The sequence below is a fragment of the Pseudomonas sp. CFBP2511 genome (assembly GCF_030209255.1).
Classification (GTDB): domain Bacteria; phylum Pseudomonadota; class Gammaproteobacteria; order Pseudomonadales; family Pseudomonadaceae; genus Aquipseudomonas; species Aquipseudomonas avellanae.
On the sequence record NZ_JARVSI010000038.1, the window covers coordinates 1 to 56,595 of the forward strand.

General features: G+C 60.1%; 52 protein-coding genes and 2 riboswitches (1 of these 54 only partly in view). Of the genes, 27 read left to right on the plus strand and 25 right to left on the minus strand.

Translation table 11 applies throughout. The features are described from left to right. Positions 1-227: 227 nt before the first annotated feature. The 4 genes from QRN38_RS26730 to cobW are packed head-to-tail and all read right to left on the minus strand — an operon-like array spanning position 228 to position 6,753. The gene (locus QRN38_RS26730) at positions 228-839 is read right to left on the minus strand and encodes a vWA domain-containing protein (RefSeq protein ID WP_007245851.1); all 612 of its coding nucleotides are present in this window, start codon (positions 837-839) and stop codon (positions 228-230) included. Positions 840-892: 53 nt separating this feature from the next. Then, a complete protein-coding gene (locus QRN38_RS26735; RefSeq protein ID WP_046463319.1) occupies positions 893-1,900 on the minus strand; it encodes a magnesium chelatase ATPase subunit I in 1,008 nt (335 codons plus the stop codon). A 20-nt stretch (positions 1,901-1,920) separates the two neighbouring features. Then, positions 1,921-5,685 carry a cobaltochelatase subunit CobN gene (gene cobN / locus QRN38_RS26740; RefSeq protein ID WP_057417461.1) on the minus strand — a complete coding sequence of 1,255 codons (3,765 nt, stop codon included), beginning with the start codon at positions 5,683-5,685 and terminating at the stop codon, positions 1,921-1,923. Positions 5,686-5,688: 3 nt separating this feature from the next. Continuing rightward, entirely contained in the window at positions 5,689-6,753 is a 1,065-nt protein-coding gene (gene cobW / locus QRN38_RS26745) for a cobalamin biosynthesis protein CobW (RefSeq protein ID WP_057417480.1), read from the minus strand. A gap of 114 nt (positions 6,754-6,867) precedes the next feature. Beyond that, positions 6,868-7,091: riboswitch (cobalamin riboswitch) on the minus strand. A 58-nt stretch (positions 7,092-7,149) separates the two neighbouring features. Continuing rightward, a riboswitch (cobalamin riboswitch) is annotated at positions 7,150-7,363 on the plus strand. 96 nt (positions 7,364-7,459) lie between these two features. On the opposite strand from cobW, the gene QRN38_RS26750 reads away from it, so the two are divergent. Genes QRN38_RS26750 through cobM form a run of 4 tightly spaced genes read left to right on the plus strand, consistent with a single transcriptional unit; the run spans position 7,460 to position 9,612 of the window. Continuing rightward, the gene (locus tag QRN38_RS26750; RefSeq protein WP_005766274.1) at positions 7,460-7,645 is read left to right on the plus strand and encodes a CbtB domain-containing protein; all 186 of its coding nucleotides are present in this window, start codon (positions 7,460-7,462) and stop codon (positions 7,643-7,645) included. 20 nt (positions 7,646-7,665) lie between these two features. After that, positions 7,666-8,388, plus strand: a complete 723-nt coding sequence (locus QRN38_RS26755) for a CbtA family protein (RefSeq protein WP_057417462.1) — start codon at positions 7,666-7,668, stop codon at positions 8,386-8,388. Beyond that, entirely contained in the window at positions 8,381-8,830 is a 450-nt protein-coding gene (locus QRN38_RS26760; RefSeq protein ID WP_054090441.1) for a cobalamin biosynthesis protein, read from the plus strand. Before QRN38_RS26755 ends, QRN38_RS26760 begins: the two co-directional genes overlap by 8 nt. Before the next feature lie 32 nt (positions 8,831-8,862). Beyond that, entirely contained in the window at positions 8,863-9,612 is a 750-nt protein-coding gene (cobM, locus tag QRN38_RS26765) for a precorrin-4 C(11)-methyltransferase (RefSeq protein ID WP_044389939.1), read from the plus strand. Between the two features lie 169 nt (positions 9,613-9,781). Here the strand turns inward: cobM and QRN38_RS26770 are convergent, their stop codons facing one another. Further along, a complete protein-coding gene (locus QRN38_RS26770) occupies positions 9,782-13,264 on the minus strand; it encodes an indolepyruvate ferredoxin oxidoreductase family protein (RefSeq protein ID WP_057417463.1) in 3,483 nt (1,160 codons plus the stop codon). Between the two features lie 185 nt (positions 13,265-13,449). Between QRN38_RS26770 and QRN38_RS26775 the strand changes: the two genes are divergently transcribed. The 3 genes from QRN38_RS26775 (at position 13,450) to QRN38_RS26785 (ending at position 16,219) form a co-directional block, all read left to right on the plus strand. Continuing rightward, complete coding sequence (locus QRN38_RS26775) at positions 13,450-13,917, plus strand: Lrp/AsnC family transcriptional regulator (RefSeq protein ID WP_003380560.1); 468 nt, start codon at positions 13,450-13,452, stop codon at positions 13,915-13,917. Between the two features lie 510 nt (positions 13,918-14,427). Beyond that, positions 14,428-14,961, plus strand: a complete 534-nt coding sequence (locus tag QRN38_RS26780) for a sigma factor-like helix-turn-helix DNA-binding protein (RefSeq protein ID WP_057417464.1) — start codon at positions 14,428-14,430, stop codon at positions 14,959-14,961. A 121-nt stretch (positions 14,962-15,082) separates the two neighbouring features. Next, on the plus strand, positions 15,083-16,219 hold the full coding sequence (locus QRN38_RS26785; protein WP_057417465.1) for a M14 family metallopeptidase: 1,137 nt from the start codon (positions 15,083-15,085) through the stop codon (positions 16,217-16,219). A gap of 33 nt (positions 16,220-16,252) precedes the next feature. Here the strand turns inward: QRN38_RS26785 and QRN38_RS26790 are convergent, their stop codons facing one another. Further along, positions 16,253-17,497 (minus strand): MFS transporter, encoded by a 1,245-nt coding sequence (locus QRN38_RS26790; RefSeq protein WP_057417466.1) that lies wholly within the window; start codon positions 17,495-17,497, stop codon positions 16,253-16,255. Between the two features lie 106 nt (positions 17,498-17,603). Here QRN38_RS26790 and QRN38_RS26795 point away from each other — a divergent pair, with 106 nt between their 5' ends. Continuing rightward, a complete protein-coding gene (locus QRN38_RS26795) occupies positions 17,604-18,149 on the plus strand; it encodes a TetR/AcrR family transcriptional regulator (RefSeq protein ID WP_005766294.1) in 546 nt (181 codons plus the stop codon). A gap of 76 nt (positions 18,150-18,225) precedes the next feature. After that, on the plus strand, positions 18,226-19,530 hold the full coding sequence (locus QRN38_RS26800) for a leucine-rich repeat-containing protein kinase family protein (RefSeq protein WP_010213743.1): 1,305 nt from the start codon (positions 18,226-18,228) through the stop codon (positions 19,528-19,530). Positions 19,531-19,548: 18 nt separating this feature from the next. Here the strand turns inward: QRN38_RS26800 and QRN38_RS26805 are convergent, their stop codons facing one another. From QRN38_RS26805 to QRN38_RS26815, 3 genes are all read right to left on the minus strand, one after another. Beyond that, positions 19,549-20,253, minus strand: coding sequence for a YebC/PmpR family DNA-binding transcriptional regulator (locus QRN38_RS26805; RefSeq protein ID WP_005766298.1), 705 nt, complete (start codon positions 20,251-20,253; stop codon positions 19,549-19,551). A gap of 201 nt (positions 20,254-20,454) precedes the next feature. After that, positions 20,455-21,228: an enoyl-CoA hydratase gene (locus QRN38_RS26810; protein ID WP_007245862.1), complete on the minus strand. Its 774-nt coding sequence runs from the start codon at positions 21,226-21,228 to the stop codon at positions 20,455-20,457. 82 nt (positions 21,229-21,310) lie between these two features. Then, positions 21,311-22,519, minus strand: coding sequence for an acetyl-CoA C-acyltransferase (locus QRN38_RS26815; protein WP_057417467.1), 1,209 nt, complete (start codon positions 22,517-22,519; stop codon positions 21,311-21,313). 175 nt (positions 22,520-22,694) lie between these two features. Here QRN38_RS26815 and QRN38_RS26820 point away from each other — a divergent pair, with 175 nt between their 5' ends. Both QRN38_RS26820 and QRN38_RS26825 read left to right on the plus strand, forming a co-directional pair. Beyond that, a complete protein-coding gene (locus QRN38_RS26820) occupies positions 22,695-23,174 on the plus strand; it encodes an LEA/WHy family protein (RefSeq protein WP_005766304.1) in 480 nt (159 codons plus the stop codon). A gap of 148 nt (positions 23,175-23,322) precedes the next feature. Beyond that, a complete protein-coding gene (locus QRN38_RS26825; protein WP_057417468.1) occupies positions 23,323-24,222 on the plus strand; it encodes a glycoside hydrolase family protein in 900 nt (299 codons plus the stop codon). Positions 24,223-24,247: 25 nt separating this feature from the next. On the opposite strand, the gene QRN38_RS26830 is transcribed toward QRN38_RS26825, so the two are convergent. After that, positions 24,248-24,604, minus strand: coding sequence for a hypothetical protein (locus QRN38_RS26830; RefSeq protein WP_005766308.1), 357 nt, complete (start codon positions 24,602-24,604; stop codon positions 24,248-24,250). A 517-nt stretch (positions 24,605-25,121) separates the two neighbouring features. On the opposite strand from QRN38_RS26830, the gene QRN38_RS26835 reads away from it, so the two are divergent. Continuing rightward, positions 25,122-25,364 carry a hypothetical protein gene (locus tag QRN38_RS26835; RefSeq protein WP_010204398.1) on the plus strand — a complete coding sequence of 81 codons (243 nt, stop codon included), beginning with the start codon at positions 25,122-25,124 and terminating at the stop codon, positions 25,362-25,364. Further along, positions 25,361-28,102, plus strand: a complete 2,742-nt coding sequence (locus QRN38_RS26840; protein ID WP_057417469.1) for a beta-glucosidase — start codon at positions 25,361-25,363, stop codon at positions 28,100-28,102. The genes QRN38_RS26835 and QRN38_RS26840 overlap by 4 nt, the downstream gene beginning before the upstream one ends. A 15-nt stretch (positions 28,103-28,117) precedes the next feature. Here QRN38_RS26840 and QRN38_RS26845 read toward each other — a convergent pair whose 3' ends face one another. The 3 genes from QRN38_RS26845 to QRN38_RS26855 form a co-directional block, all read right to left on the minus strand. Then, positions 28,118-28,768, minus strand: a complete 651-nt coding sequence (locus QRN38_RS26845) for a TetR/AcrR family transcriptional regulator (protein WP_007245868.1) — start codon at positions 28,766-28,768, stop codon at positions 28,118-28,120. A 22-nt stretch (positions 28,769-28,790) separates the two neighbouring features. Then, positions 28,791-30,152, minus strand: a complete 1,362-nt coding sequence (locus QRN38_RS26850) for an MATE family efflux transporter (RefSeq protein WP_057417470.1) — start codon at positions 30,150-30,152, stop codon at positions 28,791-28,793. 103 nt (positions 30,153-30,255) lie between these two features. After that, positions 30,256-30,510 carry a hypothetical protein gene (locus QRN38_RS26855; protein ID WP_003380539.1) on the minus strand — a complete coding sequence of 85 codons (255 nt, stop codon included), beginning with the start codon at positions 30,508-30,510 and terminating at the stop codon, positions 30,256-30,258. Between the two features lie 153 nt (positions 30,511-30,663). Between QRN38_RS26855 and QRN38_RS26860 the strand changes: the two genes are divergently transcribed. After that, on the plus strand, positions 30,664-30,981 hold the full coding sequence (locus QRN38_RS26860) for an ElaB/YgaM/YqjD family protein (RefSeq protein ID WP_007245870.1): 318 nt from the start codon (positions 30,664-30,666) through the stop codon (positions 30,979-30,981). A gap of 107 nt (positions 30,982-31,088) precedes the next feature. Here the strand turns inward: QRN38_RS26860 and QRN38_RS26865 are convergent, their stop codons facing one another. Next, positions 31,089-31,439, minus strand: coding sequence for a hypothetical protein (locus QRN38_RS26865; protein WP_005766320.1), 351 nt, complete (start codon positions 31,437-31,439; stop codon positions 31,089-31,091). Positions 31,440-31,708: 269 nt separating this feature from the next. On the opposite strand from QRN38_RS26865, the gene QRN38_RS26870 reads away from it, so the two are divergent. From QRN38_RS26870 to QRN38_RS26900, 7 genes are all read left to right on the plus strand, one after another. Further along, positions 31,709-32,779 (plus strand): M4 family metallopeptidase, encoded by a 1,071-nt coding sequence (locus tag QRN38_RS26870; protein ID WP_005766322.1) that lies wholly within the window; start codon positions 31,709-31,711, stop codon positions 32,777-32,779. 31 nt (positions 32,780-32,810) lie between these two features. Continuing rightward, on the plus strand, positions 32,811-33,110 hold the full coding sequence (locus QRN38_RS26875) for a protealysin inhibitor emfourin (RefSeq protein ID WP_007245872.1): 300 nt from the start codon (positions 32,811-32,813) through the stop codon (positions 33,108-33,110). Positions 33,111-33,372: 262 nt separating this feature from the next. Continuing rightward, positions 33,373-34,002 (plus strand): paraquat-inducible protein A, encoded by a 630-nt coding sequence (locus QRN38_RS26880; RefSeq protein WP_057417471.1) that lies wholly within the window; start codon positions 33,373-33,375, stop codon positions 34,000-34,002. Continuing rightward, entirely contained in the window at positions 33,999-34,613 is a 615-nt protein-coding gene (locus QRN38_RS26885) for a paraquat-inducible protein A (RefSeq protein WP_005766329.1), read from the plus strand. Before QRN38_RS26880 ends, QRN38_RS26885 begins: the two co-directional genes overlap by 4 nt. Continuing rightward, positions 34,606-36,285, plus strand: coding sequence for a PqiB family protein (locus tag QRN38_RS26890; protein ID WP_005766330.1), 1,680 nt, complete (start codon positions 34,606-34,608; stop codon positions 36,283-36,285). Before QRN38_RS26885 ends, QRN38_RS26890 begins: the two co-directional genes overlap by 8 nt. Then, entirely contained in the window at positions 36,282-36,905 is a 624-nt protein-coding gene (locus QRN38_RS26895) for a PqiC family protein (RefSeq protein WP_005766332.1), read from the plus strand. The genes QRN38_RS26890 and QRN38_RS26895 overlap by 4 nt, the downstream gene beginning before the upstream one ends. A 278-nt stretch (positions 36,906-37,183) precedes the next feature. Then, positions 37,184-37,633: a helix-turn-helix domain-containing protein gene (locus QRN38_RS26900; protein ID WP_011104417.1), complete on the plus strand. Its 450-nt coding sequence runs from the start codon at positions 37,184-37,186 to the stop codon at positions 37,631-37,633. 27 nt (positions 37,634-37,660) lie between these two features. On the opposite strand, the gene QRN38_RS26905 is transcribed toward QRN38_RS26900, so the two are convergent. Further along, positions 37,661-38,572 (minus strand): LysR family transcriptional regulator, encoded by a 912-nt coding sequence (locus QRN38_RS26905; RefSeq protein WP_057417472.1) that lies wholly within the window; start codon positions 38,570-38,572, stop codon positions 37,661-37,663. 111 nt (positions 38,573-38,683) lie between these two features. Between QRN38_RS26905 and QRN38_RS26910 the strand changes: the two genes are divergently transcribed. Beyond that, positions 38,684-39,520, plus strand: coding sequence for a pirin family protein (locus tag QRN38_RS26910; protein WP_005766337.1), 837 nt, complete (start codon positions 38,684-38,686; stop codon positions 39,518-39,520). A gap of 12 nt (positions 39,521-39,532) precedes the next feature. Here QRN38_RS26910 and QRN38_RS26915 read toward each other — a convergent pair whose 3' ends face one another. Then, positions 39,533-40,396 carry an aldo/keto reductase family oxidoreductase gene (locus tag QRN38_RS26915; RefSeq protein ID WP_007245876.1) on the minus strand — a complete coding sequence of 288 codons (864 nt, stop codon included), beginning with the start codon at positions 40,394-40,396 and terminating at the stop codon, positions 39,533-39,535. A gap of 139 nt (positions 40,397-40,535) precedes the next feature. On the opposite strand from QRN38_RS26915, the gene QRN38_RS26920 reads away from it, so the two are divergent. Next, a complete protein-coding gene (locus QRN38_RS26920) occupies positions 40,536-41,444 on the plus strand; it encodes a LysR family transcriptional regulator (protein ID WP_007245877.1) in 909 nt (302 codons plus the stop codon). A gap of 24 nt (positions 41,445-41,468) precedes the next feature. On the opposite strand, the gene QRN38_RS26925 is transcribed toward QRN38_RS26920, so the two are convergent. The 8 genes from QRN38_RS26925 to QRN38_RS26960 form a co-directional block, all read right to left on the minus strand. After that, positions 41,469-42,998: a sodium:solute symporter family protein gene (locus QRN38_RS26925; RefSeq protein ID WP_024666661.1), complete on the minus strand. Its 1,530-nt coding sequence runs from the start codon at positions 42,996-42,998 to the stop codon at positions 41,469-41,471. Then, positions 42,995-43,255: a hypothetical protein gene (locus tag QRN38_RS26930; RefSeq protein WP_005766345.1), complete on the minus strand. Its 261-nt coding sequence runs from the start codon at positions 43,253-43,255 to the stop codon at positions 42,995-42,997. Before QRN38_RS26930 ends, QRN38_RS26925 begins: the two co-directional genes overlap by 4 nt. 123 nt (positions 43,256-43,378) lie before the next feature. Then, positions 43,379-44,314: a choline kinase family protein gene (locus tag QRN38_RS26935; protein WP_007245879.1), complete on the minus strand. Its 936-nt coding sequence runs from the start codon at positions 44,312-44,314 to the stop codon at positions 43,379-43,381. Continuing rightward, entirely contained in the window at positions 44,311-45,264 is a 954-nt protein-coding gene (locus tag QRN38_RS26940; protein WP_005766350.1) for an aminoglycoside phosphotransferase family protein, read from the minus strand. The genes QRN38_RS26935 and QRN38_RS26940 overlap by 4 nt, the downstream gene beginning before the upstream one ends. Positions 45,265-45,273: 9 nt before the next feature. Next, positions 45,274-46,554 (minus strand): M20 family metallo-hydrolase, encoded by a 1,281-nt coding sequence (locus QRN38_RS26945; protein ID WP_024666664.1) that lies wholly within the window; start codon positions 46,552-46,554, stop codon positions 45,274-45,276. Beyond that, the gene (locus tag QRN38_RS26950) at positions 46,532-47,290 is read right to left on the minus strand and encodes a DeoR/GlpR family DNA-binding transcription regulator (protein ID WP_005766356.1); all 759 of its coding nucleotides are present in this window, start codon (positions 47,288-47,290) and stop codon (positions 46,532-46,534) included. Before QRN38_RS26950 ends, QRN38_RS26945 begins: the two co-directional genes overlap by 23 nt. Before the next feature lie 68 nt (positions 47,291-47,358). Beyond that, positions 47,359-48,762, minus strand: coding sequence for an amidase (locus tag QRN38_RS26955; protein WP_057417473.1), 1,404 nt, complete (start codon positions 48,760-48,762; stop codon positions 47,359-47,361). 318 nt (positions 48,763-49,080) lie between these two features. Further along, positions 49,081-50,688, minus strand: coding sequence for a M10 family metallopeptidase (locus tag QRN38_RS26960; RefSeq protein ID WP_005766362.1), 1,608 nt, complete (start codon positions 50,686-50,688; stop codon positions 49,081-49,083). A gap of 498 nt (positions 50,689-51,186) precedes the next feature. Here QRN38_RS26960 and QRN38_RS26965 point away from each other — a divergent pair, with 498 nt between their 5' ends. Beyond that, the gene (locus QRN38_RS26965) at positions 51,187-52,503 is read left to right on the plus strand and encodes a sensor histidine kinase (protein ID WP_007245885.1); all 1,317 of its coding nucleotides are present in this window, start codon (positions 51,187-51,189) and stop codon (positions 52,501-52,503) included. Positions 52,504-52,699: 196 nt separating this feature from the next. On the opposite strand, the gene QRN38_RS26970 is transcribed toward QRN38_RS26965, so the two are convergent. Next, on the minus strand, positions 52,700-53,614 hold the full coding sequence (locus tag QRN38_RS26970; RefSeq protein ID WP_024666668.1) for a LysR family transcriptional regulator: 915 nt from the start codon (positions 53,612-53,614) through the stop codon (positions 52,700-52,702). Positions 53,615-53,774: 160 nt separating this feature from the next. Here QRN38_RS26970 and QRN38_RS26975 point away from each other — a divergent pair, with 160 nt between their 5' ends. The 3 genes from QRN38_RS26975 to QRN38_RS26985 all read left to right on the plus strand — a co-directional run. Then, positions 53,775-55,331, plus strand: coding sequence for an MFS transporter (locus QRN38_RS26975; protein WP_011104429.1), 1,557 nt, complete (start codon positions 53,775-53,777; stop codon positions 55,329-55,331). Continuing rightward, on the plus strand, positions 55,328-56,314 hold the full coding sequence (locus QRN38_RS26980; RefSeq protein WP_044393789.1) for an LLM class oxidoreductase: 987 nt from the start codon (positions 55,328-55,330) through the stop codon (positions 56,312-56,314). Before QRN38_RS26975 ends, QRN38_RS26980 begins: the two co-directional genes overlap by 4 nt. A 75-nt stretch (positions 56,315-56,389) precedes the next feature. Then, a protein-coding gene (locus QRN38_RS26985) for an LLM class flavin-dependent oxidoreductase (protein WP_057417474.1) crosses the window boundary here: on the plus strand, positions 56,390-56,595 show its 5' end (the start). Its footprint extends 1,012 nt past the window's final position; only the first 206 of its 1,218 coding nucleotides appear in the window; it begins with the start codon at positions 56,390-56,392; its stop codon lies off the right edge, out of view.

Sequence of the window (56,595 nt, forward strand, 5' to 3'; positions counted from 1 at the left end):
TCCTGCCTCGCATCCCCCGGATCAGCGCCAGGACTCAGCCGTCACTTACGTCGCACTCTGCGTCGTCAGTGCAATCGCGGTAAAAAAGCGCTTTTGTTTATAGGCAGTGACTGCGGGCCAGGCATGACGTTGTGCTGCGCTGCGGCAAAGATACGACTATCGTGCGCCGTGCGGCATAGTGTCACGGGTGAATGCCAACACATGGCCACGACAGTGAAAAACCCCCTTCAAACCAGCTTCAGCTCATCAATATGCCGGTAATCAGCACCCAGGCTTGCAGCCAGCTCCCGAGCCCTTCCCAGGCGGATCGGGCCTTTTTCGATGTCAATCAGCAGGCTTGCGCAGTTGAAGGCAGGCAGCGTTGGCAGTTGTTTGATTCTGCCGTCAGTCATGACCAGCACTCGCTGCTGTTCGGCGGGATGGCGTTTTTGGCGTTGTTCCAGCCAGGTCATGGCTTGTTGCAGGGCCGCCGACAATGGCGTGCCGCCGCCCGCACCCAATGCGTCCAGCCATGGGTTCAAGGCCGACGAGGCCTTGAGGCCCTGATGTTGCCAGCGTGGTGTGCTGCCGCTGGCAGTGAGCAATGCCAGACGGGCGCGGCGTCGATAGGCGTCATCGAATACCTGTGACAACAGGCCTTTGGCCTGACTCAAGGCCTGATGGCGACGCGTCGAGGCCGAGGCATCGACCACCACCAGCAACAATTCACTCGGACGACTGCTGCGCGGTTGGTGAACCAGATCCTTGCGGCTCTTCGGACGACCGCGCAGCAGTGTCGGCAGCCATTGCACCGGTCCATCAACGCCCGCACGGACGGCACCCTGCCTGCCGCTGGCCAATCGACCGGGACGGGGAATGGCATCCGCCCCCTGTTTGGCGCGAGGGCGGATGCCTAGGGCTTTTTTGGCCAGCTCGGCACTTCGCGGCGCGATCCGGTAACCACCGCCTGTGCGGGTAACTCGCCCCAATTGCCCTGCCCGCTCTCGGGCTTGTCTGGCTTGGGAGACGTTTCAGGCGGCTCAGCTTGCTGATTCTGCGGCGGCGGAGCCGGGTCGCGGCGCCTGTGGCGTAGGGCAAATTCAGCAACGGCTTCGATGTCCTGCTCGTCGATCTGGCCAACACTACGCCAGGCGGCATGAGCGCGTGCAGCCCTTAGCCAGACCAGGTCTGCACGCATGCCATCAACCCCGGCTGCAAAGCAGCGCTCGGTAATCACCGCCAACGAATGATCATCCAGCTCAATGCTCGGCAGTAGCAGACGCGCCTGCTCGCAACGCTGCTTCAAGGCGTCCTGCTGCGCCTGCCAGTGCTGACAGAAACTCAGGGGATCAGCATCAAAATCCAGACGTCGGCGGATGATCTGGCTGCGTTCGACGGGCAGTGTCTGGCCGCTCAATGCCACGTTCAGGCCAAAACGGTCCAGCAATTGAGGGCGCAACTCGCCCTCTTCCGGGTTCATGGTGCCAATCAGCACGAAACGCGCCGCGTGTCGATGGGAAATACCGTCGCGCTCGACCAGATTGACGCCACTGGCGGCAACGTCCAGCAGCAGGTCAACCAGATGATCGGCGAGCAGGTTGACTTCATCGACGTACAGCACCCCGCCGTCAGCTTTGGCCAGTACACCCGGAGAAAAACGTGCGCGGCCCTCGGCTAGAGCGGCATCAAGGTCCAGGGTGCCGACCAGACGCTCTTCGGTCGCGCCCAACGGCAAGGTGACGAACTGACCGCTGGCCAACAGATCAGCCAGACCGCGCGCCAGGGTCGACTTGGCCATGCCACGCGGGCCTTCGATCAATACTCCGCCAATACGCGGGTCGATGGCGGTCAGGCACAGCGCCAGTTTCAGGTCGTCGGCCCCGACCACGGCGGCCAAGGGGAAATGCGCAGTGTCGCTCAGGCTTGAATCAGGCAAGGTCATCAACTCTCTTCTATGTCCAACAGCAGGTCTTCCAGCGCTTGCTGATACTCGCCGGGCTCCTGCCAGAGGCCGCGCTGCTGGGCTTCGAGCATGCGCTCGGTCATGTCGCGCAGGGCATCGGGGTTGTGTTGTGCGATGAAATCGCGGGTCGCCGGGTCGAGTAGATAGGCATCGGCGAGCAATGCATATTGATGATCGTCGATCAGCTCGGTGGTGGCGTCGAAGGCGAACAGAAAGTCCACGGTCGCGGCCATCTCGAACGCGCCTTTGTAGCCATGACGCTTGACCCCCTCGATCCATTTCGGATTTGCCGCACGCGAGCGTATCACCCGGTTCAGCTCCTCTTTGAGGGTGCGGATTTTCGGCAGGTCCGGCTGGCTGTGATCGCCATGGTAGCTGGCGGTCTTCTGCCCACTAAGGCTTTCGGACGCTGCGAGCATGCCACCCTGAAACTGGTAATAATCGTTTGAATCGAGCAGGTCGTGTTCGCGATTGTCCTGATTCTGCAACACCGCCTGCACCTGGGACAGGCGCTGGGCGAAACGCTGCCGGGCCGGGGTGCCTTCATCAGCAGCGCCGTAGGCATAACCTCCCCAGTTCAGATAGACCTCGGCAAGGTCCTCGCGGCTTTGCCACAGGCGACCGTCAATTGCGCCTTGAACGCCCGCGCCATAGGCACCGGGTTTGGCGCCGAAAATCCTCCAGCCCGCCTGCCGTGCCGCTTCGTCTTCGCTCAACCCTTCGGCTACAAAGCCCTGGCGCTCTTCGCGCACTCTGGCCGCCAGCGGGTTCATGTCGTCCGGTTCATCCAGCGCCGCGACGGCCTGCACGGCGGCATCGAACAGCTTGATGAGGTTGGCGAAGGCGTCACGGAAGAAACCGGAAACCCGCAAGGTAACGTCCACCCGAGGGCGGTCCAGCAGGCTGATCGGCAGGATCTCGAAGTCATCGACCCGCTGACTGCCGGTCGCCCAGACCGGACGGACGCCCATCAGTGCCATCGCTTGGGCAATGTCGTCACCGCCAGTGCGCATCGTTGCCGTGCCCCAGACTGACAAACCCAGCTGGCGCAGGTGATCGCCGTGATCCTGGAGGTGGCGCTCCAGCAACAGGTTTGCCGACTGAAAACCAATGCGCCACGCCGTGGTAGTCGGCAGATTGCGTACATCCACGCTGAAGAAATTACGCCCGGTCGGCAGCACGTCCAGTCGCCCGCGGCTGGGTGCGCCGCTGGGGCCTGCCGGTACGAAGCGGCCGCTCAGCGCATCAAGCATGCCCTGCATTTCGCCGGGGCCGCAGGCGTCCAGCCGTGGCGCGACCACCTCGCGCAGGTTGTCAAGAATCAGCGCCAAGTCATCGTGTACTGGTACGTCGTACAGCTCTTCACCCGCCATCACACGCTCGATCAGCGCCGCAGCATAAAGCTCAAGCCGTTCGCGGGCATCCCCGGCAGTGCGCCAAGGGTCTGTGCTGACCGCGAGCAGCGTGGCAGGACGTTCGCCGGCCCAAGGCTCGGCCAGCTCGCAGTCGAGCGGATCAAAGCCCAGTGCAAAGGCCTTGCTCAGCGCCCGCAACAGACTCGATTGCGCCCCGCGCCCGTCGCCACGCGGGATGCGCAGCAGGGCCAGCAGTGTGTCGGTGCGCAGGCGACCTTCCGGTGACTGGCCGAAAATGTGCAGGCCGTCGCGAATCTGCGATTCCTTCAAGTCACACAGATAAGTGTCCAGACGCGGCAGCCAGACCGCTGCGTCGGCGTCGCTGTCGGTAGCGTCGTCCAGCGCCAGCTCACGATCGATACGAGTTTCACGGACCAGTTCGAGAATGTCCCGTTGCAGCTCGCGGGCCCGGCGCGGATCGAGCAGTTGCGCTTCATAGAACTCGTCGGCGAGCAGCTCCAGATTGCGCAGCGGGCCGTAGGTTTCAGCACGGGTCAGCGGCGGCATCAGGTGATCGATGATCACCGCCTGCGTGCGGCGTTTGGCCTGAGCGCCCTCGCCCGGGTCATTGACGATGAACGGATAGATATTGGGCATGGCGCCCAGCACGGCATCCGGCCAGCAGGTTTGCGACAGCCCGACGCCTTTGCCTGGCAGCCATTCCAGATTGCCGTGCTTGCCGACATGCACTACCGCATGCGCGCCATAGGCCTTGCGCAGCCAGAAGTAGAACGCCAGATAGCCGTGCGGCGGCACCAGGTCCGGGTCGTGATAGACCGCACTGGGGTCCACCTGATAGCCACGCGCCGGTTGAATGCCGACGAAGGTCAGACCAAAGCGCAGGCCGGCGATCATCATTCGGCCGCTGCGGAACATGGGATCGGCATGCGGCGCGCCCCAACGGGCAGTCACTGCGTCGCGATTTTCGGCCGGCAGCTCGTTGAACGCCGACAGGTATTCATCCAGCGCCATGCTTTGCTGGCAAGGTCGCAGGTCAATGCTGTCCAGGTCGTTGGTAACGCCACCCAACAGTTGCTGGATCAGTTCGGTGCCGGTGTCCGGTAACTGCGCCAGGGGATAGCCCCCGGCCTGCATGGCACGCAGAATGTTCAGCGTCGCAGCGGGTGTGTCCAGGCCCACGCCGTTGCCGATTCGCCCGTCGCGGGTCGGGTAGTTGGCGAGGATAAGTGCTACACGTTTGTCGGCATTGGGCAGGCGCGCCAGTTCGATCCAGCGGCGCGCCAGTTGCGCGACAAAATCCATGCGCTCGGGGTGCGCGCGATGGCAAACCACGTCCGACTGGCTGCGTTCACTGCGCCAGGCCAAGTCCTTGAAGCTGATCGGCCGACTGATGATCCGCCCGTCCAGCTCAGGCAAGGCAATGTGCATAGCCAGGTCGCGGGCACCCAGGCCCTGCTCGCTGGCCTGCCAGGCTGGCTGGTTGTCCTGCGCGCAGATCGCCTGAATCACCGGCACGTTGCGCCGGAACGGGCGCAGGTGAGGCGCTTCCGGGCTCGATTGGGCAAAGCCGGTGGTGTTGAGAATCAGCTCGACGTCAGCTTCATCCAGCCAGTTTTCGACCTGAACGAAGCAGCCCGGCTCTTTGAGGCTGGCCACGGCGATAGGCAACGGATTGATGCCCTGCGCCTGCAGGCGCTCGCAGAATTCATCGATGAAGCCGGTGTTGGCCGCCTGCAGGTGCGAGCGATAGAACAAAAGTGCCACCACCGGCTGCCCGGCCGTCCATTCGGCCTGCCAATCGACAAGCTGGGCACTGGCAAGGCGCGGGTGATAAACAGCCGTACGCGGCAGCGGTTGCGGTTCAGTCCACGGGTAATCGCGGCCCAGCCATTGGCTGGCCATGCAGTGAAACAAATCCAGTGCATTCTGCATGCCGCCCTGACGCAAGAACTGCCAGAGCTGGTCGCGCTGCGCAGCAGGCACAGTGCTCAGGTCGCTCAGCTCGGGATCGGGACGGTCATCACCCGGCACCAGAATGACCTGCACGCCACGCGCTGCCAGCTCCATGAGCCGCTCGACGCCGTAACGCCAGTAGCCGATGCCGCCGTGCAGGGAAATCAGAATGACTTTGGCGTGGCGCAGCACCTCATCGACGTACAGGTCGACCGAGGCGTGATTCTGCACTTGCATCGGGTTGGCCAGACGCAGGCTGGGGTAGTCTTCGGGCAATTGCCGGGCGGCTTCGGCCAGCAGCGCCAGGCTGGAGTCGCCGCTGCAGAGAATCACCAGCTCGGCCGGGGTTTGCCCCATGTCGGCGATGCTGTCATCCGGGACGAAACCGCCGGGCTGGGTTCTCAGTAAATGCATGGGTCAGCCAGCAATCGCAGCGTTGAGCTGAGCGTGCAGCGCAACGGCGTCCAGTTCCTGGCCGATCAGCACCAGATGCGTGGCGCGCTCTTCGTCGGCACGCCAGGCGCGGTCGAAGTGCTTGTCGAAACGCGTGCCAACACCCTGGATCAGCAGGCGCATCGGTTTGCCTGGAATTGCCGCAAAACCTTTTACACGCAGAATGCCGTGTTGCACGACCAGTTGATTCAGCGCATCGAGCAGCACTTTCTCGTCAGCCTGGGGCAATATCAGGGAAATTGAGTCGAACGCGTCGTGATCGTGGTCATCATGATCGTCATCGTCGTGATGATCGTGGTGGGTCTTGCGCGCGTCGATGTGCAGTTCAGACTCGGCACCCACGCCCAGCAGAACACTGATCGGCAGGCGACCACTGCTGGCTTCAACCACCTTGACCGCAGGCGGCAGCTCTTCGGCGACTTCAGCGCGCACGGCGGCCAGCCCTTCGGCGTCGATCATGTCGGCCTTGTTGAGGATCACCAGATCGGCGCTGGCCAGTTGGTCGGCGAACAGCTCGTGCAGCGGCGATTCGTGGTCCAGGTTGGGGTCCAGTTTGCGCTGTGCATCGACCTGATCCGGAAAGGCTGCAAATGTACCGGCCAACACGGCCGGGCTGTCGACCACGGTGATCACGGCGTCAACCGTGCAGGCGTTGCGGATTTCCGGCCACTGGAAGGCTTGCACCAGCGGCTTGGGCAGGGCAAGCCCCGAGGTTTCGATCAGGATGTGGTCCAGATCACCACGCCGGGCCACCAGTTCGCGCATGACCGGGAAGAACTCTTCCTGCACCGTGCAGCACAGGCAGCCATTGGCCAACTCGTAGACGCGGCCGTTGGCTTCTTCTTCCGTGCAGCCGATGGTGCATTGCTTGAGGATTTCACCGTCGATGCCCAGCTCGCCAAACTCGTTGACGATCACCGCGATGCGTCGCCCTTCGGCGTTGTCGAGCATGTGCCGCAACAGCGTGGTCTTGCCCGAGCCGAGGAAGCCGGTAACGATGGTGACGGGAAGCTTGGCCAGTGTTTTCATCAGGTGCCCTTTGGCAATGCGGCGGGCAAACAGGACGAGAACCACGTGCACTGCACACGGATCGGATCGCCACCGGATCACCCCGCCCGGTTGTAGTGAGAATTCGCAGGCTTTTTGTCAGCCCGGTTCGAGGCAGGTCTCCTGGCTCACGGCAGCGTGTGGCGGGCGTTGAACACCTTGCCGACACACATTCATAGCGCCTTCCCGCCGCAGCAGTGGCTGTGCAATGAACATGACCGTTTACAGTTGCGGGGGCAGCTGCGGCATGTACCGCATTCCCGTCTTAGCTTCATGTCGTAACGCTTTACACATGAAGAACCTCGAACCGGCAAGGCTACGCAGTGACCGCAGGCAGGTCAATCGTTCAGATTGACGATGCCCCGCTGCCCATGCTCTCCTGTGCACCTTGTTTCGGGTGCCCCTCACGGGGTGAAACGGGAAACCGGTGCGCTCAACCTGTTGAGCAAGTCCGGTGCTGCCCCCGCAACGGTAAGCGAGAGAAGGTCTGATCCACTGTGCTCTGGCATGGGAAGGTGACCTTGAAGGTCTGAACGCACACGTGTTCAAGCCCCTCGCGAGCCCGGAGACCGGCCCGACATTTTTCCAATGACACACCCGCGGTGGGCGGGCGCAGTTGAAACCTCTGGCGTTCGTCAGCGGGTTCGCGCGCGCATGGCCCACTTGCCAACACTCAAGAGGGAACGCCATGTCCACCATCAGCAGCAGCCAGACGGCCGCTACCAGCTCAACCCAGACCCAGCGCCTGACCGCCGCCATCAGCGCTGCACTGCTGGGCGCGTGCCTTGTGTACTTCGCCGGGTTCTCGCACATTGCCGCTGTGCACAATGCGGCACACGACACCCGTCACAGCGCTGCCTTTCCTTGCCATTGAGCGTCATTGAGGACAACACAATGTTCAAGCGAATCGCACAGACCGCAGGGTTTACCGGGCTGTTGGCCGCCCTGCTGCTGACCTTGCTGCAAAGCTTCTGGGTCGTCCCGCTGATCCAGCAGGCAGAAACCTACGAGAAAGCACCTGCCGAACACGTTCACGAGCATGCCGACGGTGCCGTGGCTGAACACAGCCACGCGCATGACGAAGCAGCGTGGGAGCCGGAAGACGGCTGGCAGCGCGTGCTGTCCACCACCGGTGGCAACCTGGTGGTCGCCGTCGGTTTTGCCCTGATGCTGGCCGGGCTTTACACCCTGCGCGCACCGGGCCGCACGGCACAGGGCGCGTGGTGGGGGCTGGCCGGTTTTGCCGTGTTCGTGCTGGCGCCGACCCTGGGGCTGCCGCCTGAGCTGCCGGGCACCGCTGCCGCAGAACTGAGCCAGCGCCAGCTTTGGTGGATCGGTACCGCAGCGTCCACCGCTGCCGGGCTGGCCTTGCTGGTGTTTGGTCAGAACTGGCTGCTCAAAGTGCTGGGCGCGGCGATTCTGGTGGTGCCGCATGTGATCGGCGCACCGCAACCGCTGATTCATGAAAGCCTTGCGCCTGAAGCGCTGGAGTCGCAGTTCAGGGTCGCTTCGCTGCTGACCAACGCGCTGTTCTGGGTTGCACTGGGCCTGATCAGCGCCTGGCTGTTTCGCAGAAGCAATGTTCACACAGATAATGCCCACGCAAACCATGCCTGACCGCATCAGGCCTGAGCACTCGACCCTCCGCCCCGGCACGCCTCTGGTAGTCGGGCTGGGCTGTCGACGCGGTTGTTCGGCGGCCGCGTTGCGCGAGCTGATCGAGAACAGGCTTCGAGCGCTGGAGCTGGACCTGGGAAGCATCACCGCGCTGGCCTCAATCGATCTGAAAGACAAGGAACCGGGCCTGCTTGCACTGGCGGCGCAACTGGCTGTGCCGCTGGTATTTTTCAACGCCGCGCAACTGGTGGCCTGGGAGCTGCACCTGACCCACCGCTCCGCGCAAGTCTTTCAGACCACAGGCTGTCACGGTGTCGCCGAAGGATCGGCACTGGCCCTCGCCGCGCAGCTGGGCGACGGTACGGCGCGGCTGCTGATAGAGCGGCAAAAAACCACTCAAATGACATTTGCCTTGGCGTCCAGCCCGGCTGTGGGCGGATAATCGCGCCGCGCTCATTGACCCCGGAGTTTCCATTGACTGTCTATTTCATCGGCGCAGGCCCTGGCGATCCCGAGTTGATCACCGTCAAGGGGCAGCGCCTGATCCGCACCTGTCCGGTCATTATCTATGCAGGTTCGCTGGTGCCGCTCGCCGTGCTGGAAGGCCACCAGGCGGTGCAGGTGACCAACAGCGCGGAACTGCATCTGGAGCAAATAATTGATTTGATCAAGACCGCTCATGCGCAAGGCCAGGATGTTGCTCGTGTACATTCCGGCGACCCGAGCCTGTACGGTGCCATTGGCGAGCAGATCCGCCATTTGCGTGAACTGAATATCCCCTTTGAAATCATTCCGGGAGTAACTGCGACGGCCGCCTGCGCTGCGTTACTGGGCGTGGAGCTGACGCTGCCGGATATTTCGCAAAGCGTGATTCTGACCCGCTACGCCGACAAGACCTCAATGCCGAGCGGCGAAGAACTCGCCAGCCTGGCAAGCCACCGGGCGACCATGGCGATTCATCTGGGCGTGAATAACCTGCACAGAATCGTCGAAGAGCTGACCCCGCATTATGGCACCGACTGCCCGATTGCCGTGGTACACCGCGCCAGTTGGCCGGATCAGGACTGGGCAATAGGTACGCTGGCAGACATAGAGGAAAAAGTGCGAGCCAAAGGCTTTCGCCGCACCGCACTGATCCTCGTCGGCCGCGTACTGGCCGCCGACACATTTGGCGAATCCTCGCTGTACCGGGCCGGGCATGCGCACCTGTTCAGGCCCAAGTAACGCTCGTTCGCAGGCTCGCCGTTTGTGTGAGTGGCCGGGGCGGCCGATCCGCGTTACTCACGAAGGGGCCGGTGCAGCCTCTGAGATCTACTGATCACCGATCGTCAGCCTTCGCGAGCAAGCGAAGCGTCGCCCGGCTCGCGCTCAGGCACTCACATCGCTTACCTGATCAAGCAGCCACCTCATACAACTTCGGCGCTAGCACCTCGCCGCTCTCCAGGCTTTTGCGCAGGATCTCGGCCTGCAATGCAGCAGCCTTCATGGCGGCTTCTTTGATGTGACCATAACCGCGAATCTTTTCCGGCAGGCGTGCCAGGCTCAGCGCCGTATGGCGGCTCTGCGTCTGGAGATGCTGCAGGATAACTTCGACATCGCCAACATAACGATCAATCAGCGCCCTCTCCTGCTTGCGCTCCAGGCTGCGACCGAACGGGTCGAACGCTGTGCCACGGAGGAATTTGAATGTCGCCAGCACATCGAACGCGCGCAGCATCCACGGCCCGAAACTGCGTTTGCGCGGTTGACCGTTGTGCGGGTCACGCTTGGCCAGCCAGGACGGTGCCAGGTGAAACTCCAGTCGATAATCACCCTCGAACTGCGCCTCCAGCTGGCGGGTGAAGTCGCCGTTGCTGTACAGCCGCGCCACCTCGTATTCGTCCTTGTAAGCCAGTAGCTTGAAGTAGTTGAAGGCCACAGCTTCGGTCAGCGTCGGCTGCTGACCGGGAAACACTCGTGATTCCGCCTCCTGTACCCGTTGTACCAGCCCCAGATAACGCTCGGCGTACGCGCTGTTCTGGTACTGCGTCAAGGCGGCAACGTTGCTTTGAATGCGTTGATCGAGATCCATCTGCTGCGGCTCGCTGACCTGCGGTTGCGGGTTGACGAACGCCTCGACGGCGGCAGGGTCATGCGCCGTGCGACGCCCCCAGAGAAACGCCTGCTGATTGAGGTTGACTGCCACGCCATTGAGCTCGATCGCCTTTTCGATGGCCGCCGAAGTCAGGGGAATCAGGCCCAGTTGAAACGCATAACCGAGCATGAACAGGTTGCTGGCAATGCTGTCGCCCATCAAACGGGTTGCCAACGAAGTGGCTTCGACAAAATGAGTCTTATCGGCACCGACGGCATCAATAATAGTCTGCTTCATCGCCTCGGCCGGGAAAACGGCATCCGGGTTGCGTGTGAATTCAGCGGTTGGCGTTTGCTGACTGTTGATCACCGCATGGGAAATTTTGCTGTCGAGCTTGGCGATTGCATCGGGGCCTGCGGCAACCAGCAGATCGCAACCCAGCAACAGGTGCGCCTCACCGGAGGCAATGCGCACCGCGAACAGGTCTTCCTGACGCGCAGCAATGCGGATATGGCTGACCACCGGACCGAACTTTTGCGCCAGCCCGGCCTGGTCCAGCACGCTGCAGCCCTTGCCTTCCAGATTAGCGGCATAACCGAGCATCGCCCCGACCGTGGTCACGCCAGTCCCGCCGACGCCGGGCAGCAGAATGTTGAACGGCCGCTCCAGCGATGGCAGCACAGGCTCCGGCAGACGCGCGAATGCCTCGACCTGTTTGGGCACCACAGGCTTACGCAATTTGCCGCCATGCACGGTGACGAAACTCGGGCAGAAACCCTCGATGCAGCTGAAATCCTTGTTGCAGGCACTCTGGTCAATTTCCCGCTTGCGGCCCTGAGCGGTTTCCTTGGGCAGCACCGACAAACAACCGGATTTGACCCCGCAATCACCACAGCCTTCGCACACGGCCGGGTTGATCAACGCGCGTTTTTCCAGATCGGGCAGGGTGCCGCGTTTGCGCCGGCGACGCTTTTCAGTCGCGCAGGTCTGGTCGTAGATGATCACCGAAACCCCTTTGAACTCACGCAGTTCGCGTTGCACGCTGTCCAGGTCGCGTCGGTGATGAAAGGTGGTAATTGAAGCGAAATCTTTCCGGCTCGGGTATTTGTCCGGCTCGTCGGAGACCAGTGCAATACGCTGTACGCCCTCGTTGAACACCTGGCGGCTCAACTGATCGACGCGCAGCACGCCGTCTATAGGCTGACCGCCCGTCATGGCCACCGCATCGTTGTAGAGAATCTTGTAAGTAATGTTGACCTTGGAGGCCACCGCCGCACGCAACGCCAGGTGCCCGGAGTGAAAATAGGTGCCGTCGCCGAGGTTTTGGAACACGTGGGGGGTTTCAGTGAAGGGCGCCTGGCCGATCCAGGTCACGCCCTCGCCGCCCATCTGCGTGAAGGTCTCGGTTTCGCGGTCCATCCAGATGGTCATGTAGTGGCAGCCGATCCCGGCCAGGGCACGACTGCCCTCCGGCACTCGGGTCGAGGTGTTGTGCGGGCAGCCGGAGCAAAAATGCGGGGTGCGCAAGGTATTGAACAGCGGCGCCTGAAGCGCCCTTTCCTTGTCGCTGAGAAATTGCAGGCGTGCTTCGATCTGCGGGCTGCTGTAGAACGGCGCCAGACGTTTGGCGATGACCCTGGCGATCATTGCCGGCGTCAGCTCGCTGAGGTTCGGCAACAGCGAACGGCCTTGCTCATCGAACTCGCCGACCACCACCGGACGACGATCCACCGGCCAGTTATAAAGCTGGCCGGTCAGTTGGTCTTCGATGACGCTGCGTTTTTCCTCGACCACCAGAATCTCATCCAGCCCCTCGGCAAAGTCATGCACCGACACGGGTTCAAGTGGCCAGCTCATGCCGACCTTGAGCACACGAATGCCCACCTTGTCGCACAGCTCCTGATCGATACCCAGCTCTTCCAGCGCCTGACGCACGTCGAGATAAGATTTGCCGGTGGTGATGATGCCCAGCCGCGGTTGCGCAGAATCGATGACCACCTTATTGAGCTGATTGGCGCGGGCGAAAGCTCTTGCGGCATAAATCTTGTACGTATTGAGCCGCGCTTCCTGGGCCAGCGGTGGGTCAGGCCAGCGGATATGCAGGCCGCCTTCTGGCAGCACGAAGTCTTCCGGGATGTGCGTCTTGATGCGCAGCGGATCGACTTCGACGACAGCAGACGAATCGACGTTTTCGGCAATGGTTTTCATCGCCACCCAGCACCCGCTGTAGCGCGACAGCTCCCAGCCGATAATGCCGTAGTCGAGAATTTCCTGAACGTTGCTCGGGTTGAGCACAGGGATCATCGACGCGATGAACGCGTGTTCGCTCTGGTGGGCGATGGTCGAGGATTTGCAGCCATGGTCATCGCCCGCAAGAATCAACACGCCGCCTTTGGGCGCGACCCCGGCCGAGTTGCCGTGTTTGAACACATCACCGCAGCGATCCACCCCCGGACCTTTGCCATACCACAGCGCAAACACGCCGTCGTACTTGCCGTGGGGAAAGAGATTGACCTGCTGGCTGCCCCAAACGGCCGTGGCCGCCAGTTCTTCGTTGATACCCGGCTGGAAATGGATGGCGTTCTGTTGCAAGTAGTCCTTGGCATCCCAGAGGCTTTTATCCAGATTGCCCAGCGGCGAGCCGCGATAGCCGGAAATGAAGCCCGCCGTGTTCAGGCCCTGCGCTTCATCGCGCTGCTTTTGCAGCATCGGCAGGCGGGTAAGCGCCTGGGTGCCGGTCAGGTACAGATTGCCGGTGGCAAGCCGGTATTTATCATCCAGACGAATATCAGCCAGGGACATGCGCGCACCTCTCTCGTTCTTGTCTTGTTCTTATTAGGCGTCAGGCCTTTGCGCCGGGACGGTCCAGCCCGGCAGCCTTGGCACTAGACTGCCTGTAGCAACGCGGCTTTTTCTTTCTAAATGCGTGCAAATCTGCTGATATTGAGCATGATTTTTTCGGCCATAACAAAAAACAAGGTCAATTCATGCAGCTTAAATTGAGCCCCATCGATCGCAGGATTCTTCGCCTGCTGCAACATGACGCCAGCCTCTCGGCGGCAGAAATCGCCGAACGTGTAGAGCTGTCGCAATCACCCTGCTGGAGGCGTATTCATCGGCTGCAGGAAGACGGCGTGATCGAGCGCACGGTCGCCCTGCTCAGCACGCAAAAACTCGGCCTGAGCATGACCGTCTTCGTCGAGGTCAAGCTGTCGGGGCATGGCCGGCGTTATCTGGCCGAATTCGAAGAGGCGATCATAGGCCACCCCGAGGTGCTGGAGTGCTACACGATGGCGGGCGGGATGGACTTCATGCTCAAGGTGGTGGCTCAGGACATCGCCAGCTATGAGCGCTTTCTGCGCGACCACCTGCTGCAATTGCCCCACGTGCACGAGGCGCATTCGAATATCGCCATGAGCACGGTGAAACGCACCACAGAGCTGCCGCTGGATTAGGCTGCGTCAGAAACGGGGAATGTTGCCGGGAGGGGGAACAATCCGCCAGACGAGCGCTGGCGGATTATTTATTTCGATGAGGGCAATAAAAACATTTGATTTTCAAATGATAATGATTATTATTGCGTCAGCGGTTCGCGAGAACCGCTGGATAACCTGGAAGTCTTAGGTCGGCTTCCGGATTATCTCCTCATCAGGCTAATCACGGTTTTTGACCCGGATTTTTTCCGGGTCTTTTTTTGGTTCGTTCTTTTGGTTTCCGCTACTTCAGGCTAATGAAGTGTGGGTGCTGCACATACGTGTGTTCAGCGATGGCGCGGATCATAGCAAAACAACCTTGATCAAGGTCATGTTTTCCGGCTGAAACCGGCTGGAATCAGCACATAAAACGTAAATGCTGCAATTTTTCACTTGAGAATGATTCTCGTATTCAATAGTCTATTCTCATCACGGATTACCTCTGTCAGCTCAAGGAAGAATCCCCCATGGAAGATCAGCGAGCGATACGCCATGAGTAATCAGCTCTCGTCCTTACTGCACCTGCCCGCCCGACTGCCTGATGCGCAGCCGACGCCTGAGTCGATCGAACTTGGCCAGCAACTGGGCAAACTGTCGCGCCGGACCCGGCAGATATTCCTGCTGAGCCGACTCGACGGCCTGCCGTACGCCGATATCGCGCGCTTCATGGACGTAGACGTCACTCGGGTAGAACGCGCCATGCTCAGGGCATTGGGCAAAACCCATCGCCAAACCACCGACGACGCCCGTGCCATTCAGGATCAGGCCAACCGCTGGTACGTGCACCTGCAAAGCCCCACTGCCACGGCCAGCGAGCGGATCGAGTTTCGTCACTGGCTCGATGCCGATGCAGCACACCTCTCGGCGTTTCAGAACAGCGAGCGCGTCTGGCGTCTGTTACAGGCACCTGCCGCACTGCTTGGCGCCAGCGGCTGGCATCGGCGCAAGCGCAGGGTTTATCTGGCCTGGTGCCTGCTCACGGCATTCATCTGCAGCCTGATGGTCACGGCCGAAGTCATCTCCTGAAAAGCGGATGAGCGTCGCAATGACGTTAACGTCGCGGCACATGAATTTTACGTCGCAGAGCCTGATGTCGATCGGTGTACAGTAGCGGCCTGACCAGGCATTTACAGACGCAGGCACCCTCTTGACTCTCACGATCAGCTCGGACTTCGACAGCGGCAATATTCAGGTGCTGGACAGCAGCGACCCGGCCCATATCAAGCTGGCAATCAGGCCCGACACGCAAAGCGCGCACTTTCAATGGTTTCATTTCAAGGTCGACGGCCTCAACGTGGGTCAAACCTATGGCTTGAGCCTGAGCAACGCCAGCGAGTCCACCTTCAACAGTGCCTGGAGCGGCTACAACGCCGTGGCCTCTTATGATCACAAACACTGGTTTCGCGTGCCGTCGGGTTTCGACGGCAAGGCGCTGAATTTCAGCCTTGTGGCCGATCAAGCGCAGGTCTGGTTTGCCTATTTCGAACCCTACAGCCGCGAGCGTCATGACAGGCTGATTGAGCAGGCGCAGGCAAACGCCGGCATGCAGCTGCTGGCGACCGGCAAAAGCATCGAAGGCCGCGACGTTCAGTTGCTGCGCAAAGGCGATGGCAGCGAAGGCAAGCGCAAGATCTGGTTCATCGCCCAGCAACATCCCGGCGAGCACATGGCAGAATGGTTCATGGAAGGCGTGATCGAGCGCCTGCAGCAAAAAGACGACACTGCGCTGCAGCAATTGCTGGCCAGTGCCGACCTCTATCTGGTGCCCAACATGAACCCGGACGGCGCATTCCACGGTCATTTGCGCACCAACGCAGCCGGCAAGGACCTCAACCGCGCCTGGCAGGACAGCACCGAAGCGCAGAGCCCGGAAGTCCTGTTCGTCAGGCAGCAGATGGAAAAATATGGCGTTGACATGTTTCTCGACGTCCACGGCGATGAAGAAATACCTCACGTATTCACCGCCGCCTGTGAAGGCAATCCGGGCTACACCGCACATCAGCGGCAGCTCGAAGAGCGCTTTCGCAGCCGTCTGAGCGAAGTCACTGTCGATTTCCAGACGGTTTACGGATACCCGCGCAGCGCGCCCGGCCAGGCCAACATGAACCTGGCGGCCAACGCCATCGGCGAACGCTACAAATGCCTGGCGCTGACCCTGGAGATGCCGTTCAAGGATCACGACAACGCACCAGACCCGCTCACCGGCTGGTCAGGCAAGCGCTCTGCGCAACTGGCCAAGGATGTGCTGAGCGTGCTGGCGCAGATGGTTGAAGAACTGCGCTGATCCACAGTGTCTCAAGCCGCCCGAAGCGCCCACTTACCTGGCTGGGGGAAGGTGGGCATTCTTTTTTCCGCCCGCTGCACGACGTACGATCAACCCCGCCAGCGCGATCAACGCCAGGGTGATCACCACCGCGCCGTAGACATTACTGGTCATCACCAGCCCCACCGAATGAGCAAAGTACCCGGCGATCAGTGCGGGTATGCAAAACGCCAGGTAACTGAGCACCAGAAACGCCGACATCAGCCCTGCCCGCTCATGGGCATGTGCCAGCGGCATGAGCATACGCAATGCACCGAGAAAGCTTGAGCCAAAGCCGATCCCCGCCACCACGGCACCGACGAAAAACAGCCACAGCGCCCCCAGATTGACCGCCAGCAGAATCACCGCCACACCAAGCGGCAGAAAGCTCGCGCCCACCCACAGCCCCAGCACCGGCTCACGTTGACGCAGGGTGAGAATCGCCAGCGCGCCGCTGAGTGTCAGCGCCGCAACAGCCAGCCCGCCATTGAGCGGCGAGGTCGAACCGGTCGCCGCTGCCAGCAGGGATGGGCTCAAGGACAGAAAGAAGCCGCCGAGCGCCCATGCCGCAATGTCCACCGGCAGCACCAGCCACAACATACGCCGCGCCTGTTGCGGCACGTGCAGCGACGGCTTGAGGGATTGCCAGACGCCCGGCTGGCGGCTGACGGTTTCTGCGACCCACCCGAGATAAATCGCCTGAATGACGAAAGCGGCCAGCAGAAAACAGTAAGCGAGCATCAAGGGCAGCGGCGCCCATTGCACCAGTAAAGCAGTCCCGAGTGCGCCGACCGCCATGCCGAGCATGGGCGAAATACTGTTGATCAACGGGCCTTTGGCTTGATCGCTGTCCAGCAACGCAGCCCCCAAAGCACTGGCCGCAAGACCCGTCGCAACCCCCTGTAGCAGGCGCGCCGCCACCAGCCAGGTCACGTCGCGGGCGAAAATGAACAGCAGCATCGAGACGATTTGCAACAGCAGTGCGCCGAAAATCACCGGGCGTCGCCCCAGGTAATCAGACAGCGAGCCGCCCATCAGCAAGGCAGCCAGCAAACTGAACGCATACACTGCAAAAATCAGGGTGAGCACGCTGGCAGAAAACCCCCACGCCTCCTGGTACAGGTGATAAAGCGGTGTGGGCGTACTGGACGCAGCAAAAAAGCACAGCGTGGTGAAAGCCAGAAACCCGAGATGGCTTCGCGCCGTCACTGTTTCATGTTCCGGGCCGCATGAAGCCTGATGGGATAACGAACGGGACATGAAGGCACTCTCCGTTGATGCAACCTGCTAAAGCCATAAATTAGCTTTTGCGGAGTGTGCGACTGCACCCAGCTTAAAGCAAATACTTTGTGTTAAGGTCCGCCGCATGGCTATCAAAGAAGCAGTACGCACCGGAGGCCGCAGCGCCCGGGTGCAGGAATCCATTCACCGCGCCGTTCGGGACTTACTCGAAGCGCATGATCGCGCGGCGCTCAGCGTGCCCATGATTGCGGCTCAGGCCGGCGTCACGCCGTCAACCATCTACCGCCGCTGGGGCGATTTGACCACGTTGCTGGCCGACGCCGCCATCGAGCGCCTGCGTCCCGATACGCCGATTGATCAAGGCAGCCTGCGTCAGGACCTGTTGAGCTGGAGCGAGATGTATCTGGACGAAATGTCCTCGGCACCAGGTCGGGCGCTGATGCGCGATGTGGCCGCCAGCACCTCGGGCTGTGTGGGCAAGTGCGCGGCAATGGTCCGTGAGCAATTGCAGATCATGATTGACCGCGCCACAGAGCGTGGCGAAGCCTCACCGACTGCGGACGATCTGATCGACGCCATCGTTGCACCGATGATCTACCGGATTCTGTATTCCGAAGCCGCGCCGACACTGGAACGTGTACACCAATGGGTAAACCGCTGCCTGGGCTGAAGCCACATGGCAGCAGCCAATGCCTGAAACTCCCGTTATGATGCGCGCCTTGTCCGATCAACGACCGAATCTATTCATGCATACCCTCGCAGACCTACGCGCCGGCAAGCTGGCAGGCATCAAACGGCTCGACCTCTCGTGTGGTCTGAGCGAATTCCCGGCCGAGATATTCGAGCTGGCGGACACCCTGGAGGTGCTGAACCTCAGCGGCAATTCACTGACGTCCCTGCCCGACGACTTGTGTCGCCTGACGCATCTGCGCGTGTTGTTTGCGTCGGACAACCCGTTCACCCATTTGCCCGAAAGCATCGGCCGGTGTCAGCAGTTGCGCATTGTCGGCTTCAAGGCCAATCGCATCGAACAGGTCAGCGCCGCAGCGTTGCCGCCACGCCTGCGCTGGCTGATCCTCACCGACAACCGAATCGAGTACCTGCCCGATGAACTGGGCCGCCGTCCTGACCTGCAAAAGCTGATGCTGGCCGGCAACCGGTTGCGCAGCCTGCCCTCCACCCTCGCTGATTGCCACAGGCTCGAGCTGCTGCGCATCGCTGCCAACCGCTTGACCGAACTGCCAGCATGGCTGCTGAGCCTGCCCGCCCTGGCCTGGCTCGCGTATGCCGATAACCCGCTGTGCGCCGAGCACCTGGCCGAGCCGATCCGCCCGATTGCGTGGCAACAATTGCGCATCGGGCAGCGCTTGGGCGAAGGCGCGTCCGGGGTCATTCAACAGGCGGTCTGGCGCAACGAAGACGACGAACGAACGGTAGCGGTCAAGCTATACAAGGGCAGCGTCACCAGCGACGGCTCGCCGCTCAATGAAATGGCCGCCTGCATCGCGGCAGGGCGTCACCAGCACCTGATCGAGGTGATTGGACAGATCACCGGGCATCCCGCTCAGCAAAACGGTCTGGTCATGGAGCTGATCGCACCCGACTTCACCAACCTTGCCGGCGCGCCCAGCCTGGAGTCCTGCAGCCGCGACGTCTATGCCAGCGATGCGCGCTTTTCGCTGCCGGTGTTATTGCGCCTGGCCACCGGTATTGCTGCGGTTACCGCGCACCTGCACGCCAATGGCATCACCCACGGCGATTTGTATGGCCACAACATTCTCTGGCAAGCCGATGGCGACTGCCTGCTGAGTGACTTCGGCGCGGCGTCATTTCACCCGTCGGCAGGCGCAGGCCAGGCGCTGGAGCGCATCGAAGCACGGGCTTTCGGTATTTTGCTCGGGGAGTTGCTGGAGCGTTGCGATGCAGCGCCGCAAGATCAGGACGTCATCGACGGCCTGCAAGCGCTGCAGACACTTTGCGTGCAGCCGGACAGCCAGCAACGGCCGTCACTGGCAGAGGTGCATCTGCACCTGCAGGCATGGAGCGCATGACGCGCTCCATAGCGTGAGTCAGCCCGCCAGACCGACGTACACGTTCTGTACGTCGTCATGGTTGTCGATGGCTTCAAGAAACGCTTCGACTTCGGCCATTTGCTCATCGCTCAGGCCATCCACGGTGCTTTTCGGGCGATAGCCCAATTGCGCGGACTGGACGGCGAAGCCGAATTGCGGGAGCGCCTTGCAGACGGCGTCCATGTCGGTAGGCTCGGTCAGGAACAGCGTCGCGCCCTCTTCACCCGGCTCACAGTCCTGAGCACCGGCCTCGATAGCGGCTTCATCGGCATCAGCGTCCGGCGCCGTGGGCACCGCTTCGATCATGCCCTGATACAGAAAATCCCAGGAAACCGAACCCGCAGCGCCCAACTGGCCTTTGCGAAACAACACGCGAATTTCCGAGACTGTGCGGTTGATGTTGTCGGTCAGGCACTCGACGATCACCGGCACGCGGTGCGGTGCAAAACCTTCGTAGGTCAGGCGCTCGAAGTTGACGCTCTCACCCAGCAAACCCGCGCCCTTCTTGATGGCACGCTCCAGAGTTTCGCGTGGCATCGAAGCCTTTTTGGCCTGCTCTACCACCAGGCGCAGACGCGAGTTCATGTCCGGGTCTGCACCTGCGCGGGCCGCGATCATGATCTCCTTGGACAGCTTGCCAAACGTGCGTCCCTTGGCATTCGCTGCCGCTTCTTTATGCTTGACCTTCCACTGTGCGCCCATGTCTGCTCTCTTGATTCGATAGGCACCTCGCCGCCTGCGCCTGCAAGACTGGCAGAGCGCGGCGCTGGCAAGGCGCTGAAAAAGGATTGCCGGCAAATACCCGGTCCGGCGCGGCGCATTTTATACGCGATCACGGCAGATGAAACCCCCGACGGGCACATTGCACAAACCAGCCTGTAGGGATGACCCTGTAGCGCTGACCTAACAGTCCTTGAAATCCGGCTGGCGCTTGTCGATAAACGCTTGCATGCCTTCTTTCTGGTCGTGACTGGCGAAGGCCGCATGGAACACCCGGCGCTCGAAGCGGATACCTTCGGCCAGACTCACCTCAAAGGCGCGGTTGACGCTCTCCTTGACCATCATCGCCACAGGCAGCGATTTCGCAGCGATGGTGGCGGCCACCGCCAGTGCTTCGGGCAGTAGCTGATCAAGCGGCAAGACGCGAGACACCAGACCGGCACGCTCGGCTTCATGCGCGTCGATCAGGCGGCCAGTCAGGCACATTTCCATCGCCTTGGCCTTGCCGACCGCGCGGGTCAGACGTTGCGTCCCGCCCATGCCCGGTAACACGCCGAGGTTGATCTCCGGTTGACCAAACCTGGCGTTTTCGGCAGCCAGAATGAAGTCACACATCAGTGCCAATTCACAGCCACCGCCCAGCGCGAAACCGGCCACGGCCGCGACCATCGGTTTACGCCGCGCGGCCACGCGGTCACTTTCACGAAACAGGTCATCGAGGTAGATCTGCGGGTAAGAGAGCTCGACCATTTCCTTGATGTCAGCCCCCGCAGCGAAGGCTTTTTGCGTGCCGGTCAGCACGATACAGCCAATGGCGCTGTCCGCCTCGAACTGGTCAAGCGCGTGGTTCAACTCGTCGATCAGACGGACATTCAGTGCGTTCAGGGCCTTGGGACGGTTCAAAGTAACCAGCCCGACGCTGCCTACAATCTCACTGAGGATTGTCTCGTAATCCATTGATAAATATCCATTTAATGAAAGCATGCGATAAACGCAGATTAAATATAATCAGCTTTAATTATTATCTATAAGCTATTGATTAATAAACCAATTCAATAGCAACGGCGGTCCCTTCACCACCACCGATGCAGATTGCTGCCAACCCACGCTTGAGCTGCCTGCGCCGCAAGGCTGCCAGCAACGTGACAATGATCCGCGCGCCCGAAGCCCCTATCGGGTGACCCAGTGCACAGGCGCCGCCATTGACGTTGACCTTCTCATGCGGGATACCCAGCTCGCTCATTGCCACCATTGGCACGACTGCGAATGCCTCGTTGATCTCGAACAGATCGACGTCATCCAGTGCCCAGCCTGTCTTGCCCAGCAGGCGCTGAATGGCCCCGATGGGCGCTGTCGGAAACAACCCGGGCTGGTCAGCGAACGCTGCGTGGGCGTGGAATATAGCCAACGGCTGCAAGCCTCGGCGCTGCGCTTGTGACTGACGCATCAACATCAGCGCCGCTGCGCCATCGGAGATGGAGCTGGAGTTGGCTGCCGTGACCGTACCGCCGTCGCGAAACGCCGGTTTGAGTGTCGGGATCTTGTCTGGACGCGCCTTGGGCGGCTGCTCGTCATGGGTGATGTGCCTGGATTCCTTGCCCACCGTGACCTGCACCGGAACAATCTCGGCATCGAAGTGCCCGTCGGTGATAGCCTGCTGCGCGCGGGCCAGTGATGCCAGAGCGAACGCGTCCTGCGCTTCGCGGCTCAAAGCATGGCGCTGAGCACAGTCTTCGGCGAAGGTGCCCATCAGTCGGCCTGGCTCATAGGCATCCTCAAGGCCGTCGAGAAACATGTGGTCCAGCACCTTGCCGTGCCCCATGCGATAACCGCTGCGCGCGCGGTCGAGCAGATAAGGCGCATTGGACATGCTCTCCATGCCCCCGGCCACCACCACAGTGGCAGCGTCGGCCATCAGCAGATCATGGGCCATAATGGCGGTCTGCATCCCCGAGCCGCACATCTTGTTGACCGTGCTGCACAACGTGCCGGTGCTCAACCCTGCACCCAAGGCCGCTTGCCGGGCAGGCGCCTGGCCACAACCCGCCGGCAGCACGCAACCAAACAGCACGTGCTCTACGTCACCCGGGGCAATGGCGGCGCGTTCGACGGCGGCACGGATGGCAATCGACCCCAGCCGGGTCGCGCCAAGGCTCTGCAAGTCGCCCTGAAAACCACCCATGGGCGTGCGCGCTGCGCTGACAATGACCACAGGGTCGTGATGAGGGATTGTCCTCTCGATGGACATGGCTATCTCCAGTCTTGTTTTTATTTGATCGTTTGAATCATCAACCTGCGGCGGCAAGGACGCAATGGTTGCAGCAAGCAGATTAGCGGTTATCTGCATATCGCGCGCAACGTTACGAATCTCTCACCGGCAGCGAGGTCTGACTGTTATTGCACCTTGACGCTGGAGCCCACGAATGTCGCTACGCCCTTTTCGCGCCTTGCTCGCCGGCCTTCTCGTTCTGAGCCTGAGCGCCTGCGCGCTGATCCCTCATCGAGATCCACTGACCATCAATGTCGTCGGTATCGAACCTATTCCCGGACAAGGGCTGGAACTGCGCATGGCGGTCACGCTGCGGGTACAGAACCCGAACGAAACCGAGATCAACTACAACGGCGTAGCGCTGGACCTGGACGTCAATGGCAAATTACTTGCCTCAGGCGTGAGTAACCAGAAGGGCACCGTAGGACGCTTCTCCGAGGCAGTGCTGGTGGTGCCGGTCAGCGTGTCGGCATTTGCCGCCTTGCGCCAGGCACTGGGGCTGACGCAAAGCCAGCGCCTCGATAACCTGCCCTACACGCTGCGCGGCAAGCTGGCCGCAGGCCTGTTCGGCACACTGCGTTTCAGCGACAGCGGCACACTGGACCTGCGCCAGGCAGAGGGTGACCCGTTCTGACTGCCTGCAAGCGGTGAATAGCAGAACCGCAGGGCGAGCAGGGTCATAAACAAGTACCGTCATTAACAGGTCCGAGAACGCTGGCATGCTTGCTGCTTGGTTCCGGCAACCTGTGTTTTCGCCCCTCATGCTCAAGGAAGACCTGCCAATGATGCTGTGCAAGCTGTCAGCAAATCGCCGCGCCCTGCCTCTTTCCCCTCTCCTGTCTCTCATAACGCTGCTCGCGCTGCTGCTTGGCGTGGCGATTTCACCCGCATGGGGCGCCGATAAAAGCGCCAAGCGCGGCATCGCTTATGACATCGCCCAGCCTGCCGACTTGAGCGCGTTATCGGCAGGTGTGAGCTGGTGGTACAACTGGAGCCCGAAACCGCATGACCGCCTGGCGTCCTACGATTACGCCTCGATGTATGGCGTGGACTTCATTCCGATGGTCTGGAACGACAACGTCGATGACGGCCAGTTGAAACTCTATCTGCAGGCACACCCAGCCATTCGCTACCTGCTGGTCATCAACGAACCCAACCTGCTGGACCAGGCCAACATGACGCCCGAGGCCGCTGCGCGCTTCTGGCCAAGGCTGGAACAGATCGCGACGCAGACCGGGGTGAAGCTGGTAGGCCCGGCCATGAACTGGGGAACCATGTCGGGTTACGGCGACCCGGTGGTGTGGCTTGACGCCTTTTATGCCGCGTATCGATCGATGAATCAGAATCGCGACCCGCGCATCGACTACCTGGCTTTTCATTGGTACGACTATGGTCTGGCGGGGATGCTCGACAGGCTGTCACGCTACGGAAAACCCGTTTGGGTCACAGAATTCGCCAATTGGCATGGCCTGGACGACGGCATGCAGATTGATTCGGTAGAAAAGCAAAAGCAGCAAATGGCCAATATGGTTGCCACACTCGAAGGGCGCGCAGACGTGTTCAGGTATGCCTGGTTTACCGGGCGCATGACTCAGGACCCTCATTTCTCCAGCCTGTTGAGCAACGAGGGCACACTCACCGAGCTGGGTCAGTACTACCTTTCGTTGCCGTACAGCCAGTGAAGTTCGCGCCTGAAGATGACGCAGGTCAGCGAGTGACGCCGGCACCTGCGTCCATCAAGGACGCTGCGCCGATCTCGGTCAGGCCGCTGATCAGATGCTGGGTGTAGGGGAATGATCGATCGGGTTCGAGGGTTTTGACAGAGGTCAGCAACCCCTCCCTGACCAGCGTGTCGACCGTTGTTACGCAAACACCGATGGCAGGGACGCTGGGTTGCGACCGCACCAGCTCCCTGTAGATCTGACCGAACGTCAGCTTTCGACGCTGACCACCGCACAGTCGCTTGACGGCACCCAGGACCACACGTTCGATCCGGTTATATTCGTTGCTCACCACACCCGCCTTGAAATAGCGTAACTGACCGTCAATAAAACTGATGCTCACTATAAAACAGCAAACCGCCCTCTCTTTGAAAAATCAATAGTAAACCCATTGATTTCCATGCCGCACTTTACCTATATAAAAACTGGACACAGCCGCTATCCGCACTTCAATAATCGAGCGTTTATTATTATTGAAAGACAATCAAAAATTGCCATTTCAGTCAGGATGCAAAGCTTACCAGACCACTAAACCTAACAACAGTTAGGTTTATAAAAAAGAGAGAAATAAAAATAAAAAGTCACTATCGAGCTATAAAAATCCAAAAAATCAAAAAATATTGGTAAAAAAAGCCAATCACAGATCAAAATCAAAAAAATATTCCGGCTACAATCATCAAAAAACAGCAGCATGGCCAACTGATATCATTTATTAAACCGAGCGATGCGAATACTTTATCGCTCAGTGAACTTCTTAGTGTTGCGCTGGACTTAACACTCGGCCACGCCGCTGTGCCATTGCAATAACCCTCAGTTTTATTCTGTCACCCTCAATCGAGATGCAATCGATGAATAGATCCATGCTGTCTGTTTTCAGCGCAGTACTTGTGTGCGCGCAAAGTGTCTCCGCGCTGGCAGCGGACTCGACTTCCACGGCCGGTGCCGCTGCCGCCAGTCAACAGATCCGGGTGCAGGTGGAAGCGAAGCGCGACCAGTTGTCCGGCGCTGACAAGATCAGCCCGACGGCGCAGAAAAGCTCCTCCACCCTGCTCGATACGCCGGTGGACACCGACGATGCACCTGCGCAGGCACAACGCCCATGAACAGTTCTAATCAACCTTTCGCATCGACCAGAAGGACACTTGCCGTGTCAGCGTTCAAACAGACCCTGGGCCTGAGCCTGCTGACGTTCAGCGTCATGCAGGCCAACCTCGCGCTCGCCGCAGTGACACCGGCCACCGGCAACGCAGTCGAAGCCCGCGTCAGCTCGATTCTCGACAACATGAATCAGTCCGAGAAGATCAACTTTACCCGCGTGAATGACGGGCACATGATCCCTTCTCTGCTCAAGTGGGGCATCAAGGGCACCGTGGCGTATGACTCGTCGATGGGCGTGCACGTCAACAACGCCACCTTTGGCGCGCAGTACCCGTCGCAGTCCGCGCTGGCTGCCACCTGGAGCATCAACCGGGCCAAGGAATTCGGTCTGGCCATTGCCTACGAGACGCGTATTTCCGGTGGCCAGCAGATGCTCTCGCCTGGCGCAAACCTGTACCGCACCCCGTACAACGGCCGCTCGGCAGAGTACGTCAGTGGCGAGGACCCGTTCCTCGGCGCGGTCATGGCACCGGCCATCGTCAACGCCATTCAGGCGCAAGGCATTCAGGCCAGCGGCAAGCATTACCTGGCCAACGAGCAGGAAGCCAATCGCCAGGCCGTCGACGTCAAGGTCGATGAGCGCACCCTGCGCGAACTGTATTTGCCGGGCTTCGAGTCGATGGTCAAGAACGCCAACGTGGCGTCGATCATGTGCGGTTTCAACAAGGTCAATGGCGACTACGCGTGCGAAAACCATCACCTGATCACCGAGGTGCTCAAGGGTGAATGGGGCTATCAAGGCACGGTAATCAGTGACTTCAACGCCATTCACGACGCATTCAAGGGCGCTTGGGCCGGCACCGACATCGATATGCCGTCTGGCCTGCAATTCACCGAAGCCAAGCTGCTGCCTTACCTGTGGAGCGGGCAACTGACCCAGAACGTGATCGACGACAAGGTCAAGCGCAACCTGCGGGCCATCGTCAGCTACGACTTCCAGGAAAACCTTAATACCGCCAAGACCCTGGACCACCCCGAGTACGGCATGCGCGCAGCGCTGAATACCGCGCGTGAGTCCATCGTTCTGCTGCGTAACGAAAACACTGCGGCGGGCAAACCGCTGCTGCCACTGGCGCGCTCGGCGAAGATCGCCGTGATCGGCAACTGGGCACATGAAACACCTGCGTCACCATTCGGCACGGCCAACTCGCCGCCCAACAGCTACGTCACCGAACTGAGCGGCCTGCAGCAACTGGCGTCCAACAGCACCGACGTCACCTACCTCCCGGAAATGAGCCTGAACCCGGCGAATTCGACCTGGTATCAGCCAGCCACGGGTAACAACAGCATCAGCAATTCCGGGGTTAAAGCCGAGTATTTCTCCAACACCAGCTTTTCCGGCGATCCGGCACTGACGCGCGTCGAGCCAGGCGTAAACCTGAACTGGGCCACCGGCACCAACGTCACCAATGCGGGCAGCACGGCCGTGTCGGGCTTCAGCCCTTCAGCCGGTGCCTTCTCGGCTCGCTTCACGGCGACCATCAAGCCGACTGTCTCGGGCGCACAGGTGTTCAAGGTTCGCGCCGATGGCCCTTACAAGCTGTGGGTCAACGATGAGCTGGTACTGCAGAGCGATGGCGTGCCTTACTCAGGCGACGTCGTGAACGCGCTGACAACGTCGGGGAAAACTGCTGCATTGAGTGCTGGCAAGACCTACACCGTAAAACTTGAATACCAGCGCATTCAGGGTAATTTCATCCCTGTGCTGGGCGGCCTGACCGGCGTGCAGATGAGCTGGGCGTCGTTGCGTCCGCCGAAGGATCTGTCGAGCTACGATGCGGTCGTGGTTGCCACCGGCACTACGTCTGAAAACGAAGGCGAAGGTTCTGACCACGGTTTCGATCTGCCTGACCAGCAAGCAGAGCTGATCAGCTACGTCACCAAGGCCAACCCCAATACCATCGTGGTCATGCATGGCGGTGGTGTGGCCAACATGCAACCATGGGCGAACAAGGTCGGCGCGACGCTGCAAGCCTGGTTCCCGGGTCAGCAAGGCGGGCAGGCTCTGGCCGAGATTCTGTATGGCAAGGTCAACCCGTCGGGCAAACTGCCGATCACCATCGACAAGAAAATCGAGGATAACCCAAGCTACGCGTCCTACCCGGACCCGGCGGCCTATCGTGGCGACAATGCTCTGACCGAAATGACCTACAGCGAAGGCCTGTACATGGGTTATCGCGGTTATGACAAGAAGCACGCCAAGCCGCTGTACCCGTTCGGTTACGGGCTGTCCTACACCTCGTTCAGCTACAGCGACCTCAAGCTGTCGACCAACGTGCTGACCCCGGGCGCGACGATTGACGTCAAGTTCACCGTGACCAACACCGGCGACAAGGCAGGCTTTGAAGTGGCACAGCTTTACGTGCAACCGGTAAAACCGGCTGTAGACCGTCCGGAGAAAGAGCTCAAGGGCTTTACCAAAGTCTATTTGCAGCCCGGTGAGAGCAAGACGGTCAGCGTGCCGATCGACTCGCGTTCGCTGGCCTACTACGTCGACAAGACCGCAAGCTGGGACGTTGACGCCGGCAAGTTCAAGATTCTGGTGGGTGCAGATTCGGAGAACCTGACCCTCGACCGGACCCTGATTACCCTGTACCCGGAAAAGCTGACCACCCGCGACAGCAACCCGCTGCCGTTGCCACTGCGCAAGGCAGTACAGGTCAGCGCGGCACAGACGTACTGATCCACCCTTCAAGGCTCAGGGATGAGCCTTGATATCCCTTCCCAGACGCTGCACGTAAACCTCGAACACCGCCATGACATCCACGTCGTCCGGGCTTCTGAGCCACTGAATCTGCAAACCGTCCATGACCGAGAAGATTTCCTGGGCCAGGGCTTTCACGTTGATGTCCGCACGAACCTCCCCTGCTTCTATCAACGCGTTCAGATGACCGCGGGCATGCTCGTGGGTCATCTGAAATCGCTCACGGTGCCATGAACAGGCCGGGTGTGAAGGTGAGAGGCTTTCGGTGTTCATCAACAGCGCTGCCTGGCACTCATCGGCATTTTCGACGCTGAAGCTCATGCTCAGTTTGAGAAACTTCAGAAACCCGTCAAGCGTCAGTTCGGTGACCATGTCCTGAAACCTGGACGTGACCCGCTGATCCCTTCGCTCCAGCAACGCGCTGAGCAGCGCTTCCTTGTTGGGAAAGTGATGCAACAAGCCAACCGTCGTGATGCCGGCCAGCAGCGCAACCTCGCGCATCGATGCACTCGAGTAGCCGTCTCTGGCGAACACCACCGTGGCGGCGTCCAGCAAGGCCTTTCTGCGCATGTCGCCCTTGGGCGCCCGGCGTCGCTTGGGCGCTACCGATGCTTCGGATTCATTCCCTGATTCTTCGATGACCATAAAAACCTGATTACGCCTTGATTCAATGTGCCTGGGCGTTCATGCCCCCGGCCCTGCCGGTAAAAAACCGCTTTGCTGTCAGCGAGGCCGTAGCGATCGAGATCAGTGCAATGACCGCATTGCCGGCAAACATGCCAGGCAACGCGCCACTGCTGCCGAACCAGTGCGTGCCGGCCAGCACGAACGGCACTGTACCTGCTGTCGCTCTGAGCCAGGCGAACACCGCCACCCACCATGACTTTTTCATGGTGATGAACACGGCAATGGCGACAAAATCCAGCCCTATCACCACCCAGAGACCGCCGCCCCACCAGCAGAATGCAATGAATACCGCGCGGGCTTCGGCGCCGAGCTGGTACAGATCGGCAATCATGCCGCCGCACAGTATCAACACCAGCCAGACGGCCAATCCGTAAAAGACCACCATGCGCCGGCTGAAGACGATGGCCGAACGGACCCGATCATCCCGATTGGCACCGATATTCTGCCCAAGCACCGGAGCCAGTGCACCGGGCAGTGCAAAAAAAGCGCAGTAGGAAAATTGCAGGACCCGGTCCAGCACGGTCATGGCGGCCAGCGCTGAAGTGCCGAACGTAGACAGCGATGCAACAAGATAAGCCAGACCGACAGGCGTCGCCAGGTTTGCGGCCATTGCCGGAAGAGCGAGCCGGAAAGTACGCCCGGCATGCAGGCGCAACAGCTTGAGGTTGCGCGTGAACACCAGCCCTATGCGACGGCGAACCCAATACACGCCGATTGAGGCGGAAACGCCGGCCGACACCGCAAATGCAATGCCTGCGCCCTTCAGGCCCAGATCCAGAACAAAAATGAACAACGGGTCGGCGATCGCCAGCGTGGCAGCGGCTGACAGCACCACGGCCAGCGCCCGACGGTTATCACCGGTGGTTCTGAGCATCTGCGCCGACATCTGCATAACCGCCTGTAACACGGTAAACGGCAGGGTCAGCCAGATGAAGCTGCGCGCCGCGTCATAAGTGGCGGCCTCGGCCCCCAGCCAGTGAGTGATCGGCACCACCAGCGCTAACTGCAGCGCAGCGCCCAGACCCGAGACCATGACGACCATCAGCATAAGGCTGGCGGTGAGTCGCGGCACAGACCTGGCGGCCCGGTGGCCTATGCGCTCCGACAGCACCGCTGCTGCTGCGATGATCAGGCCGGTGGTCAGTGCCGAGTTGAAAAAAAGCAGCACCTTGGCGATGCCCACCGCAGCCAGAAGCACCGGATCGTGCAGCATCGAGACATAGACCAGCGTCAGAATGTCGACGAGAAATATCGCAAACAGGCTCAAGGCGCTGGTACTGGCGGTCACAACGATGTGCTGCGCTACGCTGCCTTGGGTAAATCTCGCGCCGGCGTGGGCCATCAATGTTTCTCAAAAGGCCTGACGAGCCCCGAATACAGGGCTCAAACCATGATAATGATCGTCTGTCGCGTGGCTATATCTTCAGCGGCCATCGTTTACAGGGCTATCGGGTAGCCGCCATCAGACGATTCACTTCGCTGCGCACCATGTTGGCGTACTCCGGCGGGCTCATCGTATCGAGTTCGGAGCGTACCCATTCGGACCATTTGCCCTTGCGCTTGGCGCGCTCACCCATAAGGCGCGCGGCCTCGCCCTTGGCTTTGCCCAGATTGCTCTGCCAGAGGTCGAACAAACGGGATTTTTCGTCTTCGAGAGCAGTACGTTCAGGGAGCGGCCGATTGGCCAGATTGAAGCTCATGACAGTCACCTACGGCTAAAAACGGCTGCATCTTACACCGGTAAGGGGCTTTGCCTGCAGAGTCTTGCGTCAGGTCATTCAAGCAAGTGCAACTTTTCAGGATGCGCGAGACTCCATTGATCACTATTGCCATCACTTGAAAGGAAAAATGCCATGGCTCGTAAGACCTCTGCTCAAAATGCTGCCGATCAGATCAAGGATCAGGCATTCAGCGACCTGCAGGCGCTGATCGAAGAATCAGACAAATTGCTCAAGGAAAGTGCCGCACTGGTCGGCGAAGAAGCTGAAACGCTGCGCGCGCAGTTGAGTGTCAAGCTCAAGCAGGCACTGGACTCGATGGCCAGCGTACGTGACCGCACCAAGCCGGTTGTAGAAGCGACCGAGACTTACATCGGTGGCCACCCTTGGCAGACCGTGGCTATTTCTGCAGGCTTCGGTCTGGTAGTAGGCCTGTTGCTGGGTCGTCGTTGATCGAACTGCAGCCTTGAACGACAAAGCGGGCCTCATTGCAGGCCCGCTTTTTTATTTCAGATGCTCAAGCAGATGACCAGCCCAGCAACACCATGACCTGCAACAGGTCAGCGAGTGTGTTGCACCACTGACGGTTGTGCAAAGCGGTGGGACTTGGTCACTTTGGCCTGCAGCGCCACCCGCTGCTCCTCGGCCTGGGCCTGGCTTTCATAAGGCCCGATCAACAATTGCTGTTTGCCGTCGATGTCCACGATGACCGGCGCATAGCTGCGCTCGAGCAACCAGGCACTGGTGTCGCTGACCGCTTCACGCGAGTTCATCTGGATGAACCACTGTGGCGTAGAGACCGGAGCAGTGCTTGCCGCGTCCTGGGCTTTTTCTCTGGCGGGCGCACGAGAATTGCCTGCATCACACCCGGCCAGGGCCAGTATCGCCATCATCATTACCGTCTTGCGCACGTAAGTCTGCTCCTCGTCTGAAGTGGCGCGAGTCTAGCACTCCCGCGCGCCCTGTTGAGCGACTGTGTCGAGGTGTCGCACGCACGGCAAAATACTGCCACAGCTCAGGCAATACGGGCCTGCCGAACAGATGGCCAGGTTTTACGATGACCGGCGATCATGTAATCAGATATTTCGTTGCACGTTAACGTTACACACAGTGTCAAAAGTGTTGCGACCATGTTGATCGATGGCTTGCCGCCATCGGTGCATTAGTACAGGAGTTCATCATGTGCGACGACCGAAACCCCCTGCATTGTTTCATTCCGCCTTACATGCTGGAGCGTATGGCGCAGTCCCCCAAGAACCTGATCAGCGCCAGAGCCATTGCCAACCTGACCAGCAGCTCGGCGTTCCTTGCCTCTCGCCTTTCTGCGCGAGCCATGCCATCCATGCACGCTATCAAGTCGCCGGATGGCAAAAAACACCGCGCGATTCACGACGCCAAAGGTACTGACGATCTTCCCGGCGTTATCGTCCGCAAAGAGGGCCAGGCACCGACCGGCGACAAGGCTGCAGACGAAGCCTACGATGGCTCCGGCGATGTCTACGACTTCTATGCGCAGCTCTTCGAGCGCAATTCACTGGATGACAATGGCATGTCACTGGTGTCGACCGTGCATGTCGCCGAAGTCGACTTCAATGGCGACCACGTGCCCCTGAGCAATGCCTATTGGAATGGCAGCCAGATGGCGTACGGCGATGGCGATGACCTGGTCTTCAAGCGATTCACCGGCAGCCTTGAAGTGATCGGCCACGAGCTGACCCACGGTGTACAGAGCTTTACCTCCAACCTGGACTACAAAGGCCAGTCCGGTGCGTTGAATGAACACTTTGCCGATGTGTTCGGCATGCTGGTACGTCAGTGGAAGCAAGGCACCAGCGCCGCCGAATCGGACTGGGTGGTCGGCAAGGAGTTGCTGGTGCCTGCACCGACCCGGCGAGGCATTCGTGACATGGAAAGACCCGGCACCGCCTATGCCAACGACCCGGACCTTGGCGACGATCCGCAACCGGCAACAATGGCGGATCTGTATAAGGGGGCCAAGGACCGGGGCGGCGTGCACATCAACTCGGGCATTCCCAATCGGGCCTTCGTGCTGGTGGCCAAGGCACTCGGCGGAAATGCCTGGGAAGTGGCAGGCAGAATCTGGTATGAAACGATGTTGGCGTTGGAATCGGACAGCCAGTTCGTCGATTGCGCCAAAACCAGCATAAAAATCGCCGGCGACTCGCGTTTTGGTGCAAAAGCCAAAAAAGCCGTGCAAGCGGCCTGGAAAGAGGTCGGCGTCAAGGTGTAAGCCGTCAGCTATAACTAAAAAGGTGCTCGAAATGAAGGTCTGTCTAGTGCAATCCGGCGGTTTTGCGGGCGCGATCAAACGTTGTGAAGTGGACACCGACACGCTTGACCAGCCGGATGCCGAGCAGTTGCAGCGACTGGTGACTGACAGCGGTCTGAATAAATCGAGTACCGCATTCAACGACCAGGCGCGGGATTTGAATCAGTACGAGATCACCATCGAGGACGAAGCCAAAGCGATCTGCCTGACGTTCGACGAGCACAATGTGCCGACCTCCGCCCGGCAATTGCTTGGCTTTCTCAAGCAACGCGCCAAGCCCGGCAAGCTGTGAGCTACATCGGCCTGACAAGACCTGCAAGGCCTTTGCCCTTCGGACAGTACGCGAAGGGCACAGGCCGATGCGAATTCGCCATCCTCTCGCGCCCGTGAAATAATGGCGCCGTGACATCGGAACCACCCTCCACCGCTGCGGTCAATGATTTGTATCCGCAGGTTGTTATCCGCCGTACAAAAAAAGACGCTACGTAATGCCATAAAGAGGTATCTTTTCGTGCCTCGCGTTCTTACCTCTTACTTCTGCATCCATGGCGTCGATGAGCACTGTGCACCCTACTGAACATTCATCTGGCCTGATCATCTGCGAACATTGCGATTCGCTGTACCAAGCCCAGCCGCTGCAACCCGGTGAAGCCGCATTTTGCCTGCGTTGCCAGGCAGTGCTCGGCCGCGGCCATCGAATGTCCATCGAGCAACTGCTGGCCCTGACCATCGCCGCCGCGATGCTCTTCGTGTTCGCCAATCTGTTCCCCGTAATCAGCATCAGCATGAAAGGCCTGACCAACGAGGTCACGCTCTGGCAGTCGGTCGAGGCCCTGGCTCAGGGCCGTATCACCCTCATTGCGCTGGTGGCCGGCCTGTCGATCATCTTTGCCCCGCTGCTGCAGATCGTCCTGCTGTTCTGGGTGCTGCTGCATGCTCACAAGGGGGTGATAGCCCCAGGCTTCAAGGCCTGCATGCGCGCGCTGGAGCACTTGCGCCCATGGAGCATGCTGGAGGTATGCATGCTTGGCATTCTGGTGGCGATCATCAAACTGTCCGGCATGCTCGATGTGCACCCAGGCGTCGGCCTGTGGGCGATGGCGATGCTGATGGTGCTCATTCTGCTGATTGCCAACAAAGGCATACGCAGGCTGTGGGATGAGCTGGGAGTGAAGCCTGAATGAACGGCATCCCTTTCGCCCACGAGCACAAGCTCTGCCTGTGTCACACCTGCGGCTATGCCTGCGAGGAGGACGCTGCGCGCTGCCCGCGCTGTGATTCGCCGGTGCACCGGCGCAAGCCCGACAGTATCAGCCGCACTTGGGCCTACCTGATCGCCGCACTGATTTTCTATATTCCGGCCAACGTGTTGCCGGTGATGTACACCAATTTGCTGGGCAACCGCAGTCAAAGCACCATCATGAGCGGCGTGCTGGAGTTCTTCGAGAGCGGCTCGTGGGACATCGCCATCCTGATTTTCGTTGCCAGTGTCGTGGTGCCCTGCATCAAGTTTCTGGTGCTGGGCATGCTGCTGATCACTTGCCAGCGCCGCAGCACCTGGGCGATGCGTGAACGTGCACGTCTTTATCGCTTCATCGAGCTGATCGGCTACTGGTCGATGCTCGATGTGCTGGTTGTGGCCCTCGTGGCGTCTCTGGTGCAGTTTCGTGAGCTCAGCACCATCGAGCCACGCATTGGTATTCTGTTTTTTGGCTTGGTAGTGGTGATGACGATGTTCGCCGCCATGAGTTTCGATCCCCGGCTTATCTGGGACGCAGAGGTTGAAGATGTCTGACAATACCCTCCCCCCGTCTGCTTCAGTGCCACGGCCTGAAGTCAAACGTCGTCGCCTGAGCGTCTCGCTGATCTGGCTGGTGCCGATCATTGCAGCGATCATTGGTGCATCCATGGCGTTTCACGACTGGATGAACATCGGGCCGAAGATCACCGTGAGCTTTTTGACCGCCGAAGGCCTCGAAGCCAACAAGACGCAGGTCAAATACAAGAACGTGGTCATCGGTATGGTTACCGAGATCAGCCTCAGCGACGACCGCACCCATGTGCTGGCCAACATCGAACTCAATACCAGCGCATCCCCTTTCACGCGGATCGACAGCCAGTTCTGGGTTGTACGTCCGCGCATTGGTGCCCACGGCGTATCGGGGGTCGATACCCTGCTGTCAGGCGCTTTCATTGGCGCAGACGCAGGCAGCTCGGACGAAACCAAGACCAGCTTCACTGGCCTGGAAACCCCGCCACCAGTGACCTTCGGCGAAAAAGGCAAGCGTTTCACCCTGCACACCGACGACCTCGGCTCGCTGGACATCGGCTCACCCATCTACTATCGCCGTATCCAGGTTGGCCAGGTGGTTGCCTATGACCTGTCCAAGGACGGCCGTGGCGTCGACATCCAGATCTTCATCAATGCGCCGAACGATCAGTACATCACCACCGACACGCGTTTCTGGAATGCCAGTGGCGTAGACATCACGGTTGGCGCCTCGGGGGTGAAGGTCAATACTCAGTCCCTGACCTCGATCCTCTCCGGCGGCATCGCCTTCCGCGAGCCCAACTGGAGCCCCGACAGCAAGCCGGCTGACGAGAATGCCGAATTCAAGATTTTTGAAGACCAGACCACAGCGCTGGCACCACCCGATGGCGAGCCGCGTTACATCCGCATGCGTTTCAACCAGTCGCTTCGCGGGCTGGCGGTGAACGCGTCGGTGGATTTCCTGGGCGTTACCATCGGCAAGGTGGTGTCGGTAGACCTGGATTACGATCCGGCCACCAAGACCTTCCCCGGCATTGTCGGTGCAGTGATCTACCCCAAGCGTCTGGGTGCTGCCGAGTCCAAGTTGAAGGAACTGGGTGGCGCAGGGGATGAAGAAGAACAGTCCGCCAGAGTGTTGGGGGCGTTCGTCGCCAACGGCCTTCGTGCCCAGGTACGCAATGGCAACCTGTTGACCGGCCAGCTGTACATCGCCATGGAGTTCGATCCGAAGGCGCCGAAAGTGTCGTTCAACGCCAAGGCCCGCCCACTGGAAATTCCGACGGTGCCGGGCAGCTTCGACAAACTGCAAGAGCAACTGCAGGCGTTCGTCGAGAAGCTCAGCAAACTGCCAATCGACCAACTGGCGGGCAATCTCAACGGTACCCTGAGCGAGCTGCAGAAGACGCTCAAGCAGGTCAACGGCAGCGTGCTGCCGCAAATGCGTGGCACCTTGCAGCAAGCCGAGAAAACCCTGGGCACCGCCAACGACTCATTCGCTGAAGACTCGCCGGCGCGTCAGCAGTTGGGCCAGGCGCTGGATGAGGTGCAACGCACCGCCCGTTCGGTCCGGGTACTCACCGACTTCCTCAGCCGCCACCCCGAGTCGCTGATTCGCGGTCGCACCGGCGACGCCGCGCCACGTTCATTCAACGCCCCGTCCTCGTCCCGAGCCATTGATCCGGAGCCAAAACAATGACCTTGCGCCTGAAACTGATGGTACTCGCCGCTGCACTGGGCATGGGCGCCTGCACCTCGACGCAGACCCACTATTACACGCTGATCGCACCGATGGGCGCGACCGGCAGCGCAGCAGCCAGACCCGCGCCGTTCCAGTTTGAAATGCTCCCGGTGATCATGCCGGTGCAGGTCGACCAGCCGCCCCTGGTGGTCCGTCAGGGCAACGGTAGCCTGGCGATTCTGGACACCGAACGCTGGGGATCGCCACTGGGCGACGAATTTCACGACGCGCTGACCCCGCAACTGGAGCGTCGATTCGGTAGCCGCGACATGGCCGGCCTGCCGAAAAACGGCGACCAGCCTGTGCTTTCGGTTCGCACGGACGTACGCCGCTTCGAGTCGATGCCCGGCCATTACGCCCTCATCGATGTGGTGTGGACACTGGGGCTACGCGATGCAGGCGCTACCGCCGGCAGCAAAAGGCAAAGCCTGACCTGCAGCAGCGTGATCCGCGAGCAGGCTGCAGAAGGCATGGAAAACCTGATTCTTGCCCACCAGAAAGCGGTTGCAACCCTGGCTGAAAAGATCGCAGCCACGGCGGCAAGCTGGGCGGCACAACCCTCCTCGCGCTGCCTTTGAAGCTTTAGGGAGGCCGGTATACGGCCTCCCGATGTAACTTGAAACGCGTTTAGAATCCCCACTCAAAAGCATTCAAGTCAGTATAAAAATGTATCACCGCGTTTAATTCCTACGTAGACTCTCTTCACCGTCTGGCACGTTAGTACCTGATTGGACCGAACAGGCGGTTTTCCGCATGTGTTCGAGCGCCTTGCCCGTTGTTGCCAGAAACGCTTGTTAACCCAGACTGTTGCAGTAAGCCCAGAGCATCTGGCAGACAGCCTATCGAGGACAAACGTATGACAGGGATAGGTCCACGACTCAAGAAAGAACGCTTGCGGCTAAAGATTTCGCAAAGTGCACTCGGGGCCATAGGCGGTGTGGAAACCAACGCCCAGGGCAACTACGAGAACGGTGTGCGCTCCCCACGCGCAGACTACCTGTCGCGCATTGCGGATGCGGGCGTCAACGTTACCTACGTCGTTACCGGTTTCAGTGACGCTGCACCCACCCCCACCGCGCAGGCCACGACCACTCGGGAAAGTGACCCGCTAAAGCGCGTGGTTGCGCGCCTGCACAGCAATCTGCACAACGTGACGCAGAACATCTACCACGTTACCCGACTGATGGAATCAGATGCTGACGACGGAAATCTGGACAAAGGGCAGATGGAAAACATCAAAAATGACGCAGAAGCCATCACCGTCGCGACCGTTCGCCTGATTTACATGACCTCTAAACTGAAGTGACCTCGATTCCCGTGCAGCCACACTGGCTCACTGCGCGGGAAACGCGTTGACCCTGAGTTTCTCCATCACCAACCCGATAAACGCCGATACCGCCAGAGGCAACTGTTGCCGACTGGGGTAAAGCACATGCAGGCCATGACTGGTGCGCTGATACTGCGCCAGTACCGGCACCAGCAACCCGCTACGCAGATCGGCACGAATCAGGGTCGCTGGCAGCAACGCGATACCCAGACCGGCGAGCGTCGCTTTGCGCAATGCCTGAGCGGTGTTGGCGTTGAAGCGACTGGAGAGCTGCACATCGTGTATTTTCGCGTCCGGCCCGAGCATTCGCCAGGTGGTGGAACCACCTGGATACGCTGCGCTGACGCAGTCATGCGCCTGCAGACTCTCCAGCGAATCGGGCATGCCGTGAGTTGCGAGATAGGCAGGGCTGGCAACCATGCCGTCGCGCGCCTCTTCGATCAGTTGACGCCCCACATAACCTGAATCCTGCAAAGGGCCGCCCCGGAACGCGATGTCCAGCCGGTCGGCGATCAGATCGGCGCGCTCGTCGCTGAGCACGAATTCAAGCTGTACGCGTGGGTAGCGGGCGAGAAAATCGGCGACCCAGTCCATCGAGAAAAAATCAAAAAAATCCGCCATGGCCGCGATGCGCACTCGGCCGCTGGGCTCTTCTCGCCCTGAGACAAGCTGCTCGGCGGCACTCATCAGGCCATCGACTGCCGCCGTGCAACGCTCATAAAAGTGCTCACCTGTCTGGGTCAACACCAGCTTGCGCGTGGAGCGCTGCAACAAGCGCGTGCCAAGCTGCACCTCCAGGTGCTGAATCCGCCGACTGACAGTATTCGACGGCATGCCCAGCTGCCTCGCGGCCTGCGCGAAACTGCCGCTGCGCACCACCTGCACAAACAGCGCGACATCATTGAGATCCGCAATCAAGCGCTTATTCCTTCTATTTATGGATGAGTGCAAGCCAACTATACCGGCTAATAAGCCAATCCACAGACGCTTATGCTGTGCGCTCAGACATAACGTCCAGAGGAAGAGCCCATGAACAGCATTGTCGCCATAAAGCCTCGCGCCATCACCCATCGCACCAGCGGCAGAACACGCGGGCCTGTCACCCGCTTGATGAGCCCGGGCGATCTGGGTCAGTTGCTCAAGCCTTTTATCTTCCTCGACCAGTTCGGCTTCAAACCCGAGCCGGGTAACAAGGGCTTCGGCATGCACCCGCACTCAGGCATCGCGACGCTGACTTACATGATCGAGGGCGAACTGGCTTACGAGGACACCACCGGCAAATCCGGGCTACTGCCGAGCGGCGGCGTGGAATGGATGAGTGCCGGTAACGGGGTGTGGCATGACGCCAAGCCGGTGAACGATGCACCGATTACCGGCTTTCAGTTGTGGGTAGCCCTGCCCGCCGCACAGGAAAACGGCCCTGCACACAGTGTTTATCTGGCGGCCTCTCAGGTTACCCGGGAAGGTCCGGCACAGGTGCTGCTAGGGCGTTACGGCAGCGCACAAAGCAGCATACCCGCACCGGCAGACATGAATTATCTGGCCGTGCATTTGCAGGATGGCGAGCACTGGCGTTACACACCGCCAGCAGGCCATACCGTTGGCTGGCTGGCCGTCAACGCCGGGCAGCTCGACGCAGACGGCCCGATCACGGCGGGTGAAATGGCGGTCTTCGAAGAATCGGATCGCCCTATCGACTTGGTGGCGACAGGCCCGACCTGTTTCGTGCTGGGGTCGGCGATCAGGCATCCGCACGATCTGGTGACCGGTTACTACTCGGTCCACACCAGCCAGGCCGCGCTGATACAGGGCGAACAGGAAATCGAACGCATTGGTGCCCTGTTGCGCGCGCAAGGCAGGCTGTAAACGTGCCGCTCTTCACACCGCGCTGTCGAGCTCGGCGAGAAGATCAGGCGCGATGATCAACTCGCTCGCGGTCAGATTCTCGCGCAAATGCGCGACGGAGGATGTGCCGGGGATCAACAGGATGTTAGGAGCGCGCTGTAACAACCACGCCAAGGCGACGCACAGCGGTGAGGCATCAAGCTGCGCGGCTACGCGAGTCAGGGTTACCGACTGCAAAGGTGAAAAACCACCCATTGGGAAGAACGGCACGTAGGCAATGCCCTGCTCGCCCAATTGGGCAATCAACAACTCGTCAGCGCGATGGGACAGGTTGTAGTGGTTCTGCACGCAGACGATTTCAGCCATCTGCTGCGCCTGCCGGACCTGATTCGCGGTAACGTTGCTCAGCCCAAGGTGGCGGATCAGACCTTGCTCTTGCAGCCGGACCAGCGCGCTGAAGGATTCTTCAATGGAACCCTCTGCGGGTGCCTGATGATCGCCCCATGCGCGAAAGTTGACCACGTCCAGCGCATCCACTCCGAGATTTTTCAGGTTGTCATGAACGGCCTGGGTCAATTCTGCCGGACTGCAAGCAGGGTTCCATGAGGCATCAGCCCCGCGCACTGCGCCGACCTTGGTCACGATCAGCAGATCATCTGCATAGGGATGCAGGGCTTCGCGGATCAGTTTGTTGGTGACGTGCGGGCCGTAGAAATCTGCGGTATCAATATGATTGACGCCCAGCGCCACGGCCTCGCGCAGCACCGCGACCGCCGCTTCGGGGTCTTTGGGAGGGCCGAACACGCCAGGGCCGGCCAGTTGCATCGCGCCGTACCCCATGCGATTGACGTGGTGGTCGCCCAATAGAAACGTACCCGCTGTGTTTGCATTGCTCATTTCATGCGCCTCGATGCGATGTGTGTACCTCACTATAGGCATTGACCACTTCGGCGATAATCGGGTGCAATCGGCACAGCCTGTACGGTTCATAGAACACTGACCGGCAAACCTTCGTCGCAACGCCTTGAGCGAACACATGAATACAGATATTCAGGACTTGCTGGCATTTGTTGCAGTGGTCAACGCGGGCGGCTTTCGCGAAGCCGCCCGCATCAGCGGCAAGTCTGCCTCCAGCCTCAGCGACGCCATCCGGCGCATGGAAGCGCGCCTGGGTGTGCGCCTGCTCAACCGCACCACCCGCAGCGTGACCCCCACCGAGGCAGGCGCCAAACTCATGGAGCGGAGTGTGCCAGCGCTTGCGGCAGTGGAGTCTGCGCTGGATGTGGTCAACGACTTCCGTGACCGGCCATCCGGCACTCTGCGGCTGAATGTGCCGGTCAGCGCCGCCCGGCTGGTGCTGCCGTCGATCATCACGCCGTTTCTGCAGACCTACCCCGACATTCGCCTGGAGGTGGTGACCGAAGAAAGCTTTGTCGACATGCTCGCAGCAGGCTGTGATGCAGGCATCCGTTACGATGACCGGTTGGAACAGGACATGATTGCCGTGCCCATCGGGCCGCGCTTCCAGCGCTTCGCCACCGCAGCCTCGCCCGCTTATCTGGCCGCCAGAGGACGCCCCGAGCACCCGCGTGATTTGCTGGACCACGCGTGCCTGCGAGGCAAGTTTCCCAGTGGCAGCCTGCCGCCCTGGGAATACGAGCAAGAGGGCGAGACCATCAGGGTCGACCCGAGTGGCCCATTGATTGTGAGAATAGGCGGTGCTTTCGACCTGACCGTGCAGGCGGCAATCGACGGCCTGGGTGTTGTCCACCTGTTCGAAGACTGGCTGCGTCCGCACCTGGACAGCGGAACGCTGGAACCGATACTCGAGCCCTGGTGGCAACGCTTTACCGGGCCGTATCTGTATTATCACGGCCGTCGGTACCTGCCCTCGCCGTTAAGGGCATTCATAGACTTTATCAATGCCGGTCGAGACGCCATCTGAGCGAATCGACCGCACGTGTGCCGGTCAGCTCATGGCCGGCGCCACGCCTGCAGGGTGACGCTGCGGCGCAGCCATGGCGAACAGCTCATCGACTCGTCGCACTTCCTCCGCGCTCGGCTTGATGACCACGGCGCAGGCGACAAAAATGCCCGCATTGAAGATCAGCCCGACAATGCCGCTGGTCAACGAACCCAGCCCGGGAATGTCATCCGGGTAGATCGTGGTCAGTACGATGGCGATCACTATACCCACCAGCATGCCGGCAATCGCGCCCTGCTTGTTGCCGCGACGGCTGAAAACCCCGAAGAACAGCGGCACAGCCAGCTGAATGATGCCCTGATAGGAAATCTGCGCCAGCAATTGCAGGCGTGCGTAGTCGAAGGTCAGGTACGCCAGCAGCGACGCCGCGGCAATGAACACGACCATGCCGGCTTTGGCGAGTATAGTTTTTTCGCGATCACTGCGCGGTGTGTTCCAGGTCGCCAGATCGTTGGCGAACTGTGTACCGCACACCTGCACGCAACCGTCGACATGACCGATGCTGGCGGCCAGAACGATCATGATTGCCACGGCCAGCAACCACGGCCCGCCGATGTCGAACAGCGACAGGAACCAGCCATGCTGCGGATGGGCCGCTACGTTCGGGTCCTGACTGATGGCCGCAGCGAACAGCATCAGAATGCCGTAGAAACCACCCACCAGCAGGATGGTCAGCAGTGTGCCCTTCTTGACCGAGCGCACACCGCTGGCGGTGTAGATACGCTGGAAGCTCATGGGCCAGCACATCGAGCCGATCACGCCGGTAAAGATCAGGCTGAACATGTACATCGGCCCGTAGGTGCTGCCTGTACCGCCAGGAATCACCAGCATGCTGGCGGGCAGCTGCGACAGGTTCGAGAACGACGCCTGAGCACCGAACATCAAGAAGATACACAGCGCGGCACACAACACATAGGCAATCAGCCCTTGGTACATGTCGGTCATGATCAGGCCGCGCATGCCCATGCTGACCGTCCAGTATTGACGAATCAGGATCACGGCAACCCCGACCAGCAGGCAGGTGGTCACCCCCCAACGACCGAAACTGGCGAACTGGAACAAGGTCGCAAGGGCCTGAATGCCCATCACCACCCACGGGAATACCGAGATGATGCCGATGATCGAAGCGATACGTTTGACCACCGGGCTGTTGAAGCGCATGCCCAGTAAATCAGGCTGAGTAGTCAGGTTGAAGCGTTTGCCCCAGGTCCAGGCGCGATTGGCCATCAGGTACATCGCCGTCACCCCGAGCGTGGCGTAGACCATGCCGTAAAAGCCCAGCGCGCCACCCACGGACAACGCAAAGAATGCAGTAAAGGTCGCGCCCGGCCACCAGGAGTTGGTGTAACACATGGCGATGAACCACGGACCGTAGGAACGCCCGCCAACGGCGTAATCGGAAAAGCTGTCGCTCTTGCGGTTGGTCGCATAAAGCACGGCAATCATGCCGGCCAGAAACACGCCGATCAGACCAAACGTGATGTACAGATCCGAAACCGTTGTTGTGCTGATCATTGTGCATCCCCTTCTTCAGGAATTTCGCCTAACAGGGACTCGACCACGTACAGCACCCACAGGCCCAGGCCCATCAGCACGGCAATCAGAATCCAGTAGAAGATCGGTAACGGAATGCCCAGTACCAGCACGCTGCTGCCACTGACGTTGAGGTAGAACGGCGGAAACAGCGCCATCATCAGCAAAGCGAAAAAATAAAGGCCAAACACCAGGCTTTTCAGGCGGCCGGGATTGCTTGAGAGCGGAACGTTACTCATGGAGTGCTCCTTGAATTTCAGGATCTGACTATCGATAAGTGACCGGATAAAACTCAAGCAGTGAAAGGAGCATGCGGTAATCCGCTATTTTCTTATTGTGGGTTGCAGCGTGGGCTTGCCGGGTTACGCCTGTCGCAGCCAGGTTTCCCATTGCGAATCATTGATGATGCTGCGCGCACGCATGTGTTTCCAGGTGCCGTACTTGTAGAAATCGAAGTCCAGTTGCGAGACTGCATGCTGAACCATCGCCCATGTCGACCATTTGAGGTCGGCCAGCGCCTTGTTCAGCTTGATACGTGCCACGGTTTGCGCACTCACCTGGCCGAAGTAGTCCTCGATCAGCGCCAGCTCCATGTCGTCGCTGAAAAACATTTCGCCAAACCACAACGCCAGCTCGTAATGACGATCGTTGTTGGAGGCGTACTCGAAATCCACCAAGCGAATCTGCCGCTCGGCGTTGAGCATGAAGTTGCCCGCCAGCGTGTCGTTCATGCACGGTGCCAGGTCGATTCCGGACGCTTCAAGGGCCGCTTTGGCACGCTGATACTGCAAGCACAGCCAGCTGTCGTCCTGGGGTTTGAGGCCCTTGAGATCCGCCACCTGGCCCTGGTGTTCGGCGATCATGTCGAAGACCGTCTTGGTCTGTTTCAGCAGGGGTTGATCGTTGAAGGCCTTGAGCCCATGCAACGCGCCATGACGTATGTCGCGTTGCAGAAAGTCATGGTTGGACGAAGCTCGCCAGCCTTCCATGAACTCGAACACCTCGACACCGAATGCTTCGAGAAATGCGAACACTGGCGCGCCGTAGCCGGTTTGCGCCGCTTTCACGCTGGCTTCGTGAGCCGTGTGGCGGTCGATGAACATTTCTGTGCCCGCGCCCGGCACCTTGAAGAAATAGGCCGTGTCCGCCCCTTCGACCTCGACCCGCCAGTTGGTGTTGGAGATCCCGCCGCTGACCGGTGCATACCCGACACGTCGGCCCTGCCAGCTGTCGATACTGCGCACGGCGGCTTCAAGCTGGCGCTCCTGGGTGCTGGTGGACTGCCCTAATGTTTTCATGCTCTACCCTCCTGAATCTGACGCATCCAGCCTTCCAGCCGTGGGTCCTGAACACATTGCCGGCAGCGTAGCAACGTCCATTGCCCGACCTTGGAGAACTCCAGTTGCCTTGCAGAGATGCTACCGCTCCAGAATCCCCACAGTGTCCAGTACCAGTCATTGATCAGCGCATACAGCCGGCAGACGGCGTAGTCGACCTCAAGGCACTGGCCCGCCCAAGCGCTGATGCCGGCGCGCCACTCGCTCTCGAACGAATAAAGCTCATTGAGGGTAATCGCTACGTCGTACCACGGGTCCATGCAGCCGCCATAGTCAAAATCCACCAGGCGTAACCGGCCATCACCGGACACCATCACGTTGCTGGCCACGCCATCACCGTGCACCGGGACGGACCGAAGCTGACGTTTTTGCAAGGCCTGCCAGACCATGTCCACGCAGCGGTCGATCCATTGCTGTTCGGCGGGCAGCGCAACGCCGTCGCGCTTGCACAGTGCGCGAAGGCGCTCGATATCCGCCATCGGCGAGCGGGTGAAGTCCGGCGCAGGCCCGGCGTGCACCTGGCGTTTGAGTGCCCACAGCGCGTCCAGCCGACCCGGTACGAGCAGGTCATCAAGCCGCGCGGTGCGCCATTGAGGCCCCAGGTCCTCGAAAATCAGCACGCCACTCTGCTCGTCGCCACTCAGCAAGCGTGGCGCTGCACCGCTGAGGCCTGCGCACTGACTGGCCTGCGCTGCAGATACGAAATCGATAACAGGCGTCATGTCGGCGTACAGCACTTTTGCGTAACAGCGGCTTTCCCCGAACGACACTCGAAAGCCTGCCCACTCGGTGGACAGCCGCGACGGCGATGCCACGCCCTGCGTGACGGGCTCGACGTGCGGCTCTGAGTCGAACCCGTAACTCGCCAACGCGCCAAGCAGGCGTGTGTTCAGGCTTTGTGCATATGACATGGTCAGCCCTCAGCGAAACGCAACAGATGAGGCACACGCGCGATACAGCAGCCCGGTCAGCATGCGCAAACCGTTGCGCATGTCCTGATCGCTGGTGTATTCGGCCTCATTGTGAGAAACGCCATTACTGCTGGGGATGAACAGCAGGCACACCGGATAAAGACGGTTCAGGCTGATCGCATCGTGGCCGGCGACGGTCATGCTGTCGGTGGTCGACAAGCCCAGCTCGGCGCCTACGGCGTGCGCCAGCCCCGCAAACCGGTCATTGAGCCTGGCAGGTGCTCGCAGTACGCTGCTTTCCACTTCAAAACCGGTCATGGTCTTGTCGGCGATGGCATGCAGGCTCGCATCCAGGCGCTCTGCCGCCACCCTTAGCAGCTCCACGTCGCGGGAGCGGTATTCGATCAGCAGCGACACTCTGGAGGGCACCACATTGGGTGAATTGGGGTAAACCTCGATACGCCCGACCGAGGTGTGCATCTGCAGGCCGTGCAGCCCGGCTTCTTCGCGCACCGCAGTGATCGTGTGCGCGGCCGCCAGCAACGCATCACGGCGGGCGGCCATCGGCGTTGGGCCGGTATGATTCTGCTCGCCATCGAAGCGTACCCGGCGCTTGAGTGCCGCCCAGGTTTCGCGCACCACGCCGACGGCCGTCTGGCTGTTTTCCAAGCCAGAGCCCTGCTCGACGTGAATTTCGACGTACCCGGCAATGGCCAGATCGAATTGATCACTGCCCAGATAGCCGATGGCCTGCAGGGCGTCCTTGAGGCGGATACCGTCGCCATCGCAACTGTCCCAGGCGGCCTCCAGCGCCAGCGCACCGGTAAATACGCCGCTGCCGATCAGACTCGGCTGAAAACGTGCGCCCTCCTCGTTGGTCCAGTTGACCACGGCCAGGTTGCAGGCCGGGATTTCACCGCGCTCACGCATCTGCCGCGCCAGGCTGGAGACCGCGACAGCACCTGCAAGCACACCGTAGACGCCGTCAAAGCGCCCCGCGCTCGGCTGGCTGTCCAGGTGTGAGCCGCACAGCAGGTAGGGCGCGTCAGGGTCAAAGGTCATCAGGCCGAACAGATTGCCGATCGCATCGACGCGCACTTCAAAGCCGTGCTGTTCAAGCCAGCCACGAAACAGGTCGCGTACCTGACCATCTTCAGCTGAGGCAGACAGCCGATGCAGACCGCCAGCTGATGTTGCGCCAATGGCCGAGCTTTGCCGAAACAATGCTTCAAACGCCGCCAGATCAGCGGCGCTCGGCTCGATCAGCTCAGGGACAGAGGGTATCGACATGATCTTTCTCCAAACGTGTGGCGAATTCGTCGGATAACGGGCGATTGGTGACCAGCGTGGTAATCGCCGCAAACGGCAGGGTATTGATGAACGTGCGGTGGCCGAACTTGCCGTCGTCGGCCAGCACGACGCTGCGCGCGCAGTGCCTGACCAGCGTCCTGCGCAGCATGGCTTCGGGCTCCTGGTAATCCATCAGGCCGAGGTCCAGGTCTATACCGCCGATGCCCATGAACGCGATGTCGTAATGAAACTGGCGGGCGAACTCCAGGGTGTGCGGCCCGATCAAGGCATTGTCGGTACGCCGCACATCGCCGGGTGCGACCAGCACCTGATTGTCGCTCTGGTGCGATATCAACTGGGCGATGTCCAGCGAATTGGTAATGATCTTCAACTGGCTGAAACGGGTCAGTTGCTGGGCCAGCGCCAGCGTCGAAGTGCCCGTGTCGAGGAAGATCGCCATGCCCTCGGTGACCAGTTGCGCGGCGCAGGTAGCAATACCCGCCTTGGCCCGTGGCTTGAGCCGGCTACGCTCCTGCAAGGGCAGTTCTTCGCTGGAACGGGGCAGAATCGCGCCACCATGAATCCGCCGCAGCCTGCCCTCTTCCTCCAGATGCTTGAAGTCACGGCGGATGGTTTCTTCGGACACGAACAACAGTTGCGCCAGGTCCGATGCCTTGACCCGCTGCTGCTGGGCGAGCAAGCGCATGATTTCGTCCAGCCGTGGCTGATTGAGCATAGGGGTGACATTCCGTTGCAAAGTAAAGCCTCCGGTCGACTGCCGCGCAGCATCGGCGAGCGTCATGTTTACTGCCCCAACATCGGCGGCAGACGCTGATCCCACGGCGCTATGGCTTCCACAGCGGCACAGAATTGCAGCACGTGAGCATCGGCAAAACGTGGCCCCACAACTTGCAGGCCGATGGGCAACCCTTCAGTGCTCCAGCCGCACGGCAGGTTGGCGGCCGGGTTGCCGGAAATGTTGAAAGGGTAGGTAAACGGCGTCCAGCGTGCCCACGGCAGCGCGCTGTCCTGCCCGGCGTAGCCTGCAGGCGCTACGTCATCGGCGGCAAACGGCAGAATGGGCAGCGTGGGCATGATCAGCAGGTCGAAATCTTCAAACAGCGCGTGCACCTGATTGGCAAAGGCCGCGCGCTGCTGCATTGCCTGCAGATAATCACCCAGGCCATAGCACGCCGAGCGCCGGATCAGTTCGGCAAAACCCGGATCGAGTTGATCCAGCTGTTGCTCAAGCGCTTTGCCGTAAGCGATGCCACGGCCTGCGACCCACAAGGTCTCGAACGTCGCCAGCGGGTCCTGCCAGTCGAGTGTCAGGGTGCTTACCGTGACGGGCAGCGACCTGGCGATATTGGCCACCGCAGCTTCGACTGCCGCCGCGATTTGCGGGTCGACCGGGGTGTCGAACAGGGTCGGACAAAAGCCGATGCGTAACGGTTTCAGCGGCTGGTCGCAACGAGCCAGAAAGGACTCGTCGGGCGCAGGCAGCGCCTGGTGATCCAGCGGATCAGGTCCCGAAAGAACATCGAACAGCAATGCACTGTCGCGCACGGTTCGGGTGATCGGACCGGCATGGCTGAGCATCTCGGTGGCCGACCAGGGCCAGGTCGGGATACGTCCCAACGTACCCTTGAGGGCAAACGCGCCACAGAACGATCCCGGTATGCGCACCGAGCCGCCACCGTCGGACCCCAATGTCGCAGGGACCATGCGCGCTGCCACGGCGATCGCCGAACCGGAGCTGGAGCCGCCGCTGGTCAGTGTCGGGTCCCAAGGGTTACGGCCGTTGCCAAAGACCCGCGAGGTGCTGGCGCCGGTCCAGCCGAATTCCGTGGTTGCGGTCTTGCCCAGAATAATAGCGCCAGCGCCCTTGAGGCGCCGGATGATCGGCGCGTCCTGCGCGGGCACGGCGTCCAGCGCGGTCAACGAGCCGCGTGTGGTACGCAACCCGGCTGTCGAAAACAGGTCCTTGATACCAAAAGGAATGCCATGCAAAGGCCCACGAGGCTTGCCGCGCTGCAGCTCTGCGGTCATGGTCCAGGCCTGTTCGAGCGCGGCTTCGGCGTAGACATCACCAAACGCATTGAGTGTGGGATTGTGGGTTTTGATGACTGACAGACACAGTTCGGTCAGCCGTATCGGCGTCATGCAGCCCCTGCGGACCAGTGCGCCAGCTTCAATCACAGTCGGCATGGATGACGGCGTTGGCTCAATCAATGTTGATACCTCTACAAAAGCTCAGGCGAAAAGCCCGGAGTGAACGACTGCCAGGGCATTACAGTCAGCTGCCTCTGACGAGTCAAGTGGGTTTTGTTGGATATTTTGAATTTGTGGTTTTAAATTTTGTAACAGCACCGTCGCAGTGCTGAAAAACGGTCAAAACCATACGATGCCCAATTGCGGTGCGCAGTAAAAGCAGCAAAAGGAGAGATGCTCGATGGTCTGTAAACCAAAACAGCGCCACTATCTGGCGCTGTCTCTGTGGTGCAGGTCAGTACCTCAAACCAGCGATCAGACCGCCAGGTCGGTAACATGGAACGCTGTGACGCCTACCAGCTGAACCTGAAAATCAGCATGCAGATCGCCATTGACGTTGCCGGACAGCACATGGTCGGCAAAGCGCAGCTGGCCGGCCCCGGTGAACTCGCCGCTGCCAATGAAGCTGAAAGCATCAAGGGCTTTGGTGTCCACGTTGGCATCCATCTTCAGGAAGCTGAGCTTGTCGCCCTGCTGGCTGTTGAAGTCTGTGATCACATCGCTGGCCGCGCCTTTGCCGGTCTCTGCCAGGTCGTTGAACACAAAGCGGTCAGCACCGGTGCCGCCGGTCATGATATCTGCGCCCAGGCCGCCGACCAGCTTGTCATTGCCGGCGCCGCCAAAGATCACGTTGTTCGCGTCGTTACCGGTCAGGGTGTTGTTGCGATCATTGCCCAACAGCGTGAACTCGCCCTCGCCTTTGAGGTGGACGTTTTCAAAGTTGGCCAGCGGGCCTGCATTCAGATCGATCACCGCAGCAGTTGCCGACGTGTTGTCGTAGGTGATCTTGAGCGTGTCGACGCCTTCGTTGGCCTTTTCCTGAACCAGTGCCAGTTCGTCTGCCTGATCGATAACGTAGGTATCGTTACCCAGGCCACCGATCATGATATCCAGACCGCCACGACCATCCAGTACGTTCGCCAGGTCATTGCCGATCAGCGTGTCGTTGAAGGCGGAGCCAATGGCGTTTTCAATGTGCGCGCCATAAGCAATCGCCAGCCCGGAGTTCATCAGTGTCGGGGCATCAGCGTTTTGGTTGTAATCCAGAAAAGCCTTGCCGATGGTGCTGAACTCACCCTCATTGAGGTTGATCTTGACGAACGACGCCTGATTGCTGGCATCGATCGTGTCTTTGCCGCCTGCGTCCCAAATGGTCTCGAACACCGATTGATCGGGCGCCCACTTATAAACGTCATTGCCGGTGTGATAGCTGTTATTGGCGCCGTAGATAAACTGCATGGCCGCGACATCGAGCAACATCGGCGTGGTGGGCTTGAAGCTGTAGTTGTTGGTGTAGCTCATGATGGTGTAGCGGGCGTCTTCGAATTTGGCGTCAAGCAGTACATCGTTGTACTGCGTGCCTTCAAACGGATGCTTCAAGCCGAGCGCATGACCCGTCTCGTGCATGAACGTCAGGTAATCATCCGTGCCTTTCGCGGGATCCGCTGCGTTGACCTTCGGCCCGATCCAGACGTCACCGGATCTACCTTCCGTACCCGCCGTATAGGCCTGACCGAACTCGGTGCTTTGCAGGTTGTTGGAACCGCCAAAACGGATGTCGCCAACGTTCTCCGGGGTGTCCTTGACCTCGGTGAACGTGATGTCCGCCACTGCACTCCATGCATCCAGCGCACTTTTCGCCGCCGCCGCCTGGGCATCGGTCAACGAGTAAGCATCGTCGGGCTCCTGGGTCCCACTGTAGATGGTGGCGTAGACGGAGTCTGCAGTATGAAAGCTGTAGGTCAGATGAGTGCCGGTCGCATCGCCTAACCAGAATGGCCCCCACAACAGGCTGGTGACTCGGTCGTCGGCAGATCCCTCGGGCAACAGTTCGGCAGGGCTTGAATCATTAGGGCCGGGCATCGGCATTGCTCCAGAAGAGTACGGACGTTAGTAATTGGCCAAAGACCCTTACAGCGCAGTAAAGATCGGCGGGCAGTTTATTACACAACGGGCACAATTTGGACACAATAGGTTACAACTAAGTTATTCCTGTGCGACTCTGCACAAAATAAACGCCCTTAGACTTCTTATTACAGGCGTACTGCAATTCTTATTGCGCCCATCATTTTAAACGCACGCCGTTAAAGCAGTAGTCAAGGACCGAATACGTAAGCTCGGGATGATCATCCGGGCGGCCTGCGGAACTTGCGCCGCAGAAACGTCCAGTCCTGATGTCGCCATTGATGTGCGCGGTGCTGCTGCGTCGACTGTCGACCTTTTAGAGGGTTCAGGGTCCACAAGGCGCGCAGGGTCAGAGCCCCGCTTGCGCGTGTTTATTTATGCGTTATGTACCTTGCCGCCCTCTATGAATCATAGGCATCATAAGACCTTATTTTTACCTGATCGCGGTGCGCCCCCATGACCCACCACCCTGCGCCACTTCCTGCCAGCGAGGAAGATCGAGTCCTGTCGCTTGAGCACCTGAAGATACTGGACAGCGCTCCCGAGCAAGACTTCGACGATATCGTGCTGCTCGCCACCACGCTGTGCGATGCGCCTATCGCCCTGGTTTCGCTGGTTGACCGGGAGCGCCAGTGGTTCAAGGCCTGCATCGGCCTTGACGTCAGAGAAACACATCGCGATCTGGCATTCTGTGCGCACGCCATCCTGGAGCCTTCCGATGTGCTGGTGGTGGAAGATGCCACCACTGACCCTCGCTTCAAGGAGAGCCCGCTGGTGCTCGGCCCTCCTTACATCCGGTTCTATGCAGGCGCGCCGATTCGCACCGATGCCGGCCATGCGCTGGGCACTGTGTGTGTGATCGATATCTGGCCGCGAGTCCTGACCGAGCAGCAGCGCCTTGCGCTGCTGGCACTCGCGCGACAGACCGCAGCCTTGATGCAATATCGCCTGCTCACAGAACAACGTGATCAACAGGCTGCGCAACTGGCGCTGGAACTCGACAATGCGCAGCGTCAAAGCCAGAGCACTGAACAGAACCTGCGCGACTCGCAACGAATGTCGTCGCTGGGCATGCTCACAGCCAGCATTGCCCATGACTTCAACAACCTGCTTCAGGCACTCAGCGCCAGCCTGCAACTTATCCGCATGCGCTCACGGCGCCCGACGGATATCGAGACGTTCAGTGATACCGGCCTGCAGGCGGTGGAGCATGGTCGCAAGCTGGTCACCCGCTTGCTGAGCAGCGTCAGCCAGGACGGTCCGGAACTGATCTGCATCGATGTCAGTGAAAAGCTGGATGCCGCCCGAGACCTGCTGCAGCGCTCGGCAGCCGATCAACTGGAACTGTCGTTTGACTTGCGCGCAAGGGGCTGGGGCGTCTTGTGTGCCGAGGCCCAGTTGCACACCGCAGTGTTGAGCCTTCTGACCAGTGCCCGTGATGGCATGTCGGGGCCGGGCAAGGCCCACATCGCCACCCGCCTGGAGTCGGTGGAAGAGGATCCGCGTCTTCAGGATGGTGATTATCTGGTGCTCAGCGTGGCTGACGACGGCCCGGGCATGACTGCTGACATTCAAGAGCAGATATTCGACCCTTTCCTCACCAGCAAAAAGTCCGGTCCGGTAACAGGTACGGGGCTGGCTCAGGTACAAGAGTTTGCGGTAGGCGCAGGCGGCGGCGTACGCGTGGAAACACTCCTGGGGGGAGGTACAACGCTGCATCTCTATTTGCGCGTACTCGGGCAGATCAATGTGCCGAACGCGGCCCAGGGATAGCTCGCGGTGATGCGCCACTCACGGCATTCCTGCGCGGGATAATCTCAACTATCGTGCGACGCTCTGCGTCGGCATGCCTTTCTGGACGCTCTGCTTCCTATCCTGAATGCGCGGCACAAATCTGTGACGCGCAGCGTCACGAAATGCACTCCCAATCGACGCCACCCGGTGCATCGGCCCTTTCCCACGGCCTTCTTTAAGATCGGCCCTCCTCACCAACCCTCGCAGGCGCAAACAAATTCGCGTGCATGAAGTCGATAAACACCCGCAAACGCACGGAAAGATGCTTGCTCGATGGCCAGAACAATCTGAAGCTCCCGGTGTGCAGGGTGTAGTCAGCCAATATCGGTACCAGTTCACCTTTGCGGATGGCAGAGGCCAACATGAAATCTGGCAGGCAGGTAATGCCCAGGCCCGCTCGCGCAACTTCGACAAGCACTTCGGTGGTATTGCACACCATGGTCTGCGGCAACTCGAAATCCTCGGATCCGGGCTCACGACGCAGCGGCCAGTGTTCAAACTTTCCGGTGGAGGGAAACTTGTGCTGCAAACAGGCGTGATGTATCAGGTCGGCAGGCTGTTCAGGCAGTCCATGCCGGGCAAAATAATCCGGTGAGCCGACAATGCACAACTGAAAACTGCCCATTCTTTTCGACATGAGCCTGGAATCGCTCGGTTCTCCGGTGCGCAGGACAACGTCAAATCCCTCGTCGATGATATCGACCATACGGTCTGAGAAGTCGATGTCCAGCTCAATCTCGGGATAGGTGCGCATGAACTGGATAACGACCGGCATTACCAGCCCGAAAACCAATGGCACGCTGATACGCAGCCGGCCTTTTGGCAAATCCCGGGCATTGCTCAGCTCCAACTGCGCGGCGTCCAGCTCCGACAGAATGCGTCTGCAGCGATCGAGAAATATCGACCCCTCAAGCGTCAAGGCAATGCTGCGGGTGCTGCGATGAAAAAGCCGCACGCCCAGGCTTTCCTCCAGACGACCGACACTCTTGCCCACACCCGATGAAGAAATACCCAGGCGCTTGCCCGCCAGGGTAAAACTTCGTGTTTCTGTGACCAGCACAAACAGCGCAATGCTACCGAGCGATTCCATTGCCTACTCCCTTATTAAGGACAGCCATGTCCTGAACGTTCGGAACATAAGCACTGTTTTTGTTTGCAGGCGCAACCCCTAATCTCCTCGCAGGGCAAGTGCCCTTGGATAACTGCGTGCAGCGCCGAAAAATCGCGCACATCTCACAGGGAAATTGCACATGACTTCAGCAAACAACGTTCAGGCGTCGTCCAAAGCCAGGCGGTGGGGACAGTTGTTTGCCGCCTGCCTGACCGGGATCCTCATCCCCTTGTGTTTTACCGGCCCCGCCGTGGTCTTGCCGTCGATCAACCAGGCGCTGGGCGGGTCGGCGGTCGAGCTGACCTGGGTCATCAACGCTTACATCCTCACGTACGGCAGCGCCATGATGGCCGCCGGGAGCCTGACCGACATTTATGGCAGAAAGCGGATATGGCTGATTGGCCTGGTGATATTCGTCGTGTCCACCAGTGCCATTCCAGCAGCGTCATCCGTTGTGCAGATCGATGTACTGCGCCTGATTCAAGGGCTGGGTGGCGCCGCAGCGTTTGCCGGGGCCATGTCGTCGCTGGCGCAGAGTTTTCATGGCGCTGATCGCACCCGGGTGTTCAGCCTGCTGGGCACCACGTTTGGCATCGGCCTGGCATTCGGCCCCCTGGCGGCCGGCGCGCTGGTGGATTCGGCAGGCTGGGAATGGTCATTTCTGGCCACCGCACTGATTGGTGCACTCGGCTTTGTACTGGTGCTGTTCAGCGCGACCGAATCCCGAGACCCGGAGGCCCGAGGCATGGATTGGCCGGGCGCGATCAGCTTCACCGCGGCACTGACCCTCTTCACCTACGCCATCCTGCTTGCCCCGGAAGACGGCTGGGCCCATCCGCAGGTCTGGGGCGGCATCATCGGCTCAATCGTGCTGTTGTGGATCTTTATCGTGGTCGAACGTCGCACCGCCCGACCGATGCTGGACCTGTCGCTGTTCAAGAGCCCGCGTTTTGTCGGCGTGCAGATTCTCGCCGCCAGCCCGGCATTTTTCTTCGTGATCCTGATCATCATGCTGCCGGCCAGGTTCATCGGCATCGATGGCCTAAGCGCTCTTGAAGCGGGACAGATGATGACCGCGCTCGCCGCACCGTTGCTGATTGTGCCGATGCTTGCGGCGCAACTGGCGCGGCGCTTCACCTCCGGCGTGCTGTCGGGCGTGGGGTTAGTGCTGGTGGCAGCGGGCCTGGCCTGGCTGGCGCTGGTGCTGGACAGCGGTGCGACCCGCATGGCCCTGCTGCCGATGGCGTTGATTGGTATCGGTATCGGCCTGCCCTGGGGTTTGATGGATGGCATGGCGGTCAGTGTCGTGGAAAAGGAACGGGCTGGCATGGCGACCGGCATTTTCAATGCGGTGCGTGTTTCAGCTGATGGCATCGCCATCGCGCTGGCCGGTGCGCTGCTCGCGACGTTCATTCAATGGAGTTTGTTCGGCGCGCTGAATGGCGTCGCGCCTGAGGTTCTGACCGAAGCGGCCAATCGCGCGGCGCTGGGCGATCTGCAAAGTGCGGTTGATGCCCTCCCCGGCCAGTCGGACCTGCTGCATCAGCATTACGCCACGGCCTTTCGCAACCTGCTGTTCATCCTCAGTGTCGCCAGCTTGCTGACCGCCGCAGCGGTTTTCACGCTGCTGGGCCGTGTGCATGCCCACGAAGAGCTGCCGCAGGACTCTTCCGGTCTGGCGGGGCAAACCAAATGATCCAGGACAAGCCACTCAACCTGCACAAATCGGGGGCGCACTCGGCGTTTTCGAAGGTTTTCGCACCCGGCCATCTTACCTTTGGACTGATTGCGCCGCTGGAGGGTTATCCGAACTCGGCAGTGCCGACCATGGACGACCATATCGCACTTGCGGTACAGGCAGACAAGGCGGGTTTTGCCGCCCTGTGGCTACGCGATGTGCCCATGCTCGATCCGGCGTTCGGCGACGCCGGGCAGATCTTTGACCCGTTCGTGTACGCCGGGCTGCTGGCGGGTGTCACCCAACGAATATGTATCGGAACCGCGGGCATCGTCATGACACTGCGTCACCCGCTGACCGTGGCCAAACAGGCCTGCAGTCTGGACGTGCTGCTCAAGGGGCGCTTTTTGCTGGGGCTGTCTACCGGTGACAGACCCAGTGAGTATCCGGCGTTCGGGCAGGATTTCGATACACGAGCCGCACGTTTCAGAGAATGCGTCGAGATTCTACGCGCAGTGACAGAACGCTCTTTTCCCCTGTTGGCCACGCAGCACTACGGGCAATTGAATGGTGAGCTGGATCTTCTGCCCAAACCCTGGAGCGGACGGCTGCCGATGCTGGCAGTCGGTCGCTGTGGCCAGGATATCAAGTGGCTGGCAAACCACATGGACGGCTGGATATGGCACCAGAGCGGCTTCAATACATTGCCCGAGGTCATCGACCACTGGCGTGAATCCAACGTGCAGAAACGCTTCAAACCCTACGGTTATGCGACATTCTTTGATCTGGACGACAACAAGGATGCCCCCATGACCGTTGGACGCGGCATCAGTACAGGGCGAAACGCGCTCATCAGGTTGTGGGAGCGCCAGCGAGAACAAGGCGTCTCGCATGTGGCGTTGAACCTCAAACCGCTGAAGCGCCCCGCCAAGGAGGTGTTACAGGAGCTGGAAGAGTACGTATTACCTTATTTTCCTACACGCCGGGGTAATCCGGTCTGAACGCAGTACTGTCTGACTCCACGTTGACTATCGCGCTGTGCTTCGTGGCAGAAACAGGGAAGAACTCCATAAAAAATGACCTGGGAGGTCACCATGCGTGCTGAAAAAAATTACCCGATAAAAACCAATCCCATGCGTAGCAGCCGCAACAAGATGCAGCTCGGTGTTTTTTCCACCAACACGGAAGGGGGCTGCACAGTCACCAATGCGCCGGAACGCCTGCGTGGAGACGATTGGACGGGCAATCTGGAAATAGCCAGAATGGCAGACAGTGCAGGCTT

What these genes read in the sequence shown, in the direction of transcription:
- cobN (WP_057417461.1), bottom strand. Translation starts at nt 5,685, where the DNA reads ATGCATTTACTGAGAACCCAGCCCGGCGGTTTCGTCCCGGATGACAGC.
- cobW (WP_057417480.1), bottom strand. Translation starts at nt 6,753, where the DNA reads ATGAAAACACTGGCCAAGCTTCCCGTCACCATCGTTACCGGCTTCCTC.
- QRN38_RS26750 (WP_005766274.1), top strand. Translation starts at nt 7,460, where the DNA reads ATGTCCACCATCAGCAGCAGCCAGACGGCCGCTACCAGCTCAACCCAG.
- QRN38_RS26755 (WP_057417462.1), top strand. Translation starts at nt 7,666, where the DNA reads ATGTTCAAGCGAATCGCACAGACCGCAGGGTTTACCGGGCTGTTGGCC.
- QRN38_RS26760 (WP_054090441.1), top strand. Translation starts at nt 8,381, where the DNA reads ATGCCTGACCGCATCAGGCCTGAGCACTCGACCCTCCGCCCCGGCACG.
- QRN38_RS26770 (WP_057417463.1), bottom strand. Translation starts at nt 13,264, where the DNA reads ATGTCCCTGGCTGATATTCGTCTGGATGATAAATACCGGCTTGCCACC.
- QRN38_RS26775 (WP_003380560.1), top strand. Translation starts at nt 13,450, where the DNA reads ATGCAGCTTAAATTGAGCCCCATCGATCGCAGGATTCTTCGCCTGCTG.
- QRN38_RS26780 (WP_057417464.1), top strand. Translation starts at nt 14,428, where the DNA reads ATGAGTAATCAGCTCTCGTCCTTACTGCACCTGCCCGCCCGACTGCCT.
- QRN38_RS26790 (WP_057417466.1), bottom strand. Translation starts at nt 17,497, where the DNA reads ATGTCCCGTTCGTTATCCCATCAGGCTTCATGCGGCCCGGAACATGAA.
- QRN38_RS26795 (WP_005766294.1), top strand. Translation starts at nt 17,604, where the DNA reads ATGGCTATCAAAGAAGCAGTACGCACCGGAGGCCGCAGCGCCCGGGTG.
- QRN38_RS26800 (WP_010213743.1), top strand. Translation starts at nt 18,226, where the DNA reads ATGCATACCCTCGCAGACCTACGCGCCGGCAAGCTGGCAGGCATCAAA.
- QRN38_RS26805 (WP_005766298.1), bottom strand. Translation starts at nt 20,253, where the DNA reads ATGGGCGCACAGTGGAAGGTCAAGCATAAAGAAGCGGCAGCGAATGCC.
- QRN38_RS26810 (WP_007245862.1), bottom strand. Translation starts at nt 21,228, where the DNA reads ATGGATTACGAGACAATCCTCAGTGAGATTGTAGGCAGCGTCGGGCTG.
- QRN38_RS26815 (WP_057417467.1), bottom strand. Translation starts at nt 22,519, where the DNA reads ATGTCCATCGAGAGGACAATCCCTCATCACGACCCTGTGGTCATTGTC.
- QRN38_RS26820 (WP_005766304.1), top strand. Translation starts at nt 22,695, where the DNA reads ATGTCGCTACGCCCTTTTCGCGCCTTGCTCGCCGGCCTTCTCGTTCTG.
- QRN38_RS26825 (WP_057417468.1), top strand. Translation starts at nt 23,323, where the DNA reads ATGATGCTGTGCAAGCTGTCAGCAAATCGCCGCGCCCTGCCTCTTTCC.
- QRN38_RS26835 (WP_010204398.1), top strand. Translation starts at nt 25,122, where the DNA reads ATGCTGTCTGTTTTCAGCGCAGTACTTGTGTGCGCGCAAAGTGTCTCC.
- QRN38_RS26840 (WP_057417469.1), top strand. Translation starts at nt 25,361, where the DNA reads ATGAACAGTTCTAATCAACCTTTCGCATCGACCAGAAGGACACTTGCC.
- QRN38_RS26845 (WP_007245868.1), bottom strand. Translation starts at nt 28,768, where the DNA reads ATGGTCATCGAAGAATCAGGGAATGAATCCGAAGCATCGGTAGCGCCC.
- QRN38_RS26850 (WP_057417470.1), bottom strand. Translation starts at nt 30,152, where the DNA reads ATGGCCCACGCCGGCGCGAGATTTACCCAAGGCAGCGTAGCGCAGCAC.
- QRN38_RS26855 (WP_003380539.1), bottom strand. Translation starts at nt 30,510, where the DNA reads ATGAGCTTCAATCTGGCCAATCGGCCGCTCCCTGAACGTACTGCTCTC.
- QRN38_RS26860 (WP_007245870.1), top strand. Translation starts at nt 30,664, where the DNA reads ATGGCTCGTAAGACCTCTGCTCAAAATGCTGCCGATCAGATCAAGGAT.
- QRN38_RS26870 (WP_005766322.1), top strand. Translation starts at nt 31,709, where the DNA reads ATGTGCGACGACCGAAACCCCCTGCATTGTTTCATTCCGCCTTACATG.
- QRN38_RS26875 (WP_007245872.1), top strand. Translation starts at nt 32,811, where the DNA reads ATGAAGGTCTGTCTAGTGCAATCCGGCGGTTTTGCGGGCGCGATCAAA.
- QRN38_RS26880 (WP_057417471.1), top strand. Translation starts at nt 33,373, where the DNA reads ATGAGCACTGTGCACCCTACTGAACATTCATCTGGCCTGATCATCTGC.
- QRN38_RS26885 (WP_005766329.1), top strand. Translation starts at nt 33,999, where the DNA reads ATGAACGGCATCCCTTTCGCCCACGAGCACAAGCTCTGCCTGTGTCAC.
- QRN38_RS26890 (WP_005766330.1), top strand. Translation starts at nt 34,606, where the DNA reads ATGTCTGACAATACCCTCCCCCCGTCTGCTTCAGTGCCACGGCCTGAA.
- QRN38_RS26895 (WP_005766332.1), top strand. Translation starts at nt 36,282, where the DNA reads ATGACCTTGCGCCTGAAACTGATGGTACTCGCCGCTGCACTGGGCATG.
- QRN38_RS26900 (WP_011104417.1), top strand. Translation starts at nt 37,184, where the DNA reads ATGACAGGGATAGGTCCACGACTCAAGAAAGAACGCTTGCGGCTAAAG.
- QRN38_RS26910 (WP_005766337.1), top strand. Translation starts at nt 38,684, where the DNA reads ATGAACAGCATTGTCGCCATAAAGCCTCGCGCCATCACCCATCGCACC.
- QRN38_RS26915 (WP_007245876.1), bottom strand. Translation starts at nt 40,396, where the DNA reads ATGAGCAATGCAAACACAGCGGGTACGTTTCTATTGGGCGACCACCAC.
- QRN38_RS26920 (WP_007245877.1), top strand. Translation starts at nt 40,536, where the DNA reads ATGAATACAGATATTCAGGACTTGCTGGCATTTGTTGCAGTGGTCAAC.
- QRN38_RS26925 (WP_024666661.1), bottom strand. Translation starts at nt 42,998, where the DNA reads ATGATCAGCACAACAACGGTTTCGGATCTGTACATCACGTTTGGTCTG.
- QRN38_RS26930 (WP_005766345.1), bottom strand. Translation starts at nt 43,255, where the DNA reads ATGAGTAACGTTCCGCTCTCAAGCAATCCCGGCCGCCTGAAAAGCCTG.
- QRN38_RS26935 (WP_007245879.1), bottom strand. Translation starts at nt 44,314, where the DNA reads ATGAAAACATTAGGGCAGTCCACCAGCACCCAGGAGCGCCAGCTTGAA.
- QRN38_RS26940 (WP_005766350.1), bottom strand. Translation starts at nt 45,264, where the DNA reads ATGTCATATGCACAAAGCCTGAACACACGCCTGCTTGGCGCGTTGGCG.
- QRN38_RS26945 (WP_024666664.1), bottom strand. Translation starts at nt 46,554, where the DNA reads ATGTCGATACCCTCTGTCCCTGAGCTGATCGAGCCGAGCGCCGCTGAT.
- QRN38_RS26950 (WP_005766356.1), bottom strand. Translation starts at nt 47,290, where the DNA reads ATGCTCAATCAGCCACGGCTGGACGAAATCATGCGCTTGCTCGCCCAG.
- QRN38_RS26955 (WP_057417473.1), bottom strand. Translation starts at nt 48,762, where the DNA reads ATGCCGACTGTGATTGAAGCTGGCGCACTGGTCCGCAGGGGCTGCATG.
- QRN38_RS26960 (WP_005766362.1), bottom strand. Translation starts at nt 50,688, where the DNA reads ATGCCCGGCCCTAATGATTCAAGCCCTGCCGAACTGTTGCCCGAGGGA.
- QRN38_RS26965 (WP_007245885.1), top strand. Translation starts at nt 51,187, where the DNA reads ATGACCCACCACCCTGCGCCACTTCCTGCCAGCGAGGAAGATCGAGTC.
- QRN38_RS26970 (WP_024666668.1), bottom strand. Translation starts at nt 53,614, where the DNA reads ATGGAATCGCTCGGTAGCATTGCGCTGTTTGTGCTGGTCACAGAAACA.
- QRN38_RS26975 (WP_011104429.1), top strand. Translation starts at nt 53,775, where the DNA reads ATGACTTCAGCAAACAACGTTCAGGCGTCGTCCAAAGCCAGGCGGTGG.
- QRN38_RS26980 (WP_044393789.1), top strand. Translation starts at nt 55,328, where the DNA reads ATGATCCAGGACAAGCCACTCAACCTGCACAAATCGGGGGCGCACTCG.